Source organism: Acholeplasma laidlawii (assembly GCF_015709225.1).
Taxonomy (GTDB): domain Bacteria; phylum Bacillota_I; class Bacilli_A; order Acholeplasmatales; family Acholeplasmataceae; genus Acholeplasma; species Acholeplasma laidlawii_A.
In genome coordinates this window covers 1-52,026 of sequence record NZ_JADNRS010000010.1, presented here as the reverse complement: position 1 = coordinate 52,026, position 52,026 = coordinate 1, and the positions used below count along the sequence as shown (strand labels likewise).

Annotated in this window: 50 protein-coding genes, 1 tRNA gene, 1 other RNA gene, 1 pseudogene and 1 other annotated feature; of the genes and pseudogenes, 4 read left to right on the top strand and 49 right to left on the bottom strand. The window is 31.9% G+C overall.

Going from position 1 to position 52,026, the window contains the following annotated elements; all coding sequences use genetic code 11:
• Positions 1-63 precede the first annotated feature (63 nt).
• The 23 genes from IY230_RS00825 to IY230_RS00715 form a co-directional block, all read right to left on the bottom strand.
• Positions 64-147: transfer RNA gene (locus tag IY230_RS00825), tRNA-Tyr, on the bottom strand.
• 280 nt (positions 148-427) lie between these two features.
• On the bottom strand, positions 428-598 hold the full coding sequence (locus tag IY230_RS00820; RefSeq protein ID WP_012242037.1) for a DUF951 domain-containing protein: 171 nt from the start codon (positions 596-598) through the stop codon (positions 428-430).
• A gap of 11 nt (positions 599-609) precedes the next feature.
• The gene (gene rsmG, locus IY230_RS00815; protein ID WP_196369455.1) at positions 610-1,302 is read right to left on the bottom strand and encodes a 16S rRNA (guanine(527)-N(7))-methyltransferase RsmG; all 693 of its coding nucleotides are present in this window, start codon (positions 1,300-1,302) and stop codon (positions 610-612) included.
• On the bottom strand, positions 1,295-3,148 hold the full coding sequence (gene mnmG / locus IY230_RS00810; RefSeq protein ID WP_196369454.1) for a tRNA uridine-5-carboxymethylaminomethyl(34) synthesis enzyme MnmG: 1,854 nt from the start codon (positions 3,146-3,148) through the stop codon (positions 1,295-1,297). The genes rsmG and mnmG overlap by 8 nt, the downstream gene beginning before the upstream one ends.
• A gap of 20 nt (positions 3,149-3,168) precedes the next feature.
• On the bottom strand, positions 3,169-5,124 hold the full coding sequence (gene tkt / locus IY230_RS00805) for a transketolase (protein ID WP_196369456.1): 1,956 nt from the start codon (positions 5,122-5,124) through the stop codon (positions 3,169-3,171).
• Between the two features lie 7 nt (positions 5,125-5,131).
• The gene (locus tag IY230_RS00800) at positions 5,132-5,809 is read right to left on the bottom strand and encodes a hypothetical protein (RefSeq protein WP_196369453.1); all 678 of its coding nucleotides are present in this window, start codon (positions 5,807-5,809) and stop codon (positions 5,132-5,134) included.
• A 79-nt stretch (positions 5,810-5,888) separates the two neighbouring features.
• Positions 5,889-5,982: signal recognition particle sRNA small type (gene ffs, locus IY230_RS00795), an RNA gene on the bottom strand.
• A gap of 18 nt (positions 5,983-6,000) precedes the next feature.
• On the bottom strand, positions 6,001-6,456 hold the full coding sequence (tadA, locus tag IY230_RS00790; protein WP_196369452.1) for a tRNA adenosine(34) deaminase TadA: 456 nt from the start codon (positions 6,454-6,456) through the stop codon (positions 6,001-6,003).
• Positions 6,443-7,036 carry a thymidine kinase gene (locus IY230_RS00785; protein ID WP_012242031.1) on the bottom strand — a complete coding sequence of 198 codons (594 nt, stop codon included), beginning with the start codon at positions 7,034-7,036 and terminating at the stop codon, positions 6,443-6,445. Before IY230_RS00785 ends, tadA begins: the two co-directional genes overlap by 14 nt.
• 60 nt (positions 7,037-7,096) lie before the next feature.
• Entirely contained in the window at positions 7,097-7,354 is a 258-nt protein-coding gene (locus IY230_RS00780; protein WP_196369451.1) for a type B 50S ribosomal protein L31, read from the bottom strand.
• A gap of 157 nt (positions 7,355-7,511) precedes the next feature.
• A complete protein-coding gene (locus IY230_RS00775) occupies positions 7,512-8,021 on the bottom strand; it encodes a Gx transporter family protein (RefSeq protein WP_196369450.1) in 510 nt (169 codons plus the stop codon).
• A complete protein-coding gene (locus tag IY230_RS00770; RefSeq protein ID WP_196369449.1) occupies positions 8,018-8,482 on the bottom strand; it encodes a NusG domain II-containing protein in 465 nt (154 codons plus the stop codon). Before IY230_RS00770 ends, IY230_RS00775 begins: the two co-directional genes overlap by 4 nt.
• 12 nt (positions 8,483-8,494) lie before the next feature.
• Positions 8,495-9,577, bottom strand: coding sequence for an FAD:protein FMN transferase (locus tag IY230_RS00765; protein WP_196369448.1), 1,083 nt, complete (start codon positions 9,575-9,577; stop codon positions 8,495-8,497).
• A 25-nt stretch (positions 9,578-9,602) separates the two neighbouring features.
• The gene (locus IY230_RS00760) at positions 9,603-10,160 is read right to left on the bottom strand and encodes a hypothetical protein (RefSeq protein ID WP_196369447.1); all 558 of its coding nucleotides are present in this window, start codon (positions 10,158-10,160) and stop codon (positions 9,603-9,605) included.
• Positions 10,150-10,728 (bottom strand): Rnf-Nqr domain containing protein, encoded by a 579-nt coding sequence (locus IY230_RS00755; RefSeq protein WP_196369446.1) that lies wholly within the window; start codon positions 10,726-10,728, stop codon positions 10,150-10,152. Before IY230_RS00755 ends, IY230_RS00760 begins: the two co-directional genes overlap by 11 nt.
• Before the next feature lies 1 nt (position 10,729).
• Positions 10,730-11,647, bottom strand: a complete 918-nt coding sequence (locus tag IY230_RS00750; RefSeq protein WP_196369445.1) for a hypothetical protein — start codon at positions 11,645-11,647, stop codon at positions 10,730-10,732.
• On the bottom strand, positions 11,644-12,585 hold the full coding sequence (locus IY230_RS00745; protein ID WP_196369444.1) for a hypothetical protein: 942 nt from the start codon (positions 12,583-12,585) through the stop codon (positions 11,644-11,646). Before IY230_RS00745 ends, IY230_RS00750 begins: the two co-directional genes overlap by 4 nt.
• A complete protein-coding gene (locus IY230_RS00740; RefSeq protein WP_196369443.1) occupies positions 12,582-13,652 on the bottom strand; it encodes an RnfABCDGE type electron transport complex subunit D in 1,071 nt (356 codons plus the stop codon). The genes IY230_RS00745 and IY230_RS00740 overlap by 4 nt, the downstream gene beginning before the upstream one ends.
• A gap of 2 nt (positions 13,653-13,654) precedes the next feature.
• Positions 13,655-14,953 (bottom strand): RnfABCDGE type electron transport complex subunit C, encoded by a 1,299-nt coding sequence (locus tag IY230_RS00735; protein ID WP_196369442.1) that lies wholly within the window; start codon positions 14,951-14,953, stop codon positions 13,655-13,657.
• A gap of 16 nt (positions 14,954-14,969) precedes the next feature.
• Positions 14,970-16,199 carry a serine hydroxymethyltransferase gene (gene glyA / locus IY230_RS00730; RefSeq protein WP_196369441.1) on the bottom strand — a complete coding sequence of 410 codons (1,230 nt, stop codon included), beginning with the start codon at positions 16,197-16,199 and terminating at the stop codon, positions 14,970-14,972.
• 674 nt (positions 16,200-16,873) lie between these two features.
• Complete coding sequence (locus tag IY230_RS00725; protein ID WP_012242017.1) at positions 16,874-17,593, bottom strand: YebC/PmpR family DNA-binding transcriptional regulator; 720 nt, start codon at positions 17,591-17,593, stop codon at positions 16,874-16,876.
• 5 nt (positions 17,594-17,598) lie between these two features.
• Positions 17,599-18,141, bottom strand: a complete 543-nt coding sequence (locus tag IY230_RS00720) for an inorganic diphosphatase (RefSeq protein ID WP_012242016.1) — start codon at positions 18,139-18,141, stop codon at positions 17,599-17,601.
• A gap of 198 nt (positions 18,142-18,339) precedes the next feature.
• Positions 18,340-20,949 carry an InlB B-repeat-containing protein gene (locus IY230_RS00715; RefSeq protein ID WP_196369440.1) on the bottom strand — a complete coding sequence of 870 codons (2,610 nt, stop codon included), beginning with the start codon at positions 20,947-20,949 and terminating at the stop codon, positions 18,340-18,342.
• A gap of 207 nt (positions 20,950-21,156) precedes the next feature.
• Between IY230_RS00715 and IY230_RS00710 the strand changes: the two genes are divergently transcribed.
• Positions 21,157-21,579: an OsmC family protein gene (locus tag IY230_RS00710; RefSeq protein WP_049751930.1), complete on the top strand. Its 423-nt coding sequence runs from the start codon at positions 21,157-21,159 to the stop codon at positions 21,577-21,579.
• Positions 21,580-21,728: 149 nt separating this feature from the next.
• Here IY230_RS00710 and IY230_RS00705 read toward each other — a convergent pair whose 3' ends face one another.
• Positions 21,729-22,394, bottom strand: coding sequence for a hypothetical protein (locus IY230_RS00705; RefSeq protein ID WP_196369439.1), 666 nt, complete (start codon positions 22,392-22,394; stop codon positions 21,729-21,731).
• Between the two features lie 337 nt (positions 22,395-22,731).
• On the opposite strand from IY230_RS00705, the gene IY230_RS00700 reads away from it, so the two are divergent.
• Complete coding sequence (locus IY230_RS00700) at positions 22,732-22,938, top strand: hypothetical protein (protein WP_196369438.1); 207 nt, start codon at positions 22,732-22,734, stop codon at positions 22,936-22,938.
• Positions 22,939-23,107: 169 nt separating this feature from the next.
• Here the strand turns inward: IY230_RS00700 and IY230_RS00695 are convergent, their stop codons facing one another.
• The 7 genes from IY230_RS00695 to pflB all read right to left on the bottom strand — a co-directional run bounded on the left by IY230_RS00695 (position 23,108) and on the right by pflB (position 31,361).
• Entirely contained in the window at positions 23,108-24,229 is a 1,122-nt protein-coding gene (locus tag IY230_RS00695; RefSeq protein WP_196369437.1) for a glycerophosphodiester phosphodiesterase family protein, read from the bottom strand.
• A gap of 2 nt (positions 24,230-24,231) precedes the next feature.
• The gene (locus IY230_RS00690; protein ID WP_196369436.1) at positions 24,232-25,065 is read right to left on the bottom strand and encodes a bifunctional 5,10-methylenetetrahydrofolate dehydrogenase/5,10-methenyltetrahydrofolate cyclohydrolase; all 834 of its coding nucleotides are present in this window, start codon (positions 25,063-25,065) and stop codon (positions 24,232-24,234) included.
• Positions 25,065-26,666, bottom strand: coding sequence for a formate--tetrahydrofolate ligase (locus IY230_RS00685; RefSeq protein WP_308705580.1), 1,602 nt, complete (start codon positions 26,664-26,666; stop codon positions 25,065-25,067). The genes IY230_RS00690 and IY230_RS00685 overlap by 1 nt, the downstream gene beginning before the upstream one ends.
• A 76-nt stretch (positions 26,667-26,742) precedes the next feature.
• Positions 26,743-27,441, bottom strand: a complete 699-nt coding sequence (locus tag IY230_RS00680) for a YaaA family protein (RefSeq protein ID WP_196369434.1) — start codon at positions 27,439-27,441, stop codon at positions 26,743-26,745.
• A gap of 67 nt (positions 27,442-27,508) precedes the next feature.
• The gene (locus IY230_RS00675; RefSeq protein WP_196369433.1) at positions 27,509-28,198 is read right to left on the bottom strand and encodes a Crp/Fnr family transcriptional regulator; all 690 of its coding nucleotides are present in this window, start codon (positions 28,196-28,198) and stop codon (positions 27,509-27,511) included.
• Between the two features lie 144 nt (positions 28,199-28,342).
• Positions 28,343-29,104 carry a pyruvate formate-lyase-activating protein gene (gene pflA / locus IY230_RS00670; RefSeq protein ID WP_196369432.1) on the bottom strand — a complete coding sequence of 254 codons (762 nt, stop codon included), beginning with the start codon at positions 29,102-29,104 and terminating at the stop codon, positions 28,343-28,345.
• Complete coding sequence (gene pflB, locus IY230_RS00665; protein WP_196369431.1) at positions 29,091-31,361, bottom strand: formate C-acetyltransferase; 2,271 nt, start codon at positions 31,359-31,361, stop codon at positions 29,091-29,093. The genes pflA and pflB overlap by 14 nt, the downstream gene beginning before the upstream one ends.
• A 198-nt stretch (positions 31,362-31,559) precedes the next feature.
• Between pflB and IY230_RS00660 the strand changes: the two genes are divergently transcribed.
• Complete coding sequence (locus IY230_RS00660) at positions 31,560-32,537, top strand: ATP-binding protein (RefSeq protein WP_196369430.1); 978 nt, start codon at positions 31,560-31,562, stop codon at positions 32,535-32,537.
• Positions 32,538-32,612: 75 nt separating this feature from the next.
• Here IY230_RS00660 and IY230_RS00655 read toward each other — a convergent pair whose 3' ends face one another.
• The 14 genes and pseudogenes from IY230_RS00655 to IY230_RS00590 form a co-directional block, all read right to left on the bottom strand.
• Positions 32,613-32,852: a hypothetical protein gene (locus IY230_RS00655; RefSeq protein WP_196369429.1), complete on the bottom strand. Its 240-nt coding sequence runs from the start codon at positions 32,850-32,852 to the stop codon at positions 32,613-32,615.
• A gap of 54 nt (positions 32,853-32,906) precedes the next feature.
• A complete protein-coding gene (cls, locus tag IY230_RS00650) occupies positions 32,907-34,415 on the bottom strand; it encodes a cardiolipin synthase (protein ID WP_196369428.1) in 1,509 nt (502 codons plus the stop codon).
• Positions 34,416-34,433: 18 nt separating this feature from the next.
• Complete coding sequence (locus IY230_RS00645; RefSeq protein WP_196369427.1) at positions 34,434-34,736, bottom strand: hypothetical protein; 303 nt, start codon at positions 34,734-34,736, stop codon at positions 34,434-34,436.
• Complete coding sequence (locus IY230_RS06655; protein ID WP_196369426.1) at positions 34,720-35,328, bottom strand: sugar O-acetyltransferase; 609 nt, start codon at positions 35,326-35,328, stop codon at positions 34,720-34,722. The genes IY230_RS00645 and IY230_RS06655 overlap by 17 nt, the downstream gene beginning before the upstream one ends.
• Before the next feature lie 5 nt (positions 35,329-35,333).
• Positions 35,334-36,515: a pyridoxal phosphate-dependent aminotransferase gene (locus IY230_RS00635; protein WP_196369425.1), complete on the bottom strand. Its 1,182-nt coding sequence runs from the start codon at positions 36,513-36,515 to the stop codon at positions 35,334-35,336.
• 72 nt (positions 36,516-36,587) lie between these two features.
• Positions 36,588-37,775: a coenzyme F420-0:L-glutamate ligase gene (locus tag IY230_RS00630; protein WP_196369424.1), complete on the bottom strand. Its 1,188-nt coding sequence runs from the start codon at positions 37,773-37,775 to the stop codon at positions 36,588-36,590.
• Positions 37,768-40,782 (bottom strand): annotated as a pseudogene (gene mfd, locus IY230_RS00625) (transcription-repair coupling factor); the annotation flags it as partial. The gene IY230_RS00630 and the pseudogene mfd, both read right to left, overlap by 8 nt.
• A 452-nt stretch (positions 40,783-41,234) precedes the next feature.
• On the bottom strand, positions 41,235-41,810 hold the full coding sequence (gene pth, locus IY230_RS00620) for an aminoacyl-tRNA hydrolase (protein ID WP_196369422.1): 576 nt from the start codon (positions 41,808-41,810) through the stop codon (positions 41,235-41,237).
• A complete protein-coding gene (locus IY230_RS00615; protein WP_196369421.1) occupies positions 41,810-42,775 on the bottom strand; it encodes a ribose-phosphate diphosphokinase in 966 nt (321 codons plus the stop codon). The genes pth and IY230_RS00615 overlap by 1 nt, the downstream gene beginning before the upstream one ends.
• Positions 42,776-42,971: 196 nt before the next feature.
• A complete protein-coding gene (gene spoVG, locus IY230_RS00610) occupies positions 42,972-43,256 on the bottom strand; it encodes a septation regulator SpoVG (RefSeq protein WP_012241991.1) in 285 nt (94 codons plus the stop codon).
• A gap of 210 nt (positions 43,257-43,466) precedes the next feature.
• Complete coding sequence (gene rsmA, locus IY230_RS00605) at positions 43,467-44,255, bottom strand: 16S rRNA (adenine(1518)-N(6)/adenine(1519)-N(6))-dimethyltransferase RsmA (protein WP_196369420.1); 789 nt, start codon at positions 44,253-44,255, stop codon at positions 43,467-43,469.
• The gene (gene rnmV, locus IY230_RS00600; RefSeq protein WP_196369419.1) at positions 44,242-44,781 is read right to left on the bottom strand and encodes a ribonuclease M5; all 540 of its coding nucleotides are present in this window, start codon (positions 44,779-44,781) and stop codon (positions 44,242-44,244) included. The genes rsmA and rnmV overlap by 14 nt, the downstream gene beginning before the upstream one ends.
• Positions 44,778-45,983 carry an HD domain-containing protein gene (locus IY230_RS00595; protein WP_196369418.1) on the bottom strand — a complete coding sequence of 402 codons (1,206 nt, stop codon included), beginning with the start codon at positions 45,981-45,983 and terminating at the stop codon, positions 44,778-44,780. Before IY230_RS00595 ends, rnmV begins: the two co-directional genes overlap by 4 nt.
• Before the next feature lie 48 nt (positions 45,984-46,031).
• A complete protein-coding gene (locus IY230_RS00590; RefSeq protein WP_196369417.1) occupies positions 46,032-46,622 on the bottom strand; it encodes a phosphate propanoyltransferase in 591 nt (196 codons plus the stop codon).
• A gap of 103 nt (positions 46,623-46,725) precedes the next feature.
• On the opposite strand from IY230_RS00590, the gene IY230_RS00585 reads away from it, so the two are divergent.
• Entirely contained in the window at positions 46,726-47,142 is a 417-nt protein-coding gene (locus IY230_RS00585; RefSeq protein WP_196369416.1) for an HIT family protein, read from the top strand.
• Here the strand turns inward: IY230_RS00585 and IY230_RS00580 are convergent.
• The 4 genes from IY230_RS00580 to IY230_RS00565 form a co-directional block, all read right to left on the bottom strand.
• Positions 47,123-48,373 (bottom strand): HAMP domain-containing sensor histidine kinase, encoded by a 1,251-nt coding sequence (locus tag IY230_RS00580; protein WP_196369415.1) that lies wholly within the window; start codon positions 48,371-48,373, stop codon positions 47,123-47,125. The genes IY230_RS00585 and IY230_RS00580 overlap by 20 nt on opposite strands.
• Positions 48,374-48,435: 62 nt before the next feature.
• Entirely contained in the window at positions 48,436-49,086 is a 651-nt protein-coding gene (locus IY230_RS00575; RefSeq protein ID WP_012241984.1) for a response regulator transcription factor, read from the bottom strand.
• Positions 49,087-49,287: 201 nt separating this feature from the next.
• Positions 49,288-50,559 carry a serine--tRNA ligase gene (gene serS, locus IY230_RS00570; protein ID WP_196369414.1) on the bottom strand — a complete coding sequence of 424 codons (1,272 nt, stop codon included), beginning with the start codon at positions 50,557-50,559 and terminating at the stop codon, positions 49,288-49,290.
• Positions 50,560-50,603: 44 nt separating this feature from the next.
• Positions 50,604-50,805, bottom strand: a binding site (T-box leader).
• Positions 50,806-50,821: 16 nt separating this feature from the next.
• Positions 50,822-52,026, bottom strand: a 1,205-nt coding sequence (locus IY230_RS00565) for an ABC transporter permease (protein ID WP_196369413.1), incomplete at its 5' end; no start/stop codon positions are given.

Here is a 52,026-nt window from a genome sequence, read left to right as displayed (position 1 = left end):
ATAACCTTGTCAACAACTTTTTTTAAGAAATGCACAAGGCCGTTATAAACTTATAAATTAGAATGGTGGAGGGGGGCAGATTCGAACTGCCGAACCGTTAGGAACAGATTTACAGTCTGCCGCGTTTAGCCACTTCGCTACCCCTCCGTTTTTTGATTGCCTTATTATTCTATCTTAACTTAAGTCAAATTGCAACCATTTTATTGTCTTTTGGCGAATAATCTAAAGTTTATATATTTTACGTCATATATATAAATATATATCGGCGTAATTTATATAAATCCCTAGAAAAGCCAAATACAATGATACGACATTTCAAATCATAAGTCAAACAAAAAATGAATTAATTTCTAATTTATGTTTTTTTTACCCATTTATAGCCTTCATTGAATCTATAAAGCCATTATTAGTGTAAAAATTGTCTGATTTATTTTACTAATCGCTTATCAAGTTCGAATTGTAACATCATAATTTGTCTGCCACAACCCTTACATTCAAGCTTCATATCTACACCCACTCTTAAAACTATCCATTCTTTGGATCCACATACATGTTGTTTTTTTGTTTTTACGATTTGTCCGATTGTATACTTGCTCATATAATCAATCCTTACAGTGGTTTTTTCTTTATGATTGGAAACGCTCTAGGATATCCAGATACGTGTTTTTCTTTTCTAAATAATAGGTTTGCTCTAAACCCTGATTCTAAAGGAAGTTCAAATAAATCTTGTGTGATTAATTCGACATTTAATACCTTAATTGCGTGTGCTGCTGATGTAAGTTCTTCTTCAAACTTACTTCCCTTAGGTGCAATGAAATATCCACCCACTTTTAACATTGGTACACCAAACTCTAAAATCAGTCTTAACTCGCCTAATGCTCTTGCAGTAACCATATCAAATTGTTGATAATTTTTACTACTAAAGTTTTCAGCTCGATCATGAACAATTTTAAATTCCAAATTAAGTGTTTTTTTGAGTTCTTGTAAAAATTGTACGCGTTTAATTTGTGACTCTACAATCGTCACTTGAATATTAGGAAAAACTATTAATAAAGGTATCGATGGAAACCCCGCACCTGCACCCATATCACATAATGTCACAACTTTACTTAAATCTACTAACTTACTTATCAGTACGGAATCTAAAAAGTGTTTGATGTCTGCATCATCTCTTGAAGTAATACGTGTTAAATTCGTATGCTTATTATATTCTACTAATAAGTTATAATAGGCATCAAATTGCCCGATTTGTTGTTCGGTTAACTTGATGCCTAATATATTTGTAATGTATGTATTAAGCATTTTTAGATTCTAGATAAACGAGTAACATGGATACATCCGTTGGTCCAACACCTAGGATTCTAGTTGCTTGACCTAATGTTTCAGGTTTAATCTTACTTAATTTTTCTTTAGCTTCTGCAGATATGTTGTGAATACTATGATAATTAATATCGTTTGGAATAAATCTAGATTCATAGCGTAATAATTTATCCGCTTCTCTTCTAGCTTTTTCGATATAACCATCATACTTAATATATATTTCTAATTGTTCATAAATTTCATGACTATAGTCTGATGGTAAAAAATGTTTTAGGGTTTCTATTTTAAGTTCCGGTCTTTCAAGTAATTTAAAGACTGTAACGCCTTCATAAATTGGGCTTGAGTTTACTGAAGCTAAATAGTTTAGATTCTCCTCAGTTGGGTTAATCTTTGTTGTTTTTGCTCTTTGAATCATTTCTTTTAATGCTATTTTTTTGTGTTCGAATCTTTCATACGTTGCATCATCGACTAAACCAATTTGATGGCCATAATCTCTTAATCTCATATCGGCATTATCATTTCTTAATAACAGTCTATGTTCTGCACGTGATGTTAAAAGTCTATATGGTTCACTAGTACCTTTAGTAATAAGATCATCAATTAATACACCTATATAAGCTTCATCTCTTTTTAATACGAGTGGTTGTTTTCCTTGAACTTTTAATCCTGCATTAATACCTGCCATTAAACCTTGACCAGCAGCTTCTTCATAGCCTGATGTACCGTTAATTTGACCAGCACAGAATAGATTGTTAATCACTTTAGTTTCTAGGGACTGATAGAGTTGTCTTGGATTAATTGCATCATATTCGATTGCGTATGCATAACGCACAATACGTGCATTTTCCATACCAGGTAAAGATCTTACCATTTGCTCTTGAATATGTCTTGGCATCGATGTAGATAATCCTTGGATATACATTTCATTTAAATCCATGGATTCTGGTTCAATAAATATTTGATGTCTGTCTTTATCTTTAAATCTAACAAACTTATCTTCAATAGATGGACAGTATCTTGGACCAACACCTTCTACAACACCACCATACATTGCAGATGCATCCAGGTTATTGAATATAATATCTTTAGTATCTGGTGATGTATGAATTAAGTAACTAAATTCTTGGTGACCTAAATCAGTGATTGGTGAATCATGTGAAAATGTTTGGAAAACACCATCACCTGGTTGTGGTACAGTTTTAGAATAGTCGATAGAATCTTTCGCAATTCTTGGTGGTGTACCCGTTTTTAGTCTAAGCATTTCAAAACCTAAGTTTTTAAGTTGATTAGAAATACCACGTGTTGTACGTTCACCATTTGGACCACTTGATGTTTTTTCGTGACCAATTAAAATTTGAGACCCTAAATATGTACCTGTTGTAATAATTACAGTTTGGGCAAATATTTGTGTACCATCTTCTAGGTTTACACCTTTAACGGTATTATCTTCAACAATTAATGTGTCAACAAATCCTTGAAGTAAAGTCAGATTTGGTGTGTTTTGTAACACATCTAACATGATTTTAGGATATTTTAATTTATCAATTTGAGCGCGTAGCGCACGAACTGCTGGACCCTTTGAAGGATTTAACATCTTCATTTGAATTTGGCTTAAGTCTGCTGACTTTGCCATTTGACCACCAAGTGCGTCAATTTCTCTAACTACAATACCTTTAGCAGGTCCACCAATCGATGGATTACATGGCAAAGTAGCAACCTTTGTTAGATCGCCTGTAATGAGTAAAGTATTAAGTTTCATTTTTGCCATAGCAAGTGCAGCTTCGACACCAGCGTGTCCTGCACCTACAATAATGCCATCATAAATCATATATATCTTCCTTTAAAACCTTATTTAATATTTATAAATGCTTCTGCAATACTTTCTTTATTAAAGCCAAAATGGTTTAATACAACATCAGCATTTGCAGAAAGTCCAAACGTATCGATACCGTATACATGAGGTGTAAATCTATACCATGAATAACTAGATCCCATCTCTACTGCAAGTGTTTTGACATTTGCCGGAAGTATTTTACTTCTGTAGTCTTCATTTTGCAATAAAAATGCATGATGTGATGGCATAGAAACAACACGGATATCTAATCCTTTTTCTTTTAGGATTTGTTTTGCTTCATAAGCAAGTCCTACTTCAGAACCAGATGCTAATAAGATACCGTCTAATTTGTTTTCTTCTTTACTTACGATATATGCTCCCTTTAAAACGCCTTCTTTATTTGTGTGTTCTAAATTTAAGACATTTTGTCTAGAAGTGATAATCGCTGTTGCTGTATCTTTAGATTCAAATGCAATCTCAACTGCTGCTTTTGTTTCATTTGCATCCGCTGGACGAATGACGTTTAAATCTGGAATACTACGTAATCCAATAAGTTGTTCAATCGGTTCATGTGTTGGACCGTCTTCACCAACTGCAACTGAGTCATGTGAGAAGATAAATACACTTGGTATTTTCATCATTGCAGCTAAACGAATTGGTGGTTTCATATAATCTGAGAATACAAAGAATGCACCTGTAAATGATTTTAGTCCACCATGTAGTGTAATACCATTGACTACAGCACCCATTGCGTGTTCTCTAACACCAAAGTTTATATTTCTTGATAATGCATTATCCTTATTAAAGTTTCCATCATTACCTTTAGCTTTAGTAGATGAGGTAAGATCTGCTGACCCACCAATAATATTTAAGTTTTGACTACTTAGAAGTGTTAAAGCTTTACCTAATACGTTACGTGTTGCTTCTTTAGAACCTGCATTATATGCTAGGCTACTTAAATCCACTTTGATATTTCCATTTAAGAATTGATTGAACAAATCGTATTTTTCTGGGAATTGCGCTTTATAAGCGTCTAACATCTTAACCCATTTGTTGTAGACACGTTTACCTTTGTTAAATACTTTACCCTTATAGAAACTGTATACTTCACTGTCCACTTCAAAAGGTTTGTAGTTATAGTTTGATTTTTGTGCTAACTTTTCACGTTCAGCTTCACCAAGTGGTGAACCATGAACTTTAGAAGTACCTTCTGATGTTGTACCTCTACCAATGATTGTTTTAACTTCAATAATGGTTGGTTTATCGACTATCTTTTTAGCACGTAAAATAGCGCGGTTAATTTGATCTAAATCTTCACCATCTTCTACTTTAGTGTAGTGCCAGTTTTGTGCTTCAAATTTCTTTTTAACATCTTCTGATATTGCTAGATTTGTTTCACCGTCTAATTGAATATCATTAGAATCATATAAAACGATAAGTTTACCTAATCCTAAATGGCCCGCAAGTGAAATAGCCTCTAATGCTACGCCTTCTTGTAAGTCACCATCACCTACTAATACATAAGTATAGTGGTTGATTAAATCAAAGTTTGGTTCATTAAAACGTGCAGCTAAATGCTTTTCAGCAATCGCCATACCTACAGCATTAGAAATACCTTGTCCAAGCGGACCAGATGTTGTTTCAACACCATCTGTATGACCATATTCCGGATGTCCCGGTGTATTTCCAGGATAGTTTCTAAAGTTTTTTAAATCATCAATAGAGATTTTGTAACCAGATAAATGATTTAATGCATAAAGTAGCATAGAACCATGTCCGGCAGAAAGAATAAAACGGTCACGGTTAATCCAGTGACTCATCTTTGGATAAACATTTATATGTTTTGTAAATAGCGTATGCGCCATTGGTGCAGCACCAATTACAATACCAGGATGCCCGCTATTTGCTTTATTAATAGCGTCAATTCCTAAAAAACGAATAGAATCAATAGATAATTTGTTTATATCCATCATTTAATTACTCCTTATTATTGTTTTCTTCTGAATTGTTTTCTGTTTCTGAATCTTCTAATTGAGCTGGTGTTTCTTCTTCAGATGCTTCTTCTTCTGTGACTTCATCATCTGATTTGTAGTATGCTTCGTAGTATTTTTCTTGACCTTCTAAAATACCTTGGAATCTTGTTTCCCCTAATGTGTCTTTAATTAATTGTGTCGCTTTTTTATTTTCATCACTAACAAGTGTTCTTAATTTCTTTTGTTGTCTATTAGATGACACAAATAAACCAATAAATAACACAACCATTGCAGCTAAAAATACATTATCTGCTTGTTCAGGAATAATTTGTTGCAATCCAATAGATGCACCTAATACAACCAGTAATACAATCATCGATACCATCATATACATACGTGACATTTTACGTTGTTGTGCATAGATTGTATTTGTAAAATCTAACCATATTGTATTCACTTCATTTGTATATAGATCAGTTACTGCTTCATAATATCCTTTTTCAACAAATAGTCTATAGTTTATACCATCTGATGTCCAAACAGAAAATCTACCACGTGATGCAAACTTGTGGAAATCATTTCTATCATTTAAATAATACATTTCTAAAGTAGCATCATTATATTTTTCTACTCTAAAAGGAGTGCCTACTGCCTTAGCGTAATCTTTTGGTAACATTTTCATACTTTAAATCCTCCAAATTTTAAGTTTATATTCTAGTTTTAATTATATCATATCGCTTTATGTTTTAATAAAACATCCCCATAGGGTATTCTCATCCACATATCAGGTATCTTATGGCTGCTCCAATCAAGGCCTGACCAGGTTCGATCCTTAATATTGAATGAGAATACCCTATAGGGATGTTTACTCTTTTATCTTCGCTTATTTTTAAAGAATGTTGAAAGGATGTTTGAACACTTATCCATCAACAATCCACCTTCATAGTATATCTTATGATTAAAGGGATTGTCAAGCAGTTTTATAACACTTTCAACTGCACCGGTCTTTGGGTCTTTTGCGCCGTAATACAAATTTTTAATACGCGCTTGTATCATTGCACCTGCACACATCGGGCAAGGCTCTAATGTAACGTATACTTCTGCATTTTCTAAACGCCAACTACCTATTTTTTTTGCTGCTTTTTCTATTGCTAAAAATTCCGCATGCGCATGGATGGATTGTCTACTTTCACGCAAATTATGTGCTCTTGCAATAATTTTACCGTCTAATACGACAACCGCACCAACAGGAACCTCATCTTTATCATTAGCTTTTTTAGCTTCTTTTAGAGCCTCATTCATGAAGTACTCATGACTATTTTTTATCATATTTTCCCGGTACTTCGTGGGCATGTCTAGATCTTGGCTCATAAGAGTCAGATGCACCTACAACAATCAGTGGATCATCCATACGTGCTGGCTTACCATTAATGATGCGTTGTGTACGCGTTGCTGGTGTACCAGTTTTAGGACATATCGCAGTGAGTTTTACAACAAACTCTGCAATCGCTAAAAGTTGTGGCATTGGACCAAAGGGTTCCCCCTTAAAATCTCTATCTAAACCACCGATAATCACACGCACACCACTGTCTGCGAGTCTATCAGCAATCTCTACGATATCTTGATCAAAGAATTGTGCTTCATCAATGATTACAGCTTCAATAGAATCATTCATATGTTCTAGAATATCTTTAGACTTTTCTATTAATATGGCATTTTCTGTTAATAAACTGTGTGATACAATCTCTGCTTTACTGCTATATCTATTATCAATGACTGGTTTAAATACTAAATAGTTTTGCTTAGCATATTTAAGTCGTTTTGCACGTCTTATAAGTTCTTCAGTTTTACCTGCAAACATCGGTCCGCAAACTACTTCAATGAAACCATTACGGTATGTATGATACATGTTTTTTACCCCACTTAATACTATTATAACAAAAAGCGAGATGCAATCTCGCTGTAATGATTATTCTTTTTTAGATTTTTCTAAACGCTTGTTAAATTTATCCACTTGACCAGCTTGAGCAACGAAAGTTTGTTCCCCTGTATAGAATGGGTGCGTTTCAGATGTAACTTCTAAACGGACGACCGGATAGGTTTTACCATCTTTTTCATAAACTTCAGTGTCTTTTGTATTGACAGATGATTCAATTAAAAATTGTTTTTTAGTTTGAGCATCTTCAAAGATTACTAGTCTTGTTTTTGGATGAATATTTGCTTTCATAGAATTCTCCTTCCGCCATGAGAAAATAATACTCATAGTAAGTTTCGCAATAGTTATTATATCATGTATTTAAAGTAATGCAACACCATAATTTCATAATATAAATACTCACATATTTATTACTTATTTTTGTAACAACCACTGATTTTAGGTGGGTTTATAATGAGCGTTGATATTTGCTACGGTTAAATGTTTTAAAGAATCGCTGGGCGATGATACCGATTAAAATACCAGCAGGTATACTAATGAGTAACATCAGTGGTAAGTAGAGTATAAGTAGGTCTGTTTCTAATAGATATATGCCTACAATCACTTGTCCTAATGTATGTGTGATAGCACCTAGGACAGAGACGCTAATTAAGTGTAATTTAAACCAGTTTTTGAAGATACCCATCACTGTAATAGATACAATTGCACCACCCAAGCCCATCCAAAATGGTATGGTAAACGATCTTGAGAGTAACCCTACTAAGAATACTCTTAAAATCGTAACAAGTGAAGCAGATCTAAATCCATACATATATAAGACAATGACCGTTACGATATTTGCAAATCCAATTTTTGCACCTGGTACAGGTATGACATTAATTGAGATTTCAATGACGTTTAAGACAATTGCTACTGCAATTAGCATCGACAATGTTGTAATTCTATTTAAGTTTTTCATACAACACCATCAATCCCATCATCTTCTACTGTTTCAAATACGATAAACACTTTACTTGGTAAGGATACTGCAGGTAACCCTGTGCCATCATACCAATTACGTCTAACACCAATTTGTCTTGGTGTCTCATCTTTTTGGATACGTATTGCCTTTTTATCCCAATCAATTTCGATATAGACTAACGTTCTTTCACCTTCATGGATATAAGCACCCTTAATAATAAAGGCAACATCACCACCCTCATTAGGTACAGGGTCTGTAAGAAGTGGGTAGTTATTATCAATCGTTTGTGGTGTTAACTCATAACTATTGTCATCAAAGTTTACACTAATTACCACATCATTATCTTGATATACATAAGCAATACTACCAGTTGGGGCTCCAAAAAATGTAACCCAAATATAGAGTATACCTACAACAAATAATAGTCCACCAATGATGATATAATCTCTTTTCTTCATATCATCACCTAATTAAAGTGGTCTAAAGTTTTCAGATTGATTATAAGATTTATAAGTATTATTAAATAAATATGTATAGACCTCATAACCATTTGTTTCTAAAAACTGTTCTAAAACTTCCGGTGGCATACTAAATAGTGCTGTGGATAAACCATCATTAAATCCAGCATCTGTTCCAACAATTGAAAGTGTTAGATAATGATTTACCGGACGTTTTGTTTTTGGTGAGACAATATGATGATACATCACATTTTCACTTACGATAAATTGATTATAAGTTCCTGATGTTGTGAAGTTATAGTTTTTAGATGTATAAATGCCGTAATTTTTAGGTCGATATCCAATAATATCTAAGTTATCTATGACATCTTGTGGATTAATAAGTCCTGTTCTATAACTACCATCCTCAGTCTTTGGATTACCTTCACCATATAACATGGAAGAACCACCACCGCTAATTAAATAATTACTTATACCTAAATCCTTTAAGTAATCTGCGGCTAATTGAGTGACATAGCCTTTAGCAAGCGCACCTAAGTCTAGTTTTGCACCATATTTAAGTGTTACATAATATTTATTATCCACTTCACTTAAAATCACGGGATCTTCAACGATATCAATTGTATCCACTAAGCTTATGGCATAGTCGATATCTTCTTTAGGTATTTCTTGACCTGTATAATCACTTTCATCAATTAAGTTTTTCCAAACATCAATTATTTTACCAATGGACATATCAAAGTATCCATCAGTAAATTCATAGAGTTCAACCCCTAAACTTAATAGATCATATAGTTCTTTTTTAATTTCGACTGTTTGATCAGTTTTAGTTGTCTCAACTAACTGATTAATATAATAGATGCCTTGTACATCTTCATAACCTCTATAGTTATCTGTTAGTTTGTTATAAAAATCATACATTTCTTTTAATTTTTTATCTGCTTTATTAAAAACAGACTTGGGTGCATATACTGTACCACCAATAAATGTATGCATTGATGATATGGCTAAACTATTTTCTACGGATGTTTGAGTACAAGCAGAAAAAAGAACACTGATTAATATTAAGTTGATAACTGCCCATATTTTTTTCATGTTCTTTTTTCCTTTTTATATGTTTTTAAAATAATCCTGCTAACCCACTAAATACTAAAGCAATTAAGCCCAGTATAATGAGTAGAATTGGTAATCCTTTAAATGACTTGATAAGCGGATTTACACGCATTCTAGATTGAATCATTGTAAGTAATATGGATAGACCAATAAAGCCTATTAATGAACCAACAACTTGGATAAATGCTTCATCAAATGCAACATTTGACAACCCCATAAATCCAACAATAATCACAATAGAGTGTAATCCAAATAATTCTTCTTTAGGTAATGCAAACTTTGTTTTATCAGTAACAAGTTTATAAAGCTCGTTCACACCAATCATCAATAAAGCTAATACAATGATATTTAGGAATGCCATATCCATTGGTACTAAAACAAATTCTAATACAACATAATCAACTAAGAAAACTACAAGTGCTAGTAAACTAATCAGTGAAGATTTCACTAATACTGGTTTAACTCTGATCTCACGATCTTTAATCGCTTCTAATCCAACCCCTTGTAAAATAACATTTGAAAGGATTGCAGCACCTAGTAAACTAGATAATAAATTAAATAACATCTGCTTTATCCTCCTTTACAAAAGGTATGGCATTTATAATAGCAAAGATAAATCCTGCTAAGATGAAACCACCTGAGTTGTCTTTTAAGATAGCAATACCAAATTTAGCATCAAACACTTGTACTGTGTCTAATCCAAATGCTAGTAAACCAATACTTCCAGTACCTAAGAACTCTCTTAAGAAACCAATCAGTACGAGTGCTACAAAACCTACTAGAATCATAAGGCCATGATCCAAAATAGATTTTTCTTCAACTGTTTCTAATCTTAGTTGAGGAATTGTAAATATTGTAAGTGCTAAGTAAATACCCATTAATTGATTTAATGAGAAATATGTCCCTAATACTGTCATAATGATTGTTACAATTGAAGCTGTTAATAAGATATATGCATATGAGCGCATTCTACCTTCACTAAATTTATTAATCAATAGACCACCAGCATAAATGATAAGTGCTAATATAACATAAACTAACCCCATAAAAAGCGCAGTTTCTAATGTATTTGCTAAATAGATAAGCGGTAGGATGCTTAATAAAATAAATGGTTTTAAATTGTTTTTATTCATCTTAAGCCCCTCCTTGAATATCTAGTAATAACTGATTTACTAAGTATTGTGAACCGTTTGAGTTTGTTGTTGGTCCAGTTGTTGCATCTGGCATTGGATCATTTAAATTATAACCGATAACACCACTTAAGAAGGTGTTTGTTGCACTATAGAAGTTTCCACCTGAATGGCCATATAATGCTTCAGGTAATAATGTATGTGTAATTTTACCATCACTATCGACTGCAACATAAATTGTGATACTGCCTTCATTTACACTTTGGAAGTCATAATATGTATCAGTGCCTGTTGCCATATAAACTGTATAGTCTAAATTATTAAATGTTACATCATAAGTTGTTACATTACCGTCTGTAGCTTCACTATTCAATGTGTATTTATCACCTAGTAATGTTTCAATGTGATCTACTTCTTCACCTACGTGGAAGACTACAACTTTACTTACAGCATTTTTTATAATAGATCTTGATACGACAATCGTTGTTGCGCCTGCTGCACCATCAATAAATTGAACATTTTCATAATACAGACCATTATAGTTTTTTAGTAAGTATGCACGAACAAGTGGAAAGTAACTAGATGATGTATCATCTTTTGTTCTAACGTATTTATCTCTTGCATAAACTTTACCATCCAAATCAATACCTACATATAGTTCTAAATAGAAGTAAGTATGATCAATTCTAACTGTATATAGATCTGCAATTTTTTTACCATCTAATGTTGTAACTTCTGCTTGTTCTAGTATTTCGTTATATTCAGCATCAATTACAGGTTTTACATTCACAACATTGACATTTTGATTAAACATCTTATCCACAACTGATGTTGGGAATAGATAATCAAAACTTAATGCAATAAGACTAACAAGTAACATTAAACCAAACATTAAAACTAAAATTAAATTTTCTTTTTTCATGAGATATGTACCCCCTGAACAATTAACACCATATCTTCGATTAAGGTTCTTGAATTATGTGCTAAAACATCACCTGTTGCACCAGCATTGCCATCTGTTACATCAAGAATTGACGTATCTTTAAAGCTTTGAGCAAATTCCATTGCATTTGTCATAAATCCACCCTTAGTGTGGTTATATAACTCGGCTGGTAAAAGTACACCAATAATTTTATTATCATTATTTAATGCAAGAACAAGTGTAATTGATTTTTCTTGAGTACTATCTGTTTGGTAAATTCCTGATTTAGTAATTGTATAAACAACACCTAAACCTTCAATCGTTTCAACCTTGATAGTTGCACCAGAGTTGGATAGTTCTTCTGTATTTGAAATCACGTAGTCATCACCATAGAATTCTTTATAAGGTGCTTGGATTTCAAATTTATCTGTTTTATCATGATGTAATCCTACCATACTCATTAAGTGTGATAGATCATTTTTTGAGATGGATGTTGCACCAGCAGCACCATCAAAAATATCTGTACTTAACTTGCTTAATACATATGTTTCAAGCATTGTTGTTGTTTGTTGTAAGTACATTGTTTGATTAAGTTCTAAGAACTCAATAGTTTGAATGACATCTTTAACATCCACGCTTAAACGAACTTTCATATTACCAAAATCATTTGTAATATTTGCCTCATATAGATAACCTAGTGGATCTTCATTTTTATAAACACGAACAGATCTTAAGATTTCAACACCTTCGATTACTTCAAGCTTGTTTCCTTCAAAATCTGTAACACCTATAAAGTAATCATCTAATATAGAAAGTGTTTCTTGTTTAGCACGTTCTTCTTTAATCGGATTAAATATTAGGTGGGTACCAATTGAAAGACCAATACCTAAAATTAATACCACCGCTAATGTGATCATACTTTTAACTGTTTTTGTCATATTGCATAACCTCCTAAAATCACGAAGGTAAGTGCTACTAAAGCTACAAATACTAAACTAAAGCTAAGATAGAATTTCTTTGTAAAACTATTATTTGCCCACATTGGATAATCTAGTAAAGGTACCATTAAGTTACCAAATAGTAATGCAAATACTACACCTTCAGGAAGACTACCAAAAATTCTAATGAAGAATACTAATGAACCTACAATTAAGCCAAACCACCAACGACCTGGTCTTGTGATTGGTGATGTTGCAGGGTCCGTAATCATAAAGGTTAGACCAAATAATAAACCACCAGATAATAATTGGAATATCACATATTCAAATACTAATGTAGGATGTAGTATGAATCCTGCAACTGTAGCAAGTGCTGTAAAGATTAATAGTCCTGATAAAACAGGTCTATAATCTGCACTTTTTCTAATTAATAGATATGCAAGACCAAATAAAATAGCTAGTGAGTTAATCTCTCCCATAGATCCTGGGATATTACCAACGAGTAAATCGATTAATGAATAACTATTTAATACTTCAGGAAAACTTGTAGATAATGCTGTAGCACCTGCTGCAGCATCAATGAACCCATAAGAACCTGTGAAGAATGTTGTAAATGCTAATGCAATAAATACACGTCCAACTCCTGCAGGGTTAAAGATATTCATCCCTAAACCACCAAAAATCATTTTACCGATTGCAGCTCCAAATAAAGCCCCCATAACAACCACATAAAGATGTAGTTGGTCTGGTAATATCATTGCATAAATGATGGCAGATACTGCAGGTGCACTAAAGTTATTAATTGTATATTTTTTAAACTTATTTTTAATTTTATCTTTGAAATTATAACCATCTACACGCGTAACACTTAAAAAATATAAAGCTTCCACACCAACAAAGATAATTAAACTAATTAATATTCTTGCTAATGCATCTAATCCAAATCTGTAGATTGAAAAGAATACTACAGGAGTTAGCGCAATTAACACATCAAACATCATACGTTTTGTAGAAGTTTCTTTACGTATATACGGTGATGTTTGGCTTAAAATTGATATATTTTGCATAATTAACCCCTTAAGATGCGTTTACCTTCACGCATGTAATCTGTTAAATGAATCTTAGATGGACATACAAATGAACATAATCCACATTCAATACATTTATTAACTGATAAAGCTTTTAAGAAATCTTTATCGTTTGCTTTAACAGCATTCATTATTTGAACCGGTTGTATTTGTACTGGGCAAGAATAGACACAACTTGCACAGTGAATACAAGGATCTTCGTTTAATAACAGTGAGTTTTGAACAATCAATGAGGTTGCTGTATGTGTTGTTACAATATCATCATTTGTTACGTTACTACCCATCATTGGCCCACCCATGATTAATGTTTTAGGCACCGCCTTATCTACATAACCACCGGCAAGTTGAATTAAGCTTTGAATTGGTGTACCAATTCTAGCTTTAAATGATTTGTTTACAACACCATCACCTGATAATACAAAGTATCTTTCAAGTACAGGTAAGTTAAACTTCACTGCATGATAAATAGATTGTAACGTAGAAACGTTAAATGGAATGATACCGTAATCTGCTGGAAGTTTAAATTGAGGTACCTTAATACCAGTAGCCGCCTCAATTGCTTCTAACTCCCAACCTTGTGGGTAGTGGTTACCAACTGGTACAACTTTAATATCATACTCAGTATATGAGTTTAGAGAAAAACGGATTCTTTCTACTAATTCCACATATCTTTTCTTAACTGCAATTATACCTTTAGGTGCACCAACAGCTTTCATTGCATAGATTAAACCTTTAATAAGTTCATCCGGGCTTTCCATCATAACTTCATAGTCTGAAATTAATTTAGGCTCACACTCAACACCGTTTGCTAAGATGATGTCAATCTTATTTTTAGTATTTAATTTAATATAAGTTGGAAAACCTGAACCACCTAGACCAACTAGACCAGCTTCTTTAGTAATATTTACGTAATCTTCTTTAGTTAGTTTGTCTATTTCTTCATCAGTTCTTGTTTTAACAGACTCATGTAATTCATATTTGAAGTCGTTTTTAACAATCATACAGTTTACACGTTTTCCTGAAGCATCAAACTTCATTTCATGCCCAACAACTTCACCACTAACTGTTGAGTGAATTGGTTGTTCAAAGAAAGCACCCTTTCTTGTACCAATAATTTCACCAACCTTAACAAATTGACCAAAAACAACGCAAGTTTCACCTTCCGGGCATCTTTGGTTTGTAATTGGATAGTATAAATATGGTGCTTCTAAGTGATGGATTAATGGTAGTTTCTTTAAAACATCTTTACCATCAGGTATATATCTTGTTCTTGTAATCAAAGAAAATCACTCCTTTTCATTTAACATCTTTCATTAGTTTTAGTACTTCTTTTTTTACTTTATTGATAACTTCTTCATTATTTATGTTTGATAGTACTTCATCAATAAGTTGTGCTACTTTAATAAACTCATTTTCTTTAAAACCTTTAGTTGTCATCGCAGGTGTTCCTAATCTTATACCTGAGGTTAACATCGGTTTTTCTTGATCAAACGGTAACTGGTTTTTATTGATTGTGATATTTGCTTTATATAACGCATCCTCAGCATCTCTTCCGGTAATACCTAATTTTGATTTAACATCTACTAAGATTAAATGATTATCCGTACCATCTGAAATTAATTTATATCCAAGTGATTTAAATGTATCACTTAAGGCTTTAGCATTTTTAATCACTTGTGTTTGATATACCTTAAAGCTAGGGTCTAGTGCTTCTTTAAATGCAACTGCCTTTGCAGCAATAATATGCATTAGTGGCCCACCTTGTTGGCCAGGAAATACTGCACGATCTATCTTTTTAGCAATACTCGCATCATTTGTAAGAATGATACCGCCACGTGGACCTCTTAAGGTTTTATGTGTAGTAGACGTTACAACATCTGCATAAGGTAGTGGTGATGGATGTAATCCACAAGCAACTAGTCCAGCAATATGTGCCATATCTACAAACAAGTATGCACCAACAGTATCTGCAATTTCTCTAAACTTTTTAAAATCAATGACTCTTGGATATGCACTCGCCCCTGCAATAATCATTTTAGGTTTAACTTCAATTGCGATTTTTAGTACTTCTTCATAATCAATTCTTTCATCAACCGGACTTACACCATAGGCATGTGTTTCATAATAATGTCCGGAAAATGATAGTTTATAACCATGAGTTAAGTGACCACCCGCATTTAAATCCATTCCTAAAACTCTGTCTCCAGGACTAAGTAGTGCCTGATAAACAGCAGCATTAGCCTGTGAACCCGAATGAGGCTGTACATTTACAAACTTCGCATTAAAGATTCGTTTTAACCTATCTTGAGCAAGTATTTCTACTTGATCAACAAATTCACAACCTCCATAATATCTTTTATTTGGATAGCCTTCTGCATATTTGTTGGTTAAAATTGAACCTTGAGCCTCTAACACTGCATCAGAAACAAAGTTTTCGGACGCAATTAATTCGATATGTTCTTTTTGTCTGTTATCTTCTCTTTGAATCGCGTTAAATAATTCAAGATCATAGTCTTTTAATGTCATAGTTATACCTCATCGTAAAATATCTTTTCACTATATTTTACCATGTATAAATATATTTATACATTGCAATGGTGATTTGGACATAACAAAAAAATGTGTAAAGTAAATCAATACATATATTTTATAGATTAAATAATCTAATTGCAAATAAACCTATAATTGATAACGCTTACAACATTTTTATCGTATTTTATCTATAAATTACAAAAAATGTTTATAATCATCTAAACATTCTCAATCAGTTTAAAAAAGTCTATTCACATTTCCTTATACCTACTATATAACCAACAACTTTATTGTTATAGGTTATATTATGTCGCTTAGCATCGAAATTCATTTATCCCTACGAATATCCTTAATTATAGGTCTACTAAATAAATAATTAAACTCTGAAAGTAAACCAAGTTATTTTCTTCTTAATCTAAATCTATTCATCAAATTATACGTGACTACTTGTATTGTTTCAACATTAACAAAGTCACTTATATCAATTAATTTTTTCTTTTTCATAGTGCTCATATATTAGCAATATTATCAGATTATAATTATCAGAATAAACATGTAGCGATTAAACTTGCTATCGATTTATAAAACTACTAATAAATAAAAAAACGAGGTATATCACACCGATTACGTAAGTGATATACCTCAAGGTTTTTATTAAGTATTAAGAATTACTCGCCCGAACTTATAACGTTATGGAAAACGTCTTTAACATCATCAAGTTCGTTTAATCCTTCAATCAAACGATCAAATTTAGCTTGTTCTTCGGGATCTTTAATTTCCATAGTTTGCATCGGAATAAACATAATTGCTTCTTCCTTACTCTCTAGGTTGTTATCCTTTAAAACGTCAGCTATTTTACCGTACTCAGTAGGTTCAGCATAAATTGTAACTACACCTTCTTCTGCTTCATAGTCAGTAATATCCACATCGTTTTCTAATAAGATTTCTAATAATTTATTTTCAGGTGCTTCAACTTCAAATACTGCTTTATGATCAAATTGGTGTAATACAGAACCGGATACACCTAGTTTTCCATATGCCTTATTAAACAGTTTTCTTACATCTGAAATAGTTCTATTTGTATTATCAGTTAAACACTCAATAATAATTAAGCTACCTTCTGGACCAAAACCTTCATATCTGATTTCTGCATAGTTTTCATCACTGCCACCTTTAGCTTTATCAATATTACGTTTAATAATATCAGCTGTGACTTGTTCCTTCTTTGCACGTTCAATAACTCTTTTAAGAGCTTGGTTTGTCTCAGGATCTGGTGTTCCTGCTTTAGCTGCCATGTAGATTTCTCTACCATATCTTGAATATACTTTTGATTTTGCTGCGGCAGTTTTTGCCATTGATGCTTTTCTTACTTCGAATGCTCTACCCATAATGTTTACTTCTCTTTCTTATTTGTAAATACTTTGTCGTATGAGACCATAGCCTCAGATACAACTTTAATTGCCTCATCTCTTGACTCAATGTCAAGAATGTATGTTTTCTTTCCTTCTAAGGATTTATACACTTCAAAAAAGTGAGAAATCTCGGAAAGTAAATGATGTGGTAACCCCTTTAAATCTTTATACTGTGTCATAGATGGATCCCCATAAGGAATTGCAATAATTTTCTCATCTACTTCATCACTATCAATCATTTTTATGACACCAATTGGATACACTTCTACTAAAGACATTGGCTCAATGTCTTCTTGACATAGTACTAAAACATCTAGTGGGTCATTATCCCCTGCATAAGTTCTAGGAATAAATCCATAGTTTGCTGGATAATGCGCTGATGTGTATAATACTCTATCTAAAATAATCATCCCTGTTTCTTTATCTAGTTCGTACTTCTTTTTACTACCTTTAGTAATCTCAATACAAACAATAAAACGCTCCGGTGTTATGCGGGATGGATTTATGTCATGCCATATATTCATAATATTCACCTTTTTCCTCTATTAGCATATACATTGTATCACTAAATTAGGTATATTTCTATCTTTTGCGGTGTTTTATTATATCAAATAAGCAAGTCGTTTTTCAATATATGTATTTAATTAAGTAAAACACCCCAAGTTTTAGATGTAGGTCACATTTAAACTTGGAGTGTTATCTTATTATCTTGTTTTTTATAATTACTTTCTATAATCTGCTTTAGCCCATGCTTGTGTTGGTGTAAAGAAGCCATGGTATTGATTCCATGTACTCATACCTGGAACAACACTTACTAAATCTATTGATTTTGACACACCGTCAATTTCAACTGTAATTGTATACTTAACCTCAGTTGTCACATCAGGGAATCTTGTTATTCTACCTGTTGAAGATACTAAATCAGAATCCGATGTGAGTGTAATTTTAGCATCGCTATAATTCACTAATATCTCACGTTCTATTTCAACGTGTTCCATAAATCTATCAAAGTACCAAGTGCCTTTATATACCGTATTGTGTAATGTGTAAGGATCTCCTTTACCGTCTGTTGTATTATGTGTAATGACTCTATGATTTGGTAAGTCATATTTTTCTAATAGGTATGCAACAAGTTTTGCTGTTCTTTGTACTGTATCGACAATATCACCATCGACATTAATACTCATTTCAATACCCACTGAGTTTCTATTTCCACCAAAGGATGCAATCACACCACGTTTTTGTTGATTAGTTGCAAGGTATGTTCTACCGATGACATATTCACCATCAAATATATCCCATGTTGGTCCTAAATATGTAAAGTAATCTCTAGTAAGTATTTCACCATTTAAACCTCTTGGTGCTTCAACTACTGATTTTTCACCATTAAAGGTAAAGAATCCGTCTTCTGAAATATCAATAAATGGTTTTTCATTATTTGTTGCCATAACACCTGTCTTATACCACTCAAAACTTGTACCTGTGCCATCACCAGCATGCCATCCAATTCTATCTTCAGCTAAGCTTTGTAGCACACCATAATCTCCTGTAATATAGTGAATAGATACTGCATTTGCAGCACTTTGGAAGAATGCACCATGTGCCATTAATCCAATATGGAGATTTGCTGTATCATGTAATAAGATAAACTCTGTTGAAGGTCTAGCACCACTGTTTTTTAAGCCATCTGGCATTGGATAACTATCCTTATCAATGACTAAATCATCAAATAGATATGTGTTGACACTCTCGTGTCTAGGATCACGCCATTCATTGGTCGTTTCATATCTAGTTACTAGAGTAAATGGTGTAGCTACAGCATTATGCCCATCTCTTAATAACTCAAGTAATTGATCAACTCTAGATGTAGATAAATCATCTTGTACAATTGCAGTATATGTCATTACAACTGTATCCAAGTTTAAAATGTTTATTTCTGTAGAACCTACTTTAAGAGCATTAAATACACCCGACTCAGACATTTGAATCACACTGTCATCAACAACGCTAAATGTATAGTGGTTACTTGATGCATCTCTGCCTACTCCAGTAACTTCAATTTCAAATTGTTCATTCACTTTTAAATAACCATTAAAGCCTTCATTAAAGGTTAAGTTAATATCATCTTTTGGATAAACTGTCATGTCAACAACCTTTAATAATCTACCATTTTCAGCCATGATATATACTGTAAACTCTCCTTCATTTAATGCAGTGATCACACCCTCAGCACTTATAGATGCTATAGATTGTTCCCTAATTTCAAAACTTAAATCTTTATAGGTTGCATCTAGTGGAAGAATTGTTATATCCAGTGCTAACTCTGTGCCTTTTTCCATATATTCTACTTCGTTTTCAATAATGACGGAATCAATTGGATTTTCACCATCAAATCGTGCAAATAAAGTTGCTGAACCATTAATTTTAGTCACTGGTTCACCATAAAAGTTTTCAGTTAAATACCAACCATAGAACACAAAGCCTTCTTTGTATAAGGTGGTTGGTAATATCACCTCGTGTTTTGCATCTTCAAATATGGCTTGTTGAGATCCGACTATGAAAGGCCAAAAGCCTTCTTTAAGTTCAGTGTCTGTATAATCTGATGAACTTAATGTTTCATCATCTGTAAACTGTGCCCCTTTGATAAACGCTCTAATTTCATAAGATACAGCTTTTCTATTTTTCTCGTTTTGTGCCAAGAACTTATCTAAACTAGATTGAGCTAATAATGCACTCATGGAGGATTTATTAGTATCTGATCCAACTAATCTTAAATATCTTGTTAACCATAACCACTTTGTTCTGTAGGTTTCTTCATACATAAATTCAGCAATATCTAATAAACCGTCTTTATCCATCGGTAAAGTTTCAAGTGTATATGCATTATCACTAAATGTATTATAATCACTTATAAAATCATCTACCATTTGTTCTCTGTTCTCATACCGGTAGTTACCGCCATTGAACAGAAGTTCATAACGATAAGTAGGTACTTCATCCTCTGTCCATTTAGCATATAATTTCATAGATTCCTCTATTTCTTTTAAAGGGTCAAAAGGTTTCGTTAATGCCTCATCTGTATACCAACCATTAAAAGTGAAATCCTCTCTATCATGAATGGATAGCTCTGTTTCACTTAATAAAGTTCCTGATTTGATTGTTACTGATTCTTTAGATACTGTGTCATTTGTTTCAAATGTAATTGTAACATCTGTATCATTTTTATTTTCAGTTTCATTTTCATTTGTACAAGCTATAAGTGTAAATAATGTAGCTATAAGCACTGTTAAGACAACTAATTTTTTCATAGGGTAAGAAAATAGTTTTGTCATTGAATTCCTCCTAATATTGATAACGCTTTCACATATTGATTATATCTTAATGATATAACCTTATCAATGAATTAGACATCAAGTCTTCAAAAGTTTTATTCTAAATGTGAAAAACTACAATATTAGAGAAAAATTCTTATCTAAATAGTATAAATCCACATATTATTTATAAGCATCTATATAATAGATATGAAAGGATGTGTTTTTATGGATGATTTAAAACAAATATATGAAACTGTTATAACTAATATGGAGGGTACTAAAGGATTTGCTACTGCAGATAACGGACATGCTTTTGGTCTTGCTTCTGTATTAAAAGCGGACACTGAACATACAAATCCTGAGCAACTTATTGGTGCTGCATGGGCTACCTGTTTAAATGCAGCGATTATTTCTGTAATCCGTTCTAAAAAGTTAACAAACCGTTCTAGAGTGGATGTGAAGGTTAAACTATGGTTACACCCAATTGAAAGATACAGTTTTACATTAGATGCAACTGCTGCAATTGAAGACTTAGATCCTGTAACTACCAAAGAAATTATTGATTACGCACACAGATTATGTCCGGTATCTAAATTAATTGGTGATAAACCGGGAGTTACATTAACAATTGTTCCTTATCAAGCATAAGACTTATACATAACAATAAAAAAAATATGGATGCCATGATATCTGAACAGCCCCTTGTCAAGTAGACACGGTAAATAGTATAAAATTAGATAGCCATATGCCTATATTCTAAAGGTGTATGGCTTTTTAATTTGCTTTCATAAAAACCCTCACCCCATATTATTTTCATTTGCATCATACCAATATCTTATATATACTAAGTCATCTAAAATATCCCCAAATCTAAACTCATATTGATTGGTCACTATAACCTGAATTCTGTCACTTTCATAATTAACAATTGCAATTCCAATTGTAAACATTCCTGTATAGTTTGTAGTTTGTACAAAATCTTTAGAAATAGTAAAAGATTCCTTATGATTAAATGTGGTTTTCCCTTTATCACCCAAAAAACCTTTAGGAGAATAGCTTACTATATAATCTCGTTCTAAAAAATCTTCGATATTATATTCTACTAGAATTTGTAGATTAGGAATTGATTCAATAGTTTCATGATTGCCACGGAGGCTATAACCATTATTAGTATCAGCCCAATGGACATAAATAATTATTTCACTATCTGATGAAGTGACAAAACCAAGTTCTTCTAGATCATCAATAAAATCACTATTTAGTCCAAATGAAATATCTAATGTTATATCATCAATGTTGAAAACAATATCTTCAGAAAAAATACCTAACATAAAAACCTTTACTTGTTCTGTGCTCCTTCCATCATGACCAATATTAATTTCATCGACAACTTTATTTTTACCGCATCCTGATAATATCAAAACTAACGATAAAAAAAGCAAATTAAATGCTACTTTTTTCATTATAAATTTGATCCCCCCCCCTTTCAATATTTATATTATTAGATTCAATTTACGTATTATTCTTTATATGCATCAATGATATATTATTTACATTTTTATGTCAAACAATTCTATAATTACCATCATTATCAAAATTAATTTTATTTTTATTGAATCTATCATGCTCTTTGTTATGACAATCTTACAAAGAAGTTCTAGATTCTTTGATCCAACCTAACACTCTTATCAGACATATTAGAAAGAGTTATTCATACTTGGTGATGAACGTGATGAAGTTGGTGAACTATGATTTGATTTAAATGATCCTGACACCCTCTATCACGAACCCAGTGTTGATATGAGATGTTATAAATGTAACTATGAGGAGTCTGTCCCTCATGAAATTTTAATTGAACTCAACTTTGGCAATAAAGGGCTTCATGCACTTGCTTGTCCCAACTGTTCTCATACTAAAAAGCGTGGTGCGATGTATCCTAAGTTTTTATTTGATTTAGACGGTAACCCAATTACCTATCAAGATGTTTTAAACAGTTATAACGATTAATTCCATCTATATCTTTAAGTCACTACAGCAGTGGCTATTTTGCATAGAATTTAATAGTTATTATTCATTATCTAGAAAAGACGAACTTTCCTAGATAAAGAATAAAAGCCATAATCTATCAAATGATTATGGCCTATTTTCAAAATTATATACAATTATTTTAAAATTTTTAAGCTTCTGCTTCTAATTCATTGATGACCTCAATTAATAAATCAGGTCTATCTGTAATGATACCATCTGCACCATTTTCAATTAGGAGTCTCATCTCTTCTTTAGAGTTTACTGTCCAGTATAAGACAGCCATATTTTTCCTATGTGCATCATTTATGATTTCTTTACCCATAAGATTTGCTCGGTAGATATCATCATCACCCTTAATTGCAATATTATTTCTAATAAAGCCCGGTAACATGTCCAAAAGGTTTGCTGTTGAGCCGGTAATAGACATAGATGATGGTGTCGGAAGGATTAACACCTCTGATTTAACTGTCCAAAAGAAATCTATAAAGAATGCACTATATACTGCAAACATTGTAACTTCTGATGTACCAGCATTTACTAAAATATCTGGTGCATTGTCTTTAAAGTAAGTTGTGACATCATCTGAAAATGATGCTAAGACTACATAGGATTCTATATTATACGCTTTAACTAAATCAATCAGTATTTGAGAAGCTAATTCAAAGTCATGAATTTCTTCATCATATCCTTCAGATGTTGGTGAATCTTTTATTTCTAAGATGTATAACACATCATCACCAACATTTGTGAAGATATCTTCTAATTTAGCAGGTACTAATTTAGATAGGATTGCTTCATCTGTTTCATTTTCAAATGGTTTGATACCTTTAACAGGATCATATGCATAATCACTAGGATACGTAAATCTTCTAGCTAAATAGTAATCGTCACGCTCGTACTCATCTAAGATATCTTGGTAGTCATGTGTTCTAATTAGTGTACCATTCATATCGGATTCACTTGAAAACTCTAAATCAAGATCGTGATGTGCAATTAAGATATTATCTTTTGTTAGTGCTAAATCTATTTCTAAGACATCTGCTTGAAATTCATTAATTAACATATCATATGCCCATATGGTGTTTTCTGGTGCTAATAGTTTAGCCCCACCATGAGGAATGACCATAGGATAATCTGAGGTTTTTCTAAAGTGGTTTTCGTTTTTAGCTTTAGATAAACTAAATGGTACGATATTAAGTACTGCAAGTACTAAGATAAAACTTAAAACTGTAATCAGTGTCCATTTAACTATTTTTAATAATATTTTCATATCTATTCTTTCTCCTGTTTAAGATACAGGGCATATAAATTATGTGCCAGTGCACAAATTGTCATGGGGCCTACCCCTTTAGGTACGGGTGTAATATATGAAGCAATCGGTTCTACATGTTCAAAGTCGACGTCCCCTACTAATTTTTTATCTACTCGGTTAATCCCAACATCAATAACAACAGCACCTACTTTGACCATATCTTTAGTAACAAATTTAGGTTTACCAATTGCAGCCACTAAAATATCTGCTTGTTTGGTGATGGATGGAAGGTTTTTAGTTTTCGAGTGTGTAATCGTCACTGTCGCATTACGATCTAAAAACATTTTGGATAGTGGTGCACCAACGATTTGACTTCTACCAATAATAACTACATGTTTACCTTCAATAGGAATGTTATAAAAATCTAGTAACATCATAATACCTAGTGGTGTAGCAGGTCTGATACCATCCTTTTTTTGAAACAATAAACCTTGATTCATCGTGTGAAATCCATCCACATCTTTTTTATAGTCAATTAAAGATATAAGATGATCTGAATCTAAGTGTTTAGGTATAGGTAATTGAAGTAATATACCATGAACATCTTTATCCGTATTTAACTTTTGTATCAAAGCCTCTACGCTTACTTGATCAATTGCTTCATCTAAATAATTTATATGTACTTCCATGCCTAAATTAGAGGCGGTGTTTAGTTTTCCTTTAACATAACTTTTACTTGCCTCATCATTGCCAATTAAAATAATTTCTAATTTAGGTTTTTTAGTTAATTGTTCCACCTTAACTTTAAGTGCTTCATTAAGTGTATCTGCTGTTTTTCTTCCGTCTAATAACATTATATGAGTTCTCCTTTATCATCCAACTTAAAATCTAATGCACGTGGATGTTTATTTAAACCAGGCATCGTATTAATCCCCTTTGTAAGAACTACTAAAAGGTTCGCACCTAAAGAAACTTTAATGTCGCTAATCTCTAAAACAAAATCTCTTGGTCTACCCTTTAATTTAAGATCTCCCGATAAAGAAAGTGGTGTTTTAGCAATACAAATAGGAATTTCTAAATGTTTATATTGGTTTAGTTTCTTCTTTGCTTGATGAGAGAATGTGACATCTTTTGCACCATAAATGTTTTCCGCGATTTTTCTAATCTTATATTCATGATTCTCTTCATTAGAATATAGTTTTTTAAATTTAGCTGGTTCTTGTGCTACTTTTTCAACTAACTTAGCTAAGTCTTTGGTACCTTCCCCACCCTTACTGTATCCTTCTGAAATACCGTAGTTTAGATTGCTATCCTTTGCCCAGTTTCTTAAAAATTGTAATTCCTCTTCTGAATCAGTATCAAACTTGTTAAGTGCTACAACACTGTTTAATCCAAACAGCTTAATATTCTCTAAGTGTTTTTCAATGTTTTCTAATCCCTTAGAAAGTGCCTCAATATTTGGTTCATCTAAATTAGATTCTGTAACACCACCATGTAGCTTAAGCGCTTTAATAGTTGCAACTACAACCACTACACTAACCTTTGTGTATAAATGTGGTTGCTTAATATGTAAAAACTTTTCCATACCTAAATCCGCACCGAACCCAGCTTCTGTAATAACATAATCAGCTAACTTTAATGCAGTATTTGTCGCTATAACGCTATTACAGCCATGTGCTATATTTGCAAATGGTCCGGCATGTACAAGTGCTGGTACCATTTCTTTAGCAAATACTAAATTTGGCTTAATAGCATCCCTTAGTACTAATGCTAAGCTATCTGCACACTTTAAATCACTTACAAATAAATCTTTACCGTTAATATCGGTGCCAATTAAAATATTATTTAATCTTTCTTTTAAATCTTTAAAATCCCTTGCTAATGCTAGAATAGCCATCATTTCACTTGCTGCTGTAATGGTAAATTTATCATCTCTAGCTTTTGTCTTAACTTCCCTTAAGCTACGGTCATTAACATCTAGTGCACGCTGCCAAAAAACATCTTTAATATTTAATTCATTACCAAAGTACATATGATTATCAATGATTGCGGATAAAAGATTATTCGCTGATGTGAGTGCATGTATATCACCATTAAAATGAAGGTCGATATCTAATGAAGGTTCTAAAATAGAAACACCTCCACCAGTAGCACCACCCTTCATACCAAAAACAGGACCCATGGATGGTTCTCTAAGTGCTAACATTACATCTTTGTCATTCTTCTTAAACCCTTGGGCTAAACCAATGGAAAGTGTTGTTTTACCTTCACCACTAGATGTAGGGTTAATCGCTGTTACAAGAATAAGTTTACCAGGTGCTTTATCTTTTAATCTTTCTTGTAAGCTCAACTCTAATTTAAACTTATCCTTACCATAGGATATGATTTCATCATCTAAGATATGTAATTCATCAATTAGGTAATTATACTTATTCATGCAATCAACCTCGTTTATTTGCTTTTTTAAAACTTATATGTATATTATACAAAATTTACGAGTGTAATTTTTGTAATATAACCTTTTAGTATTTTTAAACACTTTTAATATAGTTTATTTCTTTATCCACAACCGTTAAGTGATATCCTAAAAAGATCTTTGGTAAACCAGAAACATCATTGATTTCATGATCAACAATATATCTCAATAGTGTGCCTCTCATCTGTTTATTAAATACACTGATCTTTTTACAGACATCCTCTTTGCAGTCTATAAAGGATACTTCATATAGATCGAACTTTGTTTTATCAATTAATGCACTAAACTCTTTAGAGGCAAGGCTTAGTATCTGTTTGGTTCCTTTACTTAAAAAGTAATCATTAATCAAATCTTTCCAAACTGATTTAGATTGTTTTAAAGTAAAGTCCATTCTATATGGCTTAATACCGTCTAATGGCTTTATAACACCATACAATGCATCAATGATATATACATTGTCATTTAAGTATGTGCGTTTTTTATCGTCTAGTTCATTATAATTAAATGCCTTAAAAGATTCTCCTAAATAATAATCGAATGCAGTGAATCTATTATTCAATTCAAAATTATGATAATAATCAAATACCGTATCTACTAAGTTATCACTTAACTTAAAGTGTGTTTTATAATCGGCTTTATTGATTGTTTGAATTTCTTTTACAATTGAGGTTGTTACAGTATCAAACATTGTTTTATTTTCTGTAGTTTTCGCTTCAGGGTTAAATAGCTTTGTAGGTGCAAAAATAATTGTCATGATATCTTCCTTAACTTTATTCATACATAAAAACATAAGAATTTTAGTTCTTATGTTTTTATTACATTTAATTTAAAAATTCTAATAGTAAATCCATTTTAACAATTTTAATTTGTTTATTACTTAATTGATGTATCATACCTAAATCTTCTAAGTAAGCTAGTTTTCTACTTAAAGTTTCTGGTGTAGTACCTAGAAAGGATGCTAAATCTTTTTTACTCATGGGTAGTTCAATTGGCTTTAATGGCTCATTTGAATCATACAGTTCAAGCATATATAACAGGATTCTCTTTTCTACTTGTTCTGTAGCAATCCAACTTGCTTGTTTCTCTGATTTCTTTAATCTCTGAGTTAATTCACCAATAATTTTAAGACCAATTTTAGGATATATCTCCATAAGCTTTGAAATATCTTCTTTTTTTATCATGCATACTTCAACTTGCGTTATTGCTTCTGCATAAGCATTATTTTTTTCATCTAAGAAGATACTTAATTCACCAATAAAGTCTCCGGGAAATAACATTCTTAAAATATGTTCTTTAGCATTTTCAGATAAGTAGTACATTTTAATTTGGCCACTTCTTACAATATATAAGGTATCTGATTTTTCACCATAACTAAAAATAAGTTCACCTTTGTCAAATGATTTAGATTTGACAAGTTCTGTGATCTTTGTTAGTTCATCTAATTCTAGGTGATTAAATATAGGTACCGTGACCAAGCATGTATGGTCATGATCTTTTAGTGTATGAGACATAAAATCACTCCAATCTATATCCATTATACACTAAAAGGTATTAAGTTTTGCCACATTCAATTTCCTTATAAGGTAGGGCCATATAAAGTAAAAGAGATAACATATCATCTGTTTTCAGATGCTATGCTATCCCTTAATTAGGAACTAATTTAGTTTCATATACTTATAGTTGTCTTTAAGTATATGTTCTGCTCTTAAAACCTCTTCTTTAGTAGGTTCTGGTGTATCTTTAAGTTCATAGTCAATACCCATGTTATCCCACTTCATAATACCTTTAGTATGATAAGGAAGAATATCAATGCCAATAAAATTGTCTAATGAGTCAATGAATGTTCTTAATCTTTCTAAGTAAATATCTTGTGAGTTAATTTGTGGTAAGAGAATATGTCTTAATATCGTAGGTATCTTTTTGTCACTTAAGAGTCTTGCAAACTTTAATATGTTTTTATTGCTTGCACCGGTTAACCATTTGTGACGTTCATCATCAATATGTTTAATGTCTAGTAATACAAGATCTGTGTATTTGAGAAGTTCTTCAAACTCAGGTAATCTTGCTTCACTAAATGTACCTGCTGATGTATCTAAACACGTATGTATATTTCTATTTTTAGCTTCTTTAAATAATGCTGTTAAAAATTCGATTTGTAAGGTAGCTTCGCCACCTGATACTGTTAAACCACCTTTTTTATAGAATGCTCTATATTTATTGTAGTCGTTTAATATCTCTTCTACGGTCATTAACTTATTATCTTCTGTACCCCAAGTGTCTCTGTTGTGACAGAATTTACATCTTAAAGGACAGCCTTGCAAGAATAATACATATCTAAGTCCTGGTCCATCAAAGGCACCAAATGTTTCTATTGAGTGTACGTTACCTACTACTTCTAGTAGATTAGAATCCTTCATGGAATGTACGCTTCATAACTTCTAATTTTTGTTCATTCGTTAGATTTGAGAAGTTTACAGCATAACCTGATACTCTAATTGTAAGGTTTGGATATAATTCTGGGTTATCATAAGCAGCTTTTAATGTTTCTCTGTTAAACACGTTAACGTTTAAATGATATCCGCCAGATGTAAAGTATCCATCTAATAAGGATACAAGGTTATTAACTTGTACATCATCTACAAGATGAACAATTGAACCTTCAGCACTAATAGAATGACCTAATGCTTTTGGAATAATTGTGAATGTATTTGAAATACCGTCTTCTGCATCTTCATATGGTAATTTAGCAACAGACATTAATGATTTTAATGCACCTGATTTATCTCTACCGTGCATTGGGTTAGCACCTGGAGCAAATGGTTCACCATAACGACGACCATCCGGAGTATTCCCTGTGTTTTTACCGTATACAACGTTCGAGGTAATCGTTAAAACACTCATTGTTGGATGTGATTCTCTATATGTTGGGTTCTTTCTAATATAGCTCATGAATTTACGTAATACATCTACAGCAATATCATCAACTCTATCATCATCATTACCATAACATGGGAATTCACCAACAGTTTCAAAGTCAGTAATTAAACCTGATGTTTCATCATAGATTGGGTGTACTTTAGCATATTTGATTGCTGATAAGGAGTCAGCAACAACGCTTAAACCTGCAATACCAGTAGCAAATAATCTCTTAACATCACGATCATGTAAAGCCATTTCTAGTTTTTCATATGCATATTTATCATGCATGTAGTGAATAATGTTTAAAGCATTCACATAAACTTCAGCTAATTCTTCTAATGTCTTTTCATAACGTGCCATAACAACATCATAATCTAATACATCAGTTTTTAAAACTTCCATCTTAGATTTTTCAAATACTTGTTTGCCACTTACTTCGTCACGTCCACCGTTTAATGCATATAATAATGCTTTAGCGATGTTTGCACGTGCACCAAAGAATTGCATTTCTTTACCAATTGCCATTGGTGACACACAACATGCGATACCATAGTCATCGCCATGTAGTGGTCTAATTGTATCATCATTTTCATATTGAATACTTGAAGTATCAATACTTACCTTAGCTGTGAAGTTTTTAAATCCTTCTGGAAGGTTGTTGCTCCATAAAACTGTTAAGTTTGGTTCAGCTGATGTACCTAGGTTATATAAAGTTTGTAATAATCTGAATGCTGTTTTTGTAACAAGTGATCTACCATCATTTGACATACCACCTAATACAGCAGTAACCCATGTTGGATCCCCTGTAAATAATTGGTTGTATTCTGGAGTTCTAGCAAAACGTACCATTCTTAATTTCATAACAAAATGGTCAATAAATTCTTGAATTTCTAATTCGCTGTATTTTGCAGCTTTTAAGTCTCTTTCGATATAGATATCTAAGAATGCATCGACTCTACCTAAACTCATTGCAGCACCGTTTTGTTCTTTAACAGCAGCTAAATAAGCTAAGTATAACCATTGAATCGCTTCTTTTGAGTCATTTGCAGGTCTTCTTAAATCAAATCCGTACATATCACCTAATTGAATTAATTCCTTTAATGATTTAATTTGATCAGATAACTCTTCTCTTAAACGGATTTTGTGTTCAGACATTGGGAATGTTAATTCTTCTTGTTGTGCATATTTATCTTTGATTAAAGCGTCTACACCATAAAGAGGTACTCTTCTATAATCTCCAATAATACGTCCTCTACCATATCCGTCTGGTAACCCAGTAATGATATGAGAACTTCTAGCACTTCTAATTTCTTTAGTATATGCATCAAATACACCTTGGTTATGTGTTTTTCTAACGTTTGTATAAATATCAATTGTTTCTTGTTCTACTTTATAACCATAAGCTTCCACTGCTTTTACAGCAACGTTAATTCCACCTTCAGGAAAGAATCCACGTTTTAATGGCGCATCAGTTTGTAAACCAACAATTTTTTCGATATCTTTATCGATATACCCTGGCGCATGGCTTACGATTGTAGATGCAACTTTTGTATCTAAATCAATAACGCCACCTTTTTCTTTTTCAAGTTTTAATAAATCTTTAAAAGATTCATTTAATGATAAAGAACTTTCTACTGCACCTTCTAAAAATGTGCCGTCTCCTGTGTACTCTGTAAAGTTTTGTTTTATGAAATCTGCAACGTCGACTTCTTTTTCCCAGTTACCAGATTTAAAACCTTTCCATGATTGAGCCATGATTTCATTCCTCCTAATTAATGTTTACATATGAATCATGTATTCTTACTATCATTTTATAACCTTCAAAAGTATTTTGCTTGGAATGTTATAAATGAAAACGCTTACCCTAAAGCACTATGAGAATGTGTGATATTTAAGAGAAATTATTTTATGATTATGGTATCATATATTCATATATGTTTATTCGGAGGTTTCATGAAAAAAGCAATTATTTTAGTAGGTGTTCCAGGTTCTGGAAAATCTACTTATGCAAAAAAACTTGAATACATGCATTTTTCATCAGATATGATTCGTTTAGAACTATTTGGTACTTTAAGAAAACACCATAGCCAGAAAGATGATGAGACAGTCTTTAATTTATTACATGACCGCGTCTTTTCTTATGATCAATCTTTAATTTTTGATGCAACCAATATTTCAAGAGCCCTTCGTTCATCTCTTTATGAGAAATTTAAAGCACGTGGTTACACCGTAGAAATTCATATGGTCTTAGAACCACTTATGTTTGCAAAATATCAAAATGAGAAGCGTTCTTTTGAAAAGGTAGTGCCTTTTCATATTATCGAGCATATGTATAAATTTATGGCACCACCTAGAGTTGGAGTAGATTGTGATGACTATAAGATTATTAGCCAGTCTACATTCTTAAATTCAAACACAGATTATAATGACTTTATAAGTAGCGCTTTAAAAGATGGCATTTATAAGACTGTTAGAAAATACGTATCTGCTGCATATATGCCCGAGTTTGAACGCTTAAATGAAAATCATGAAACGCCTTATCATTTAGAAGATATTGACACACATATCGATATGTGTATTAAAAATTCACATGATCCAGTTATGCACATTGTTTCTGCATTACATGATCTTGGTAAATCTCAAGCTAAAGACAATGGACACTACAAAGGTCATGAAACCATTTCTAGTATCTATGCATTACGATTCTTTGATGAAGTTAAAAACATACCAAAAGATATCATCCCAAGAGATATTGTAGAAACTGTACTTCAACATATGGCGGCTCACCACGGAATATCGCCAAGTGTTATTGAAAAAAATAAGTTAGAACCACATGTCGTAGGTTACATTGAACAATTTAATGAAATTGATGAAGTAAGCCGTATTACAAATATGCCAAGAAATGAAAAAATACATAGTAATAAAAAGTAAAAATGGTTTGATATCTAGGTATCAAACCATTGTTTTATATATGTGTTAGAAAATCCGTTTTAATAAACTTATCTTCTACTCTAAAAAACTTTTATACTTTTTGATTGCCCTTATGTTTGAGTAAAAAGCAATAATAAATAAGAAAAGCAGCGCAATTGTAACAGTAATCCCTATTATTCGTTCCTTTTCAGTCTCAAATAATTCGACAAAATATATTCCACCAAATAACACCATCAATCCTATAATAACTGAGCCAATAGCGCGTATTTGTGCAACCTTTATTTGATTTTTAATAAATTTGTAATCTTTTCCCATTCTTAAATCCCCTTGTATAATATTACTTCTTTATAATCGCTTTATAAAGTCATTTTATAATAATGGTGAGAATCCTTTTAATACTGCCTGTACTACTCTATATATAATATTTCTTTTAGTAAAATCTTTGATTGTAATCCGTTCACTTTCTTTGAGTGTGTATTCATAATAATTAACCATGTTAGAAATAGTTTTTGTATCATTTAACCATAAGTTGTTTTCTAAGTGCATGTATAAGCTTCTAAAGTCTAAATTACTTGATCCAATCATTGCAGCTTCTTTATCACAAATTATCATCTTAGAATGGATAAACCCGGGTTTATATTTATATACTTTAACACCACTATGAACCAGTTCTTCTGCATAAGACTTGGACACCATATAGACAAATCTTTTATCTGGTATACTCGGCATAATAATATGGACATCGACTCCGCTTTGAGCGGCTAGTTTAAGAGCAGTTGCAATTTCATTATCTAAAATTAAGTACGGTGCAGTAATATAAATTGTGTGTTGTGCATCATTAATTAAGTGTAGATATATATTTTTAGCTGTTAGATTATTATCTACCGGGATATCTCCAAACGGAATATAGATTGCATCATTTATAATTGGTGGATATTTGATGTTATATTTTGAAAAATCAGTTTTATCATCTTTTTTAGAAAACGACCAGTTTTCTAAAAAGAGCATTGTCATACTCCAAACAGCTTCACCTTCAATCATGATACCGGCATCATTCCAGTGACCAAATACCTTCTTCTTGTTTGTGTATTCATCACCAATATTAAATCCACCAGTAAAGGCTACTTTATTATCTATAACTACAATTTTTCTGTGATCTCTAAAATTCATAGCAAAATTCACGTGTAGTTTCATCGGATTAAAGCGAACAACTTTAAATCCCATTTTAGTTAATTTCTTATGGTAATAAAAAGGTAATTTAGTTGCAGAACCAAAATCATCATACATGATTCTAATTTCTACACCTTGCTTTTGTTTTTCTATAAGAACTTGGAGTATTTCATCCCACATCTTTGAAATCGTAATAATAAAGTACTCCATAAAGATAAAGTTTTTTGCTTGTTTAAGTTGTCTTAAAAGTTCAGTTTGTTTTTCTTCACCACTACCCAAAAAGATGGAGGAGGTGTTTTTAAAAGATGGAAAGTTTAGATTGGTTAGGTATTTTTGTTGTTTTAAGTACTTTGTATCAAATACTGGTTCAATTTTGCGCATCTCATTTTCTCTTACTTTTTGCATCCGCCTCATGGTGGATGAAGAAGAAATAGATAGTCTTTCTGTTTTAGCATATAAATAAAAGAGCACACCAAATACAGGTAGCACAATCATAAATACAACCCACATCAACTTAAACATTGGGTTTTCATCGGTTGTAATAATATATAAACTTAGTATTACACCAAGTATCATCGATACAAAATGAAGATAATACCAGGTTGCTGCAAACTCATATACAAACCACCATAAAATACCAATTTGAAGTAACAAAATTAGTCCAATGATTGTTAGTCTATTCGTTAATAAATTTATAAACCTTCTCATCTTAAACTCCTTTTATATTTAAAAGAAACTTTGAATCAGGGGCATTAACATAATGGATGCTATGGTACTTACAACATAAATCACATAACTCATTAAATAAGGTGAATTTTCTCTTTCATCTCTAAATTTAATCATGAACGTTATAACCGGTATAAAAAATATTAAAGATACGACAAAATTAAGGTATGTTGTAGCAACAAGGATTGCAGTCACATTTTTATACTCAGTTTTAAAATAAATTAAATATAAGAAAAAACTAAGTACCGTAACTACAGTTAAGATGATGTGAACATATCTTAAGATATTAAAAACTTTCTTCATATTTTTTCTTCTTACCTTCCCAATAGATCTTATCTTCTGTTGTGATTTTTCTTATAACTTTACATGGGTTTCCAGCAGCAATCACATCACTTGGTATATCTTTAGTTACAACACTACCACTTCCAATGATGGTATTATCTCCAATATGTACACTAGGCATTACAACTACATTACCACCAATCCATACGTTGTTACCGATAGTGATTGGTAGACCATATTCTAAACCTGTAATTCTTATATCTTTATCAATTGGATGTCCTGCAGTATATAATCCAACACGTGGACCAAACATGACATTGTCTCCAATGGTGATTGTATTTACATCTAAGAAAATACAATCAAAATTAGCATAGAAATTCTTTCCTACAAAAGTGTGTTTACCATAGTCAAAATAAACCGGTGGTGTGATTTTTAATTTATCTTTATAACCGCCAAGAATCTCTTTAATAAGTTCATCTCTTAGTTTGTGATTGTTATAGTGTGCATGGTTATACTGATAAAGTTTATCTAGCATATTATCTCTTATTTTGCCTAACTCTTCGCCTTCAGCCATATAGAGTTCACCGCTTAGCATACGTTTTAATTGGCTCATACTTGTTACGCTCCTACAACGTGTTTAATACGTTTTGCAAGACCTATAACTTCTTTAGTAGTTATCCCGCAAAGCGCTACTCTAAGCCCTTTTTCCATAGGAATAAGGTAGATGTTATCATCCATTAGTTTTTCATAATCTTTTTCTGGATTATTTGATTTTACTAAAACAAAGAATCCCCCTCTATAAGGACAAATATCTAAATTATTTTCTAAAGCCTCTTTAATGAATATTTCACCACGTTGTTTAAGAGTTAGTGTGAGCGTGTTTAAGTACTGAACATATTCATCTTTTCTAGTTGCTAGTTTATTAAAGATACCTACACCTACAGATGGGGCAGTTGACCATTTACCTAAAGCATCTTCAAGGACATGAGCTTTAAAGAAGTTTTGTTGTTCTATTGTATGAAATAAACCTAATAAACCACCTAGTCTTACGCCATACATTGCAAAAGATTTAGATGCACTAAAGGCGGTTAATACTTGAACGTGTGGTTTCAGTTGTTTAAATGCTAAGAAATTATTTCTAGCATTATTAAAACCTTTAGGATCATAATCAAAGTAGGCGATATCGTAGACTAAAATAAGTTCATTCTTATCAAAACTATTTAGTATTTCAATGATACTTTGCCACTCTTTATCTGATAAGCTAAAACCTGTTGGATTATGACATGGATCGTTAATAACAACAATCACGCGCTTTTGAATACTGGTTAAATGGTTTAATTGTGTCTTGAAATCTTCTAAATCAAATCCGTCACCTTTAAACATATTATGCTCATGCACTTTAAGTTTAGCTGCATTCAAAAAGTATTCATAACGCCATCTTAAGCTTGGTACTAAGACTTTATCACCGACATGACCATAGGTATTAAAAATAAGTGAAATAGCACCACTACCACCCGGTGTAGATAGTGCTCCTATTAAAAACTTTTCTTCCACCGATTTTCTTTTATCATCTAATACCCAATCTATGACGTTTTCTACAAACATAGGCCCACCATCGGTAGCACCATATTTAAATGCTTCTAGTAAATCTAGATCATAATATGCTTTTTCTACTGCTGGTATGATGAGTTTAGAGTCATCATTATAAAACATACCGATTGTAGCATCAATGACATGCTCATTTTTAGACTTTGCTATTTGTGCTGATTTAGCAATTTTTAATATATCAATTTTAGACATTAGATTCTCCTTCGCTAAAACATATCTATATATATCATTTTAGCATGTATTATGATTACGTAACTTTTGTGGTTATTTATCAGAAATGTTTTTAAAATAGTTTTTGATATATACGACCGGTGTACCCTTATCGCCACTACCGGTTACTAAATCACAAAGTGATCCAATTAAATCCACATATCTTCTTGGTGTAGTACCTAATTTGGCATCATCCGTTAACGTATTTGATTTTTGACTAATTTCACTAATGATTGCACTTTTAAGTGCATCACCAGATAAATCTTTATATTTATCATCTGACATATATTTAAGTTTAATTTCGTTTGGTGTACCTTCTAAGCCTTTTGTATAAGAAGGACTCACAACAGGGTCTGCCAACTCCCAAATACCACCAACCGGGTCTTTAAAGGCCCCGTCTCCGTAAATTAATACTTCTACATGTTTCCCAGTTAACGCTTTAAATTTCTTTTGAATATCATAAACTATTAGATCATTATGATGAGGAAATAACTTGACACTTTCACTTCCAGCAGCATTTGATCCATATAGACCATAGACTTCATTAAACCCTGAGTTCAATACGGGTTTATTTAATAAATCATCTAGCCCTAAGACTTTACTTGCTTGATGGCTTTTTAGTCTTTCTTTTGTAGCTATTCTTGTATGGATATCACACACTAATACTTCGCTTGTATACTTTAAAATATCTTCTGGATTATTTGAAAATAGAAAGCTAACTTCACAGTTTTCTTTTTCTATAATGTCTTTATAATATTGAACCATATTGACACCCGTAAACGGGTGTTTAAAATGGCTAAATTCTTTTTGATAGGTTGCTTCATCGATGATAGTATTATATGGATTAATACCTAGTCTTTCTAGGTCTTTCTCAAATAAAATACTATTACCTACTTCATCTTTAGGATAGCTTAATAAAATGGTTAATTTGTCCATTGCACGTGCAATAGCACGAAGCAGGTTTGCAAACCTGTTTCTTGATAATATTGGAAATACTAATCCTATATGTTTTGAACTAAACTTTTCTTTCACATCATAAGCTATTTGATCAAGTGTTGCATAATTGCCTTGTGCAATACTTACAACAGCTTCTGTCACAGCGATAATGTCCTTATCATCAAAGTTAAAGTTATCTGTTTTTGAAGCCTTCATAATTGAATCTACTACAATTTGACTTAAATCATTTCCACTACGAATAATTGGGGTACGTATACCTCGTGCTACAACACCTACATCACTCATTAATTGTTATCTCCTTTAAATCAATATACATTTCTAATAATTCACATGCTAAATATAGCCAGTGTTTTGTTTCATGTTTAGTAGACATGTTGATTTCAACATGTCCTCTAGATTGTCCAAGTCTGATGTTCATCTTAGATTTAGATGCTACATAAAGTAGTCTCATACCATCTATAAGTTCACTTTTTTCTAAGGATATGACCATTTTAACAAAATCTTTTTCATGGACGGTTTTTTCAATACCGACTTGATGTCCTAACTTCTTATAAAGTTTCTCATACATATAGGTCATCATATCTATATCAATTGGCCCGAATCTATCTAGTAATTCTTGTTTTAGATCTTCTAAATCTTGCATCTTATTTAAAGATGCGATTCTTTTATGTATTTCAATTCTGACTGGGTCATGATTAATATATGTCGGTGGTATATGTCGTTTAGAAAATACTTGATCAACTGTATCTGTTTTAGGAGATTCATATGCTTTACCCGTCATAACTTCATCTAGAAGTTTCATGTATAAGTCCATTCCTACTGAATCAATAAACCCTGATTGTTCTTCACCTAAAATATCACCTGCACCTCGAATACCTAAATCTCTTAGTGCAATTTTAAACCCTGAACCTAAATCAGTAAAGTCTTCAATAACAGATAAACGTTTCTTGGATTCATCATTTACATCTTTATAGCCATCAAACATTAAATACGCATAAGCAATTCTATCTGATCTACCCACACGTCCACGTAATTGATAGAGTTGTGCAAGACCTAAGTGATCGGCATCATGGATAATAAGTGTATTGGTATTGGGTATATCTACACCTGTTTCTATAATAGTTGTTGAAACTAAGATATCAAATTCTTTTTCAACGAATCTAGACAGTGTATCTTCAATTCTATTTTTCGTCATCTTACCGTGTGCATAAGTAATTCTTGCATTTGGTACAAGTTGTTGAAGCTTTAGTACTTGAGCTTCCATTCTCTCTGTATTATTAAATAAGTAAAATACTTGTCCACCACGCGATAGTTCTCTATCAATTGCTTCTTTAATCAATGCAGGTTGTCTTTCAACAACATAAGTTTGTACTGGATACCTATTTAAAGGTGGTGTATCAATCATAGATAAGTCTTTAAGACCGTACATCGCCATTTGAAGCGTTCTTGGGATAGGTGTTGCAGATAATGTTAAGGTATCTACATTCACTTTAATTTCTTTGATTTTTTCTTTATGCTGAACTCCAAAGCGTTGTTCTTCATCAATAATAAATAAACCTAGATCTTTAAAAATGATATCATCACTTAATAATCTATGCGTTCCAATAACGACATCAATATAGCCTTTTGCTATCTTTTCCAATACTTCTTTTTGTTCCTTTTTACTGACATATCTTGAGAGTAGTGCAACACTCCCACCATACTTTTCAAACCTGTCTTTAAAGGTTAAATAATGTTGTCTAGCCAGTACCGTTGTCGGTACTAGGTAAGCAACTTGTTTTGCATCTACGACAGCTTTAAAAGCTGCACGAAGTGCCACTTCTGTTTTACCATAACCAACATCACCTGCTATAAGCCTGTCCATCGGTTTAGAACTTTCCATATCTTCAAATACCGCATCAATTGCTTTTTGTTGGTCAATTGTTTCATCATAATTAAAGTCTTTTTCAAAAGCTGTTAACATATCCGTTCTAGGACCGAATTGATACCCTTGTGCTTGATGTCTTTTTGCATAGAGATTGAGTAATCTATCGGATAAATCTTTAATCTTTTGTTTGACTTGGGCTTTTGTCTTACTCCATTGTTTGGCGTTTAACTTAGATAGTTTAGGTTTAACTTGATCATAGCTTTTATATTTTAATACTAAATCTATTTGATCTGTTGGTACATAAAGTGCTTCATCTTTATCATAAACAATATGCAGGTAATCCCTTTTATCCCCTGATAAAGTCATCGTCTTAAGTCCAATATATTGGCCAATACCAAAATCATAGTGTACAACATAATCACCATTTTGTAGTTCTGAGATATCTCTAATTTTTACTGCTTGGTTAATAACTGATCGGTATCGAACCTTAGCTTTTTTCTTAGTATCTAAGATTGCATCTTCCGTTAAAACGATAAACTTATGATTTAAATCAATAAACGATCCTGGTAAATCTTCTTCTACTAATACAACTTGTTCATCTTTAAATTTATTAACGTTATAGTTTATTTTATGATTAGATAAGTGCTCTTTAATACGTTCAAAAGATACCATAGTCTTGGTAGATATAAGTATATTAAATCCCTTATATTCATTGATAAATAAGATCAGTTGTTCTAAATGTCCTACAAAAGGATCGACATCTATAACACCCAAATCAATAGATGGTTTATCAGTTACCGAATATATTTGAAATGATAAATGATTTTTTTTGAGTAACTCTTTTAACTTAATTTTAAAGTTTAAACCTATAAATGCATTTCCTTGCATCGTATGCCCATAGGTCAATAAATCTTGGTCAGTAGTTTCCTCATTGAGCTCCATCTTATAACTATCTACCAGTATTAAATCATATGGATTACTAAAATCTAAAATAGTTGTCACTTCATCATTAAAAAACTCTATATACATAGATAGACTATCCATACGTTTACGTTCTTCGATATGCATAAGATCAGTTTCTAATTTTTTATCTTCTTTTTCGGATAATTCAATACTAGTAAAATATTCATTTATTTTTTGAAGTGCTTGTTCTTTTAAATCATCAGTATAAAATAATTCGTTTAATGGGGCAATATCTATAGATGTAATATGGTTCATGCTCTTTTGAGTTTGTACATCAAATGTCTTAATAGATTCTAAGGTGTCACCAAAAAAGTCTAAACGATAAGGATCTTTATAATCATGTGTATAGATATCCAATATAGAACCTCTAATTGAAAACTCGCCCGGTCTTTCTACTGTATAGTTAAACTGGTAGCCATCATATATTAGTTTTTTTGTAAGGTCTGTAAGATCATAGTTATCGTTAACGTTTATTTTTTTAACACTACGCTCATAGTCCTCAGGTTTTAATTGTCTATGTAAAATACCTTCTTGAGTGGTGATAATAATATACTTTTCATCCGCTTGTAGAAGTTTTCTTAAAGTAAATAAACGCTCGTTTTTAAATTCAGGAGAACCTAGCGCCATCATCGAGGTTAATGTCTGATCCATTGGATAAAACAGTACTTTACTTTCATCAATAATAGAAGATAATGTATCATAGTATTTTTGAGCCTCATATAGATTTGGTAAGACTACAAAAATATTTTTATTAGAAATATCATATCTAAGCGAAAGCATTGTCTGTAGATAGCTATGGGACACACCTTTAAAATCGCCTGTTCTGGCGTTTAAAATGGCGGCATCTTTATATATGGAGTTTAATAGGTTTTTAATCATAAAATGCTTCCTTTTTGCACGTGATAAAGCCCAGACTAAAGAGTCTGGGGGGTGTTGTATTTGGTCATTATATTGTTAAAGTTGTTTGTTGAAATCCACTCAATGATGGCATCATTTATATATTCAATCGTAGGTAGTATCGTATTTAACTCATTTGTCGAGAACTTGCCAAGGACAAAGTCAACTTTGTCCATATGGGCATGTTCTCCAATACCTATCCTTAATCTTTTAAAGTCTTTAGTTCCTAATTTATTAATGATATCTTTTAAGCCATTTTGACCACCATGACTACCTGTTTGACGTATTCTTATCTTACCTAAAGGTAATGCGGTATCATCTAAAATAACTAGTATATCTTCTACATCTATTTTATAGAAATTCATTAATTTTGTAACAGCATCACCAGATAAATTCATGTAGGTTAGTGGTTTTGCGATGATAACATCATGACCTTCAATTTTGGTTTTAGTGTATGCTGCTTGTAGTTTAGAATCGACTTTTAATTCGGTATTTAAGTGGCTTAAGAGTTTATCTATAGCGATGAAACCTATGTTGTGCCTTGTTTGAACATATTGTTTGCCGGGATTTCCTAAACCGACAATGAGTTTCATTATTGATCCTCTTGAATTCTATTAAATATTTGGGAGATTGGTTCGTCTTGTAGGATATGAATAATTGCTTCACCTAATAGTGCACCAATCGATAATTGTTTAAGTTTTGGTTGATTTTTAGCTGGATCCAGGTAGATTGTATCTGTAATAATAATCTCATTAATTACTGAATTTTGTAGTCTTTCTGTTGCATTAGATGTTAATACTCCATGAGTAGCTGCTGCATACACTTCTTTAGCACCAGCTTCTTTTAAAGCATTTGCTCCAGCCATTAATGTACCACCAGTATCTATGATGTCATCAATCATAATACATGTTGCACCATTTACATCACCAATGATATTCATAACCTCTGCCTTATTAGGTTCAGGTCTTCTCTTATCTATGATTGCAAGTGGGGCATTAAAAAATGATGCAAATACACGTGCACGTGTCACACCACCATGGTCAGGAGATACTACAACAACATTTTCCAATTTTTTTCTTCTAAAATATGAAGCTAGTGTTGGTGCAGCAGGGAAATTGTCAATTGGAATATCAAAGAAACCTTGAATTTGAGCCGCGTGTAAGTCAATACTTACGACACGATCAACACCTGCTACAGTCAGTAGGTTAGCAACTAATTTAGCAGTAATTGGTTGACGTGATTTAGCTTTTCTATCTTGTCTTGAATAACCAAAATATGGCATGATAATTGTAATAGATGCCGCAGATGCTCTCTTAAGTGCATCCGTCAATACTAATACCTCCATTAAATGGTCATTTGCTGGTTCTGATGTTGGTTGAATCACGAATACATGATTACCTCTTACAGATTCTTCAATGTTAACGGTAATCTCTCCATCAGCAAATCGAATAACTTCAACATTTGATAATGGAATTCCTGCACTTTTAGCTATTTTTTCAGCTAGCGGTTTATTAGCGGAAAGTGTAAATAATTTAGCCTTTTTTTCATCAATAGTCATTGTTAGTAAGCCTCCCTTTTCTAAATTCCATTATATCATCAATTATCTATAATAACTTATCTTTAGAGAGAAAAACAACCTTTTACGCGAATTGTTGTTTATTTCTATAATCAAAAAATATTGCCATCGGCAATATCTTCGATTGATGCTGTTTTGCGAGTACTAATTATCCTCTAAACCCTATTAATTCTTTAGTTTATTCTTCAACTGAAGCAGTTGCTTCAGCATCTAGTGTTTCTTTATATGCCTTAATGATAGAATCTTCGATCTGTTTACGCATATCCGCATGTATTGGATGTGCTATATCTCTGAAACCGCCATTTGGCATCTTCTTGCTAGGCATTGCAACGAATAATCCATTTTCACCTTCAATCACTCGTATGTCATGCACTACGAATGCATCTTCAAATGTAATTGTTACTACACCTTTTAATCTTGAGTCACTACTTACGTGTCTTACTCTGACGTCTGTTATTTTCACTTTGCCCCTCCCGGATGTTTGATACAAAAATATTATAGCATATTTTTCGCTTTTTCAAGCGCTTACATTATAAAATAATAATATTTATGGCTTTTTTATGTGCTAAAATAATCTTTGATATGTTTTTATGTAATTATTTGTGCTTTTCTAAATGTTTGCTTTACTAAAAGTAAAAAAATATTGATGCAAACGCTCAATATTTTTATTAGTTTATTGATACAGTTTTTCAGTTAGTGTAATAAAATCATCCACACCAAGAGATTCAGCTCTTGTGTTTTCATCTAAATTAAGTGACTTTAATGATTCAAGTACCTTAACTTTATCTTCATTTAAACCTGTAGATAAATTATTTAGCAAGGTTTTTCTTTTATGCATAAAACTTAACTTGACAATTTGAATAAACTTAGGTTCCAATGATTTATCAAGTTTAGTCTCTTTTTTAGTAAGCTGAACAACCATGGAATCTACTTTAGGGACTGGATTAAACATTTTTCTATTTACATTAACGACTAGCCTTACGTCAGTAAAGTATTGTAAGATTGCGGAAAAGGCATTATAACTTTTTAAATTCTTTTTACTAATCATTCGGTCACCTACTTCTTTTTGGACCATAATTGTTGCTGTTTTAAGTTGATCTATTTCTAAGAATTTAAAAATAATTGGTGTTGTAATGTAGTATGGTAAATTACCAATCAAATGAATAGGTTCACCATTAAAATAGTTATTTAAATCACTTGTAACATCAGATTCTAGAAAATCTTGGAATATGATGTTACTATCATCACTAACAAAACTTTCTAAAACAGCTTTTAGAGAGTAGTCAATTTCATATGCAAGATACTTTTTAGAATCTTTAACAATAAACTGAGTTAGTGCACCTAACCCAGGACCAATTTCTAGTACGTTTTTATCATGAATTTGTGCTGAGTCAACAATCTTTTTCAATAAATTCTTATCCGTTAAAAAGTTTTGACCAAATCTTTTTTTAGCTTGATGCATATAATATATCCTCTAAATCTTTATAACTTAACCCGAGCCAATTAAGCCTTTGTATGAGTGTTTTGGAGTTACTATAAGTTAGGTTTAATTTGCTGGTTAAATAGTCTCTTTTGGCTTTAGAGTCTATTTGACCACTAAGTCCCAATTTATATAAACTATCTAATGTAATAGATTCTGTTTTTGGTAATTCTTGCACTTCATGGAGTAACATAGTCTTTAAGTCTTCTAAAGATAGGTGTTCAACACCTATCTTCTTTTTATTTTTACTTATCGCCTTATGTTTTTGAACAAAGATATGTGTAGGATTTACTAAATGTTTGGCAATCCTTTTCCTAATTTGTTCACCAGTATAATCAGGATCTAATAAAAGTATAATTTGAAATTTATCTTCGTAGGTTTTTAAAAACTGGATTACATCCTCTTTAATTTGTGATCCACCTACCGAAACAGTTTTTATATTTGGATCAATTTGTTTAAGTAAAGTTTCATCATGCGTGCCTTCAACAACATATAATTTTTGTTTCATCGTTTTTTATAGAAGAACTTAGGATCTGATTTTACACTCGATGTTACAAGTGAGTGCACAATGGATGAATGTTCAGATAAAGTTACAATCTTACCTTTCTCATTGAAAATGTAAATTTGATCCCCTAAATTGGCTTCTGTTTCACGGTAGGCACTTTGCTCAACACTTGTTTTAAGTGTAAAGTATTTAATATCATCTTCGCTTCTTGAGTTTAAGATGTCATTGATTTTTCGCTGGTTTTCTTTAGTATCATCAATGTATGACCAAATATTACGATTTAAAAAGTCATTTGATAATTCTTTTAAGATAGGATCTTTTGAATTTAAAAAATATGCAATTAGGCCATTCATATAGTAATCATCTATCTTTAAGTAAGCATACATGTTAGTTGGGTCTTTTAGTATGGTTTTAAGTGATGTAACATCATGCTCAAAATCAAAATTAGTTTCTAGTAAATCTCTAACTCTAAAATATATTTTTTCTAGTATCACTTCATAAGCTCTTGCTTTTGGATGGTAATATACTTGCCAGTACATATGGTATCTGGCAACTAAGTAGTTTTCAATTGCGTGAATACCTGATGCTTTAAAGGCTAATTTTTTATTTTGTATTTTAACTACTCTCATTAAACGGTCTAAATCAATATGCCCATAAGCGGCTCCGGTAAAATAAGCATCTCTTTCCAAGTAATCTAGTCTATCCACATCTAGTTGAGAAGAGATGAGTTGCTCAATTAATGGAAATTTCTTATCCTTTAAAATAATACTTGCAACATCATCCGCAAATGAAGCATCTATCTTATCTAAAATATTTCTTATTTCAGGGTGTGTTTTAATAATGGTTGCACCAATGACTTCATGGTTTACTTTAAATACATACTCAAATGCATGTGAATATGCACCATGTCCGATATCATGTAAGAGTGCTGCAACTAAAAACAACAAACTTTCACGTTCATTTAAGTTTTCTTTAATTTCTTTGATATCTAAGAATCTATTCGCTAATTCATAAACGCCTAGTGCGTGTGAAAATCTAGAGTGCTCTGCAGCATGAAAGACCATATGAACACCAGATAACTGTCTAACACGTCTTAGCCTTTGAAATACTGATGTATCGATTAATTCAATAATGAAGTCATAATCTACATGAATATAACCATATAATGGGTCTCTAAACACTTTTTGTCTTTCAAGTTTTACCATATATTACCTCTTATGAAGTGAAAAGTGGCAAATGCCACTTATCTATTTTTAGTCTAAAATTTGATATTTTTTAACAAGTGATACCATATCACCATTTCTTAGCATAAATGCTGCACCATCATCTGTATCTAAATGGCAATCTAATCTAAAACTTTCGTGTACACGGCATAATACGTTATCTAATAGACCCGCTTTTATACCATCAATTTTAATTGAGACAACATCTCTATCTTTAACACCAAAAGTTAGTGCATCTTCAGGTGAGAAATGAATATGTCTATCAGCAATGATGACACCCTCATTAATTTCTACTTCACCTTTAGGTCCAATTAATTTAGCTTTTCCTGATCCAGCAGTATCACCACTTGAACGAACAGGTGCAACAAATTTATAACGGATTGCATCACTTTGTGAGATTTCAATTTGAGTACCTTTACGTGTTGGTCCTAGAATACGAACGCCTTCTAATACTCTACCATCTGGGGATACAACATTAATTTTTTCTTCAGCTGCATATTGACCAGGTTGGCTTAATTCTTTTAAAATGGTTAATTCATAACCAGCTCCAAATAATATTTCTAAATGCTCTTTTGTAACATGAGCGTGGCGTCCAGAGATGCCCACAGGTATTTTTTTCATAATTTCTTCCTTCCAATTTAAATCTTTATATAAATTATATCACGTATAAGAAACATCCACAAGAAAAGATATTTGATATAATATGTATAAGGAGATGATAATTATGGAAACAATATTTACAAAGATAGTGGAAAGAAAGATTCCTAGTCATATCGTATATGAAGATGATTTAGTCATTGCATTTTTAGATATTACACAAAGTACTAAAGGGCACACGTTAGTTGTTACAAAATCGCCTTATGAAAATATATTAGAGGTTCCAGAAAATATTTTAAAACATTTGTTTGGTGTCGTACAAAAATTATCTAAAGGTATTCAGCATGCATTTAATCCCTTAGGGATTAACTTATTAAATAACAATGGTTCAACAGCAGGACAAACTGTTTTTCATTATCACGTACATATTATCCCACGATATGATAAAGAAGAGATTACAATTAAACTAAATGATACTTCAAAAACAATCACGGCTGATGATTACAAAAATAGAGCAGCAATGATTATTGCAGCTCTATCGTAAATAATACACCATTAGCGTGATTATTAACCGAAACCTTTAAACCAAATCTATCCATTGTTTCTTTTACAATAGCTAGACCTAAACCAAATTGACCCTTACTGCCTTTTTCATAGGCTTTAAAAATCTTTGGTAGAACATTTTCTTCTATATGCTCCCCATCATTAAAGATGGTGAGCTTTTTTTCTGTAATTTGGATAACAATTTTAGTTTGTGCATAGCGCACTGCATTATCTACAATGTTAGATATTGCAATATGTGCCCCCTCCGGATCCATTAGATGAATCCAATCTGTTTCAATATCAATAATAAACCTTAAATTCGTGATATATTTATAGTTATTTACAACTTGTTCAACAATTGTCTTAAATGATGTCTTTTCATAAGTGTTATGGTTATCAATATAGCCGATCTTACTATACTCAATAATTTGCTTAACCTTTTTATTGAGTAAATCTGATTGTTTAATAATAAGATCAGTCGATTCCACGCCTTCAATACCATCTTGAATCGCTTCTGCATAAGACCTGATGACAGCAATCGGCGTTTTCAAATCATGCCCTAAGTTTTGAATCATTTCTTTTTTAGTATCTTCATTATTTTTAATTTCAATACGCATATTATTAATAGTTTCAGCAAGAGAAGCAATCTCTTCTGCACCACTATCTACTTTCACCTCTGATTGATAATCATCTTCAATCATTTGTTTCACACTAGATTGTAGATCTTTTAAATTTCCTACTGTACTAGTACTCCAAAGCCACACAATGATATTACCGAGTACTAATATATTTAAGAATGCGAGTGTTGTATAAAACGGGATATTACCTGTCATATCTTCAACAAACTCCGTCACGTTAGATACTACAAACACACCATACTTCGTACCATTTAATGGTCTTTTAATGCGTCCCATATAGGCTATATTACCATCTATGGTATATCTAAGTGTTCTGTTGGTATATGTTTCCTGACCCTTAAAATGTTCTCTTAACATGAGATTAGATATTTGATTAAAATCTTGTAGTGTTACATTATTTTTAGAATAATGGACTACTTGGTCATCTACGATAATGAAAAAGTCGTTATATTTTGTAAGACTCTCATAAGAAAATCCCATAGGATTTTCTTCATAGAGTCTTAATATTTCATTAAAATAACTATCTAAATAAATTCTGTTTTGATTTTCATAAGCTTTAGTAAAACTCAAATTAACGATAAACAAAAAAAACATACCACCTAATATCGTGACAAATGAAAATATGATATTGAGTTGTGTGGCAAGTTTTAGTTTGGTCATAATAATCTATAGCCGAATCCGTAAATAGTTTCTATTCTTAATAATGGCATCTTAGAACGCAGACGACGTAGTAAGTCATCTACAACTCTATCAGAACCCACATAGTTTTTACCCCATATAGTTTCTAATAAAAGTTTTCTTTCAATTGGTTCTTGTTTATTTTTTAAGAATACAAGTAACATTTCAAACTCTTTATTAGTAAGTTCAATCAGTTTATCACCTTGTCTGATTTCTCTAGAGTCTAATTGAATAGAGTAATCACTATAAGTCATATGACCTGGTCTTGAATTCTTACGTTTTAAAACAGCTTTGACTCTAAGCATTAATTCTTTAGGTGAATATGGTTTAGCAATATAATCATCAGATCCTAATTCAAGACCTTTGATTTTATCTAAAGCTTGATCTCTGGCTGAAGTAAATATGACAGCAGCTTCTGGATTTGCTTTTGAAATCGCCTTAATTAAATCAAAACCGTCAATTTCACCAGTCAACATAATATCTAAAATCCATAAATCAACTGGATCACCAACGTGTTCCATTGCTGTTTCACCATCATAGAAAACTGTAACATCATAATTTTCTCTTGTTAAATATTTACGAATAATTTCTGAAATATTAACTTCGTCTTCAACAAAATATATTTTCATTAATTGTATTCCCCCTTGGATTAATTAATTTTCATATTATAATTTTATCACATAATTTGAAACTTAGTATTTATAAAGGAAAAGCCACCTTTTTTAAGGTGGCGTTTCGAGAGAGAAAAATGAAGTACCTCTAGTATATAGGCTATACCTTTTTTTCTCAATCTTTATGAAAAACTATGTTATTTATTGTAATGAATAACATTATTTTATAACTTCTACACCCATATATGGTTTTAAGACTTCTGGTATCGTAATTGATCCATCTTGATTTTGATAGTTTTCTAGTACTGCAATCATTGTTCTACCAACAGCTAAACCAGAACCGTTTAATGTATGCACATATTCTGTTTTAGCATCTTTTGAACGTTTAAAGCGAATGTTGGCTCTTCTTGCTTGAAAATCTCTAGCATTTGAAATAGATCCAATTTCACGGTACATATTTTGCCCAGGTAACCATACTTCAATATCATATGTCTTACTCATACCAAAACCCATGTCTCCTGTTGATAAGACAACCACTCGATAAGGAATATTTAGTAGTTGTAGTATTCTTTCGGAGTTTGCTAACATATCTTGATGTGCTTGTTCAGAATCTTCAGGTCGTGCAAATTTAATTAACTCAACTTTATTAAATTGATGTTGTCTTAAAATACCTTTTGTATCTCGTCCAGCAGAACCGGCCTCTGATCTAAATGCTGTTGTATAAGATACATACTGAATTGGTAATGCATCGTTATCGATGATTTCATCCCTAAATAGGTTTATAGTAGGCACTTCAGCTGTAGGATTTAAATACCAATCAAATCCTTCTAATTTAAAAGCATCCTCCTTAAACTTAGGAAATTGACCTGTTGCATACATGGATTTATCATTCACAATAAAGGGTGGAATGATTTCGGTATAACCATGTGTATATGCATGGGTATCTATCATAAAGTTAATAAGCGCTCTTTCAAGTCTAGCGCCTAACCCTTTATCTACTACAAAACGCGGACCAGTGATTTTAGTTGCACGTTCAAAGTCTAATATATTTAGTGCTTCACCTAATTGAGTATGATCTTTTACTTCAAAATCAAAATGTCTAATAGTACCCCATTTTTTAATTTCAATATTTGCAGATTCATCTTTACCAACCGGTACATCGTCAGCAGGAATATTTGGTAAAACGATGAGTTCTTTATTAATTTTTTCATCAATCTTACCAAGTTTTAACTCAAGTGCTGGTATTTCACTTTTAATTGTCTCTACTTTTAATAATAAGTGAGAAGCGTCTTGTTTTTGTCTTTTAAGTTCCCCAATTTCTTTAGAGTACCCGTTTCTCTTTGCTTTTAAGTCTTCAACTTCTTTAATTACAGATTTACGCTCTTCTTGTAAATCTATTAATTGTCTTAAGTGGCTAAAATCACCACCTCTAGTATTTAACTTCAATATGACTTCATCTATATTCTCAGTTATATATTTTAAATCTAACATTTTTCCTTCTCCTTATAAAATAAACGTCCTTAGACTAAAAATAGTCTAAGGACGATCCATTAATTATCGCGGTGCCACCTTAATTCTATTGTATATAAACAATAGCGCTCATACATTCTTAACGGGAATAACTCGGATGTTTTTAGCATCACTCCAGAGTGGAACTTCTAACTATATGATCTGTTTTCACCAACCACAGACTCTCTACTACATAAAAGTTAAAATTAGCTCTTTCATCGTGTTATGTATATTATACTCTATTTCACTCACTACGTAAAGCAGCTACAGGATCTTTGTTGGATGCAATTTTTGCAGGTACTAATCCTGCAATAAATGTAAGTAACACAGAAACTGCTATAAGCAAGAATGCGTGTAGATAGAATAACTGAGCAATTTGATCATTACCTGTTGGTTCAGCTAAGAAAATATTTACAACAGGTACTAGTAAATAAGTGATGATAATACCTAATGTACCAGCAAATAATCCAATAAGAATAGCTTCTGCATTAAATACACGTGATATATCTTTTTTTCTAGCCCCAATAGAACGTAGCACACCAATTTCTTTGGTTCGTTCTAATACTGAGGTATAGGTAATAATACCAATCATAACACTGGATACAAAAAGGGATATTGCTGCAAATGCAATTAATACAGCACTAATTGAATCCATCACTGTTTTAATCATACCTACAGCGGATGCAACAGTGTCCACATAATTTACTTGAGCCTCTTCATCTTTACCAATGTTATAACCATCTAATATATTTAGTATTGCTTCTTTGTCATCAAAACTATTTGGATAAACTAAGATACCACTTGGTAGATCATAACCACCTAAGGTATATAACACATCTTCTTTTGTATTATTTAAGCTAATTGTTACACCGTTGACAACAGATGTTTCACTTGCACGTTGTGCAACTACAACATCTGATTGAGTGTTAAGTTCAATAATTCTTTTAGCTACTTTAGGTGTATAATAAATCCCTTCACCTACTGATACAAAATCTGTATTCACCTTAATAATACCTGAAATTGTAACAGTGATGACGTTTTGGTTAGATTCATCATTATATAATGATAACAAGTCTGCTGTATCTACATTTGTATTTTTCTCTGTGAAGATACCGTCATTTGGTTTATACATTGCATTATTTGTAAATATTTTAAATGTTTGACCAACTAAATTTTCAAAAGGAATAATTGTATTTTGACTCACCCCTAAGAAAGTCATGATGTTATTAGGTAATCTATGTCTTTCATCTACAACAATAACTGCCTCATAATTTGAAGGGTTATAATAACTACCTGATACAATATCAAAATATTCCGTAACAAAATCATATGAGAAGGCACTTTGATTAATATAATCTGTACCCTCAAATGAAAATGGAGGTTGTGGATTTGATGTTGGATTAGTATTTAACTTAGTACCATCTAAATAGTAATATTGTGCCTTATAGT

Excerpts from the sequence above, each read along its gene's own strand:
- IY230_RS00820 (WP_012242037.1), bottom strand. The coding sequence starts at position 598 with ATGAGCAAGTATACAATCGGACAAATCGTAAAAACAAAAAAACAACAT.
- rsmG (WP_196369455.1), bottom strand. The coding sequence starts at position 1,302 with ATGCTTAATACATACATTACAAATATATTAGGCATCAAGTTAACCGAA.
- mnmG (WP_196369454.1), bottom strand. The coding sequence starts at position 3,148 with ATGATTTATGATGGCATTATTGTAGGTGCAGGACACGCTGGTGTCGAA.
- tkt (WP_196369456.1), bottom strand. The coding sequence starts at position 5,124 with ATGGATATAAACAAATTATCTATTGATTCTATTCGTTTTTTAGGAATT.
- IY230_RS00800 (WP_196369453.1), bottom strand. The coding sequence starts at position 5,809 with ATGAAAATGTTACCAAAAGATTACGCTAAGGCAGTAGGCACTCCTTTT.
- tadA (WP_196369452.1), bottom strand. The coding sequence starts at position 6,456 with ATGATAAAAAATAGTCATGAGTACTTCATGAATGAGGCTCTAAAAGAA.
- IY230_RS00785 (WP_012242031.1), bottom strand. The coding sequence starts at position 7,036 with ATGTATCATACATACCGTAATGGTTTCATTGAAGTAGTTTGCGGACCG.
- IY230_RS00780 (WP_196369451.1), bottom strand. The coding sequence starts at position 7,354 with ATGAAAGCAAATATTCATCCAAAAACAAGACTAGTAATCTTTGAAGAT.
- IY230_RS00775 (WP_196369450.1), bottom strand. The coding sequence starts at position 8,021 with ATGAAAAACTTAAATAGAATTACAACATTGTCGATGCTAATTGCAGTA.
- IY230_RS00770 (WP_196369449.1), bottom strand. The coding sequence starts at position 8,482 with ATGAAGAAAAGAGATTATATCATCATTGGTGGACTATTATTTGTTGTA.
- IY230_RS00765 (WP_196369448.1), bottom strand. The coding sequence starts at position 9,577 with ATGAAAAAAATATGGGCAGTTATCAACTTAATATTAATCAGTGTTCTT.
- IY230_RS00760 (WP_196369447.1), bottom strand. The coding sequence starts at position 10,160 with ATGTTATTTAATTTATTATCTAGTTTACTAGGTGCTGCAATCCTTTCA.
- IY230_RS00755 (WP_196369446.1), bottom strand. The coding sequence starts at position 10,728 with ATGAATAAAAACAATTTAAAACCATTTATTTTATTAAGCATCCTACCG.
- IY230_RS00750 (WP_196369445.1), bottom strand. The coding sequence starts at position 11,647 with ATGAAAAAAGAAAATTTAATTTTAGTTTTAATGTTTGGTTTAATGTTA.
- IY230_RS00745 (WP_196369444.1), bottom strand. The coding sequence starts at position 12,585 with ATGACAAAAACAGTTAAAAGTATGATCACATTAGCGGTGGTATTAATT.
- IY230_RS00740 (WP_196369443.1), bottom strand. The coding sequence starts at position 13,652 with ATGCAAAATATATCAATTTTAAGCCAAACATCACCGTATATACGTAAA.
- glyA (WP_196369441.1), bottom strand. The coding sequence starts at position 16,199 with ATGACATTAAAAGACTATGATCTTGAATTATTTAACGCGATTCAAAGA.
- IY230_RS00725 (WP_012242017.1), bottom strand. The coding sequence starts at position 17,593 with ATGGGTAGAGCATTCGAAGTAAGAAAAGCATCAATGGCAAAAACTGCC.
- IY230_RS00720 (WP_012242016.1), bottom strand. The coding sequence starts at position 18,141 with ATGAATATATGGCATGACATAAATCCATCCCGCATAACACCGGAGCGT.
- IY230_RS00715 (WP_196369440.1), bottom strand. The coding sequence starts at position 20,949 with ATGACAAAACTATTTTCTTACCCTATGAAAAAATTAGTTGTCTTAACA.
- IY230_RS00710 (WP_049751930.1), top strand. The coding sequence starts at position 21,157 with ATGGATGATTTAAAACAAATATATGAAACTGTTATAACTAATATGGAG.
- IY230_RS00705 (WP_196369439.1), bottom strand. The coding sequence starts at position 22,394 with ATGAAAAAAGTAGCATTTAATTTGCTTTTTTTATCGTTAGTTTTGATA.
- IY230_RS00700 (WP_196369438.1), top strand. The coding sequence starts at position 22,732 with ATGAGATGTTATAAATGTAACTATGAGGAGTCTGTCCCTCATGAAATT.
- IY230_RS00695 (WP_196369437.1), bottom strand. The coding sequence starts at position 24,229 with ATGAAAATATTATTAAAAATAGTTAAATGGACACTGATTACAGTTTTA.
- IY230_RS00690 (WP_196369436.1), bottom strand. The coding sequence starts at position 25,065 with ATGTTATTAGACGGAAGAAAAACAGCAGATACACTTAATGAAGCACTT.
- IY230_RS00680 (WP_196369434.1), bottom strand. The coding sequence starts at position 27,441 with ATGACAATTATTTTTGCACCTACAAAGCTATTTAACCCTGAAGCGAAA.
- IY230_RS00675 (WP_196369433.1), bottom strand. The coding sequence starts at position 28,198 with ATGTCTCATACACTAAAAGATCATGACCATACATGCTTGGTCACGGTA.
- pflA (WP_196369432.1), bottom strand. The coding sequence starts at position 29,104 with ATGAAGGATTCTAATCTACTAGAAGTAGTAGGTAACGTACACTCAATA.
- pflB (WP_196369431.1), bottom strand. The coding sequence starts at position 31,361 with ATGGCTCAATCATGGAAAGGTTTTAAATCTGGTAACTGGGAAAAAGAA.
- IY230_RS00660 (WP_196369430.1), top strand. The coding sequence starts at position 31,560 with ATGAAAAAAGCAATTATTTTAGTAGGTGTTCCAGGTTCTGGAAAATCT.
- IY230_RS00655 (WP_196369429.1), bottom strand. The coding sequence starts at position 32,852 with ATGGGAAAAGATTACAAATTTATTAAAAATCAAATAAAGGTTGCACAA.
- cls (WP_196369428.1), bottom strand. The coding sequence starts at position 34,415 with ATGAGAAGGTTTATAAATTTATTAACGAATAGACTAACAATCATTGGA.
- IY230_RS00645 (WP_196369427.1), bottom strand. The coding sequence starts at position 34,736 with ATGAAGAAAGTTTTTAATATCTTAAGATATGTTCACATCATCTTAACT.
- IY230_RS06655 (WP_196369426.1), bottom strand. The coding sequence starts at position 35,328 with ATGAGCCAATTAAAACGTATGCTAAGCGGTGAACTCTATATGGCTGAA.
- IY230_RS00635 (WP_196369425.1), bottom strand. The coding sequence starts at position 36,515 with ATGTCTAAAATTGATATATTAAAAATTGCTAAATCAGCACAAATAGCA.
- IY230_RS00630 (WP_196369424.1), bottom strand. The coding sequence starts at position 37,775 with ATGAGTGATGTAGGTGTTGTAGCACGAGGTATACGTACCCCAATTATT.
- pth (WP_196369422.1), bottom strand. The coding sequence starts at position 41,810 with ATGAAACTCATTGTCGGTTTAGGAAATCCCGGCAAACAATATGTTCAA.
- IY230_RS00615 (WP_196369421.1), bottom strand. The coding sequence starts at position 42,775 with ATGACTATTGATGAAAAAAAGGCTAAATTATTTACACTTTCCGCTAAT.
- rsmA (WP_196369420.1), bottom strand. The coding sequence starts at position 44,255 with ATGCATCAAGCTAAAAAAAGATTTGGTCAAAACTTTTTAACGGATAAG.
- rnmV (WP_196369419.1), bottom strand. The coding sequence starts at position 44,781 with ATGAAACAAAAATTATATGTTGTTGAAGGCACGCATGATGAAACTTTA.
- IY230_RS00595 (WP_196369418.1), bottom strand. The coding sequence starts at position 45,983 with ATGGTAAAACTTGAAAGACAAAAAGTGTTTAGAGACCCATTATATGGT.
- IY230_RS00590 (WP_196369417.1), bottom strand. The coding sequence starts at position 46,622 with ATGAAAAAAATACCTGTGGGCATCTCTGGACGCCACGCTCATGTTACA.
- IY230_RS00585 (WP_196369416.1), top strand. The coding sequence starts at position 46,726 with ATGGAAACAATATTTACAAAGATAGTGGAAAGAAAGATTCCTAGTCAT.
- IY230_RS00580 (WP_196369415.1), bottom strand. The coding sequence starts at position 48,373 with ATGTTTTTTTTGTTTATCGTTAATTTGAGTTTTACTAAAGCTTATGAA.
- IY230_RS00575 (WP_012241984.1), bottom strand. The coding sequence starts at position 49,086 with ATGAAAATATATTTTGTTGAAGACGAAGTTAATATTTCAGAAATTATT.
- serS (WP_196369414.1), bottom strand. The coding sequence starts at position 50,559 with ATGTTAGATTTAAAATATATAACTGAGAATATAGATGAAGTCATATTG.